Origin of the sequence: Streptomyces sp. NPDC028635, assembly GCF_040637635.1 — a bacterium.
In the GTDB taxonomy this organism is placed as follows: domain Bacteria; phylum Actinomycetota; class Actinomycetes; order Streptomycetales; family Streptomycetaceae; genus Streptomyces.
On the sequence record NZ_JBEZWX010000033.1, the window covers coordinates 1 to 54,347 of the forward strand.

At 69.3% G+C, this 54,347-nt stretch carries 56 protein-coding genes and 5 pseudogenes (1 of these 61 running past the window's edge); 24 read left to right on the top strand and 37 right to left on the bottom strand.

The genetic code is table 11. The annotated features are described in order from the left end of the window. Positions 1 to 356 precede the first annotated feature (356 nt). Together AB0E88_RS27460 and AB0E88_RS27465 are read left to right on the top strand one after the other, a co-directional pair. The gene (locus AB0E88_RS27460; protein WP_361635746.1) at positions 357 to 2,372 is read left to right on the top strand and encodes a hypothetical protein; all 2,016 of its coding nucleotides are present in this window, start codon (positions 357 to 359) and stop codon (positions 2,370 to 2,372) included. An 83-nt stretch (positions 2,373 to 2,455) separates the two neighbouring features. Next, on the top strand, positions 2,456 to 3,058 hold the full coding sequence (locus tag AB0E88_RS27465) for a hypothetical protein (RefSeq protein ID WP_361635749.1): 603 nt from the start codon (positions 2,456 to 2,458) through the stop codon (positions 3,056 to 3,058). Positions 3,059 to 3,067: 9 nt separating this feature from the next. Here the strand turns inward: AB0E88_RS27465 and AB0E88_RS27470 are convergent. From AB0E88_RS27470 to AB0E88_RS27490, 5 genes and pseudogenes are all read right to left on the bottom strand, one after another. Continuing rightward, positions 3,068 to 3,425 (bottom strand): annotated as a pseudogene (locus AB0E88_RS27470) (transposase); the annotation flags it as partial. A 442-nt stretch (positions 3,426 to 3,867) separates the two neighbouring features. Then, positions 3,868 to 6,684, bottom strand: coding sequence for an RNaseH domain-containing protein (locus tag AB0E88_RS27475; RefSeq protein ID WP_361635752.1), 2,817 nt, complete (start codon positions 6,682 to 6,684; stop codon positions 3,868 to 3,870). Between the two features lie 15 nt (positions 6,685 to 6,699). Beyond that, a complete protein-coding gene (locus AB0E88_RS27480) occupies positions 6,700 to 9,996 on the bottom strand; it encodes a hypothetical protein (RefSeq protein WP_361635755.1) in 3,297 nt (1,098 codons plus the stop codon). Positions 9,997 to 10,007: 11 nt separating this feature from the next. After that, a complete protein-coding gene (locus AB0E88_RS27485) occupies positions 10,008 to 11,255 on the bottom strand; it encodes a hypothetical protein (protein ID WP_361635758.1) in 1,248 nt (415 codons plus the stop codon). Between the two features lie 60 nt (positions 11,256 to 11,315). Next, positions 11,316 to 12,608: a helix-turn-helix transcriptional regulator gene (locus AB0E88_RS27490; RefSeq protein ID WP_361635761.1), complete on the bottom strand. Its 1,293-nt coding sequence runs from the start codon at positions 12,606 to 12,608 to the stop codon at positions 11,316 to 11,318. 258 nt (positions 12,609 to 12,866) lie between these two features. Between AB0E88_RS27490 and AB0E88_RS27495 the strand changes: the two genes are divergently transcribed. Both AB0E88_RS27495 and AB0E88_RS27500 read left to right on the top strand, forming a co-directional pair. Beyond that, the gene (locus AB0E88_RS27495) at positions 12,867 to 13,046 is read left to right on the top strand and encodes a hypothetical protein (protein ID WP_361635764.1); all 180 of its coding nucleotides are present in this window, start codon (positions 12,867 to 12,869) and stop codon (positions 13,044 to 13,046) included. 107 nt (positions 13,047 to 13,153) lie between these two features. After that, positions 13,154 to 13,696, top strand: a complete 543-nt coding sequence (locus AB0E88_RS27500) for a DUF2398 family protein (RefSeq protein ID WP_361635966.1) — start codon at positions 13,154 to 13,156, stop codon at positions 13,694 to 13,696. A gap of 48 nt (positions 13,697 to 13,744) precedes the next feature. Here the strand turns inward: AB0E88_RS27500 and AB0E88_RS27505 are convergent, their stop codons facing one another. After that, positions 13,745 to 14,605 carry a helix-turn-helix transcriptional regulator gene (locus AB0E88_RS27505; RefSeq protein ID WP_361635766.1) on the bottom strand — a complete coding sequence of 287 codons (861 nt, stop codon included), beginning with the start codon at positions 14,603 to 14,605 and terminating at the stop codon, positions 13,745 to 13,747. An 11-nt stretch (positions 14,606 to 14,616) separates the two neighbouring features. After that, positions 14,617 to 15,351 carry a DUF6879 family protein gene (locus AB0E88_RS27510; protein WP_361635769.1) on the bottom strand — a complete coding sequence of 245 codons (735 nt, stop codon included), beginning with the start codon at positions 15,349 to 15,351 and terminating at the stop codon, positions 14,617 to 14,619. Positions 15,352 to 15,528: 177 nt separating this feature from the next. Between AB0E88_RS27510 and AB0E88_RS27515 the strand changes: the two genes are divergently transcribed. The 3 genes from AB0E88_RS27515 to AB0E88_RS27525 are packed head-to-tail and all read left to right on the top strand — an operon-like array spanning position 15,529 to position 16,297. Continuing rightward, positions 15,529 to 15,729, top strand: coding sequence for a hypothetical protein (locus AB0E88_RS27515; protein WP_361635772.1), 201 nt, complete (start codon positions 15,529 to 15,531; stop codon positions 15,727 to 15,729). Continuing rightward, positions 15,726 to 16,067, top strand: a complete 342-nt coding sequence (locus AB0E88_RS27520; protein ID WP_361635775.1) for a hypothetical protein — start codon at positions 15,726 to 15,728, stop codon at positions 16,065 to 16,067. Before AB0E88_RS27515 ends, AB0E88_RS27520 begins: the two co-directional genes overlap by 4 nt. Continuing rightward, positions 16,064 to 16,297, top strand: a complete 234-nt coding sequence (locus AB0E88_RS27525) for a hypothetical protein (RefSeq protein WP_361635778.1) — start codon at positions 16,064 to 16,066, stop codon at positions 16,295 to 16,297. Before AB0E88_RS27520 ends, AB0E88_RS27525 begins: the two co-directional genes overlap by 4 nt. Positions 16,298 to 16,478: 181 nt before the next feature. On the opposite strand, the gene AB0E88_RS27530 is transcribed toward AB0E88_RS27525, so the two are convergent. Continuing rightward, a complete protein-coding gene (locus AB0E88_RS27530; protein ID WP_361635781.1) occupies positions 16,479 to 16,997 on the bottom strand; it encodes a hypothetical protein in 519 nt (172 codons plus the stop codon). 649 nt (positions 16,998 to 17,646) lie between these two features. After that, positions 17,647 to 17,739, bottom strand: a pseudogene (locus AB0E88_RS27535) (IS5/IS1182 family transposase); the annotation flags it as partial. Between the two features lie 256 nt (positions 17,740 to 17,995). Between AB0E88_RS27535 and AB0E88_RS27540 the strand changes: the two are divergent. Further along, positions 17,996 to 18,121: a hypothetical protein gene (locus AB0E88_RS27540; RefSeq protein ID WP_361635783.1), complete on the top strand. Its 126-nt coding sequence runs from the start codon at positions 17,996 to 17,998 to the stop codon at positions 18,119 to 18,121. A gap of 83 nt (positions 18,122 to 18,204) precedes the next feature. Here the strand turns inward: AB0E88_RS27540 and AB0E88_RS27545 are convergent. The 3 genes and pseudogenes from AB0E88_RS27545 to AB0E88_RS27555 all read right to left on the bottom strand — a co-directional run. After that, a pseudogene (locus tag AB0E88_RS27545) lies at positions 18,205 to 18,699 on the bottom strand (ABC transporter ATP-binding protein); the annotation flags it as partial. 296 nt (positions 18,700 to 18,995) lie between these two features. Continuing rightward, on the bottom strand, positions 18,996 to 19,733 hold the full coding sequence (locus AB0E88_RS27550) for a hypothetical protein (RefSeq protein WP_361635785.1): 738 nt from the start codon (positions 19,731 to 19,733) through the stop codon (positions 18,996 to 18,998). Then, positions 19,730 to 20,059: a hypothetical protein gene (locus AB0E88_RS27555; RefSeq protein WP_361635788.1), complete on the bottom strand. Its 330-nt coding sequence runs from the start codon at positions 20,057 to 20,059 to the stop codon at positions 19,730 to 19,732. Before AB0E88_RS27555 ends, AB0E88_RS27550 begins: the two co-directional genes overlap by 4 nt. A gap of 131 nt (positions 20,060 to 20,190) precedes the next feature. Here AB0E88_RS27555 and AB0E88_RS27560 point away from each other — a divergent pair, with 131 nt between their 5' ends. Both AB0E88_RS27560 and AB0E88_RS27565 read left to right on the top strand, forming a co-directional pair. Continuing rightward, positions 20,191 to 21,408 carry a histidine kinase gene (locus AB0E88_RS27560; protein ID WP_361635791.1) on the top strand — a complete coding sequence of 406 codons (1,218 nt, stop codon included), beginning with the start codon at positions 20,191 to 20,193 and terminating at the stop codon, positions 21,406 to 21,408. After that, the gene (locus AB0E88_RS27565) at positions 21,405 to 22,100 is read left to right on the top strand and encodes a response regulator transcription factor (protein ID WP_361635793.1); all 696 of its coding nucleotides are present in this window, start codon (positions 21,405 to 21,407) and stop codon (positions 22,098 to 22,100) included. Before AB0E88_RS27560 ends, AB0E88_RS27565 begins: the two co-directional genes overlap by 4 nt. 156 nt (positions 22,101 to 22,256) lie before the next feature. Here the strand turns inward: AB0E88_RS27565 and AB0E88_RS27570 are convergent, their stop codons facing one another. The 7 genes from AB0E88_RS27570 to AB0E88_RS27600 all read right to left on the bottom strand — a co-directional run bounded on the left by AB0E88_RS27570 (position 22,257) and on the right by AB0E88_RS27600 (position 28,914). Beyond that, entirely contained in the window at positions 22,257 to 22,925 is a 669-nt protein-coding gene (locus tag AB0E88_RS27570; protein WP_361635796.1) for an MscL family protein, read from the bottom strand. Then, positions 22,811 to 23,770 carry an isocyanide synthase family protein gene (locus tag AB0E88_RS27575; protein WP_361635799.1) on the bottom strand — a complete coding sequence of 320 codons (960 nt, stop codon included), beginning with the start codon at positions 23,768 to 23,770 and terminating at the stop codon, positions 22,811 to 22,813. The genes AB0E88_RS27570 and AB0E88_RS27575 overlap by 115 nt, the downstream gene beginning before the upstream one ends. A 150-nt stretch (positions 23,771 to 23,920) precedes the next feature. Then, positions 23,921 to 25,183, bottom strand: coding sequence for a cytochrome P450 (locus AB0E88_RS27580; protein WP_361635802.1), 1,263 nt, complete (start codon positions 25,181 to 25,183; stop codon positions 23,921 to 23,923). 11 nt (positions 25,184 to 25,194) lie between these two features. After that, positions 25,195 to 27,021, bottom strand: a complete 1,827-nt coding sequence (gene asnB / locus AB0E88_RS27585; protein WP_361635805.1) for an asparagine synthase (glutamine-hydrolyzing) — start codon at positions 27,019 to 27,021, stop codon at positions 25,195 to 25,197. A 16-nt stretch (positions 27,022 to 27,037) separates the two neighbouring features. Then, a complete protein-coding gene (locus AB0E88_RS27590) occupies positions 27,038 to 27,664 on the bottom strand; it encodes an MFS transporter (protein ID WP_361635807.1) in 627 nt (208 codons plus the stop codon). Between the two features lie 36 nt (positions 27,665 to 27,700). After that, on the bottom strand, positions 27,701 to 28,489 hold the full coding sequence (locus AB0E88_RS27595) for an MFS transporter (RefSeq protein WP_361635810.1): 789 nt from the start codon (positions 28,487 to 28,489) through the stop codon (positions 27,701 to 27,703). A gap of 131 nt (positions 28,490 to 28,620) precedes the next feature. Next, complete coding sequence (locus tag AB0E88_RS27600) at positions 28,621 to 28,914, bottom strand: hypothetical protein (RefSeq protein ID WP_361635813.1); 294 nt, start codon at positions 28,912 to 28,914, stop codon at positions 28,621 to 28,623. 214 nt (positions 28,915 to 29,128) lie between these two features. On the opposite strand from AB0E88_RS27600, the gene AB0E88_RS27605 reads away from it, so the two are divergent. After that, on the top strand, positions 29,129 to 29,344 hold the full coding sequence (locus tag AB0E88_RS27605) for a heavy-metal-associated domain-containing protein (RefSeq protein ID WP_361635816.1): 216 nt from the start codon (positions 29,129 to 29,131) through the stop codon (positions 29,342 to 29,344). 57 nt (positions 29,345 to 29,401) lie between these two features. Here the strand turns inward: AB0E88_RS27605 and AB0E88_RS27610 are convergent, their stop codons facing one another. The 9 genes from AB0E88_RS27610 to AB0E88_RS27650 form a co-directional block, all read right to left on the bottom strand. Further along, positions 29,402 to 30,229: an ABC transporter ATP-binding protein gene (locus AB0E88_RS27610; RefSeq protein ID WP_361635819.1), complete on the bottom strand. Its 828-nt coding sequence runs from the start codon at positions 30,227 to 30,229 to the stop codon at positions 29,402 to 29,404. After that, positions 30,226 to 31,299 (bottom strand): iron ABC transporter permease, encoded by a 1,074-nt coding sequence (locus tag AB0E88_RS27615; protein ID WP_361635822.1) that lies wholly within the window; start codon positions 31,297 to 31,299, stop codon positions 30,226 to 30,228. The genes AB0E88_RS27610 and AB0E88_RS27615 overlap by 4 nt, the downstream gene beginning before the upstream one ends. Before the next feature lie 2 nt (positions 31,300 to 31,301). Further along, positions 31,302 to 32,381, bottom strand: a complete 1,080-nt coding sequence (locus tag AB0E88_RS27620; protein WP_361635825.1) for an ABC transporter substrate-binding protein — start codon at positions 32,379 to 32,381, stop codon at positions 31,302 to 31,304. Between the two features lie 183 nt (positions 32,382 to 32,564). Then, entirely contained in the window at positions 32,565 to 33,212 is a 648-nt protein-coding gene (locus AB0E88_RS27625; protein ID WP_361635828.1) for a sigma-70 family RNA polymerase sigma factor, read from the bottom strand. Between the two features lie 179 nt (positions 33,213 to 33,391). Continuing rightward, positions 33,392 to 34,147: a hypothetical protein gene (locus tag AB0E88_RS27630; protein ID WP_361635831.1), complete on the bottom strand. Its 756-nt coding sequence runs from the start codon at positions 34,145 to 34,147 to the stop codon at positions 33,392 to 33,394. A 171-nt stretch (positions 34,148 to 34,318) separates the two neighbouring features. Beyond that, entirely contained in the window at positions 34,319 to 34,840 is a 522-nt protein-coding gene (locus AB0E88_RS27635; RefSeq protein WP_361635833.1) for a copper chaperone PCu(A)C, read from the bottom strand. Then, positions 34,837 to 37,110, bottom strand: coding sequence for a heavy metal translocating P-type ATPase (locus tag AB0E88_RS27640; protein WP_361635836.1), 2,274 nt, complete (start codon positions 37,108 to 37,110; stop codon positions 34,837 to 34,839). The genes AB0E88_RS27635 and AB0E88_RS27640 overlap by 4 nt, the downstream gene beginning before the upstream one ends. After that, entirely contained in the window at positions 37,110 to 37,355 is a 246-nt protein-coding gene (locus tag AB0E88_RS27645) for a hypothetical protein (RefSeq protein ID WP_361635839.1), read from the bottom strand. The genes AB0E88_RS27640 and AB0E88_RS27645 overlap by 1 nt, the downstream gene beginning before the upstream one ends. 191 nt (positions 37,356 to 37,546) lie before the next feature. Beyond that, positions 37,547 to 37,861, bottom strand: a complete 315-nt coding sequence (locus AB0E88_RS27650) for a DUF1775 domain-containing protein (RefSeq protein ID WP_361635842.1) — start codon at positions 37,859 to 37,861, stop codon at positions 37,547 to 37,549. A gap of 266 nt (positions 37,862 to 38,127) precedes the next feature. Here AB0E88_RS27650 and AB0E88_RS27655 point away from each other — a divergent pair, with 266 nt between their 5' ends. After that, a complete protein-coding gene (locus tag AB0E88_RS27655; protein ID WP_361635845.1) occupies positions 38,128 to 38,385 on the top strand; it encodes a hypothetical protein in 258 nt (85 codons plus the stop codon). Beyond that, a complete protein-coding gene (locus tag AB0E88_RS27660; protein WP_361635847.1) occupies positions 38,382 to 38,630 on the top strand; it encodes a hypothetical protein in 249 nt (82 codons plus the stop codon). The genes AB0E88_RS27655 and AB0E88_RS27660 overlap by 4 nt, the downstream gene beginning before the upstream one ends. A 230-nt stretch (positions 38,631 to 38,860) precedes the next feature. Here AB0E88_RS27660 and AB0E88_RS27665 read toward each other — a convergent pair whose 3' ends face one another. Further along, positions 38,861 to 39,469 (bottom strand): TetR/AcrR family transcriptional regulator, encoded by a 609-nt coding sequence (locus tag AB0E88_RS27665; RefSeq protein ID WP_361635850.1) that lies wholly within the window; start codon positions 39,467 to 39,469, stop codon positions 38,861 to 38,863. Between the two features lie 55 nt (positions 39,470 to 39,524). Here AB0E88_RS27665 and AB0E88_RS27670 point away from each other — a divergent pair, with 55 nt between their 5' ends. Then, a complete protein-coding gene (locus tag AB0E88_RS27670; RefSeq protein WP_361635853.1) occupies positions 39,525 to 39,944 on the top strand; it encodes a VOC family protein in 420 nt (139 codons plus the stop codon). Positions 39,945 to 39,950: 6 nt separating this feature from the next. Here AB0E88_RS27670 and AB0E88_RS27675 read toward each other — a convergent pair whose 3' ends face one another. Then, the gene (locus AB0E88_RS27675; RefSeq protein WP_361635856.1) at positions 39,951 to 40,880 is read right to left on the bottom strand and encodes a LysR family transcriptional regulator; all 930 of its coding nucleotides are present in this window, start codon (positions 40,878 to 40,880) and stop codon (positions 39,951 to 39,953) included. Positions 40,881 to 40,951: 71 nt separating this feature from the next. Here AB0E88_RS27675 and AB0E88_RS27680 point away from each other — a divergent pair, with 71 nt between their 5' ends. After that, entirely contained in the window at positions 40,952 to 41,839 is an 888-nt protein-coding gene (locus AB0E88_RS27680; protein ID WP_361635859.1) for an SDR family NAD(P)-dependent oxidoreductase, read from the top strand. Between the two features lie 50 nt (positions 41,840 to 41,889). Continuing rightward, positions 41,890 to 42,828 carry an SDR family NAD(P)-dependent oxidoreductase gene (locus AB0E88_RS27685; protein WP_361635861.1) on the top strand — a complete coding sequence of 313 codons (939 nt, stop codon included), beginning with the start codon at positions 41,890 to 41,892 and terminating at the stop codon, positions 42,826 to 42,828. 4 nt (positions 42,829 to 42,832) lie between these two features. Here AB0E88_RS27685 and AB0E88_RS27690 read toward each other — a convergent pair whose 3' ends face one another. Beyond that, the gene (locus AB0E88_RS27690; RefSeq protein ID WP_361635864.1) at positions 42,833 to 43,171 is read right to left on the bottom strand and encodes an EthD domain-containing protein; all 339 of its coding nucleotides are present in this window, start codon (positions 43,169 to 43,171) and stop codon (positions 42,833 to 42,835) included. Between the two features lie 78 nt (positions 43,172 to 43,249). Here AB0E88_RS27690 and AB0E88_RS27695 point away from each other — a divergent pair, with 78 nt between their 5' ends. Together AB0E88_RS27695 and AB0E88_RS27700 are read left to right on the top strand one after the other, a co-directional pair. Further along, on the top strand, positions 43,250 to 43,864 hold the full coding sequence (locus AB0E88_RS27695; protein WP_361635867.1) for a TetR/AcrR family transcriptional regulator: 615 nt from the start codon (positions 43,250 to 43,252) through the stop codon (positions 43,862 to 43,864). Position 43,865: 1 nt separating this feature from the next. After that, positions 43,866 to 44,225, top strand: a complete 360-nt coding sequence (locus AB0E88_RS27700) for a helix-turn-helix domain-containing protein (protein WP_361635869.1) — start codon at positions 43,866 to 43,868, stop codon at positions 44,223 to 44,225. Between the two features lie 129 nt (positions 44,226 to 44,354). Here the strand turns inward: AB0E88_RS27700 and AB0E88_RS27705 are convergent. Together AB0E88_RS27705 and AB0E88_RS27710 are read right to left on the bottom strand one after the other, a co-directional pair. Further along, positions 44,355 to 44,654: pseudogene (locus AB0E88_RS27705) on the bottom strand (nuclear transport factor 2 family protein); the annotation flags it as partial. 742 nt (positions 44,655 to 45,396) lie between these two features. Further along, positions 45,397 to 45,855: a carboxymuconolactone decarboxylase family protein gene (locus tag AB0E88_RS27710; RefSeq protein WP_361635872.1), complete on the bottom strand. Its 459-nt coding sequence runs from the start codon at positions 45,853 to 45,855 to the stop codon at positions 45,397 to 45,399. Between the two features lie 83 nt (positions 45,856 to 45,938). On the opposite strand from AB0E88_RS27710, the gene AB0E88_RS27715 reads away from it, so the two are divergent. Next, positions 45,939 to 46,814: a sigma-70 family RNA polymerase sigma factor gene (locus AB0E88_RS27715; RefSeq protein ID WP_361635875.1), complete on the top strand. Its 876-nt coding sequence runs from the start codon at positions 45,939 to 45,941 to the stop codon at positions 46,812 to 46,814. A 194-nt stretch (positions 46,815 to 47,008) separates the two neighbouring features. Beyond that, on the top strand, positions 47,009 to 47,593 hold the full coding sequence (locus AB0E88_RS27720) for a YrhB domain-containing protein (protein WP_361635878.1): 585 nt from the start codon (positions 47,009 to 47,011) through the stop codon (positions 47,591 to 47,593). Here AB0E88_RS27720 and AB0E88_RS27725 read toward each other — a convergent pair. Continuing rightward, positions 47,575 to 47,841 carry a hypothetical protein gene (locus tag AB0E88_RS27725; protein ID WP_361635880.1) on the bottom strand — a complete coding sequence of 89 codons (267 nt, stop codon included), beginning with the start codon at positions 47,839 to 47,841 and terminating at the stop codon, positions 47,575 to 47,577. The two genes, AB0E88_RS27720 and AB0E88_RS27725, sit on opposite strands and share 19 nt — an antisense overlap. Positions 47,842 to 48,393: 552 nt before the next feature. Between AB0E88_RS27725 and AB0E88_RS27730 the strand changes: the two genes are divergently transcribed. Next, positions 48,394 to 49,170 (top strand): hypothetical protein, encoded by a 777-nt coding sequence (locus AB0E88_RS27730; RefSeq protein WP_361635883.1) that lies wholly within the window; start codon positions 48,394 to 48,396, stop codon positions 49,168 to 49,170. A gap of 572 nt (positions 49,171 to 49,742) precedes the next feature. Here the strand turns inward: AB0E88_RS27730 and AB0E88_RS27735 are convergent. Beyond that, a complete protein-coding gene (locus AB0E88_RS27735) occupies positions 49,743 to 50,780 on the bottom strand; it encodes a DUF2599 domain-containing protein (protein WP_361635886.1) in 1,038 nt (345 codons plus the stop codon). A 492-nt stretch (positions 50,781 to 51,272) separates the two neighbouring features. Between AB0E88_RS27735 and AB0E88_RS27740 the strand changes: the two genes are divergently transcribed. Beyond that, the gene (locus tag AB0E88_RS27740; RefSeq protein WP_361635889.1) at positions 51,273 to 51,461 is read left to right on the top strand and encodes a hypothetical protein; all 189 of its coding nucleotides are present in this window, start codon (positions 51,273 to 51,275) and stop codon (positions 51,459 to 51,461) included. 403 nt (positions 51,462 to 51,864) lie between these two features. Here AB0E88_RS27740 and AB0E88_RS27745 read toward each other — a convergent pair whose 3' ends face one another. Beyond that, positions 51,865 to 52,326 carry a hypothetical protein gene (locus AB0E88_RS27745; protein ID WP_361635892.1) on the bottom strand — a complete coding sequence of 154 codons (462 nt, stop codon included), beginning with the start codon at positions 52,324 to 52,326 and terminating at the stop codon, positions 51,865 to 51,867. Further along, the gene (locus tag AB0E88_RS27750; RefSeq protein WP_361635895.1) at positions 52,227 to 52,571 is read right to left on the bottom strand and encodes a hypothetical protein; all 345 of its coding nucleotides are present in this window, start codon (positions 52,569 to 52,571) and stop codon (positions 52,227 to 52,229) included. The genes AB0E88_RS27745 and AB0E88_RS27750 overlap by 100 nt, the downstream gene beginning before the upstream one ends. Before the next feature lie 386 nt (positions 52,572 to 52,957). On the opposite strand from AB0E88_RS27750, the pseudogene AB0E88_RS27755 reads away from it, so the two are divergent. Next, a pseudogene (locus AB0E88_RS27755) lies at positions 52,958 to 53,179 on the top strand (toxin Doc); the annotation flags it as partial. Positions 53,180 to 53,361: 182 nt separating this feature from the next. Then, positions 53,362 to 54,347: the 5' portion of a YdcF family protein gene (locus AB0E88_RS27760; protein ID WP_361635898.1), read on the top strand. It continues 13 nt past the right edge of the window; the window shows 986 of its 999 coding nt (coding positions 1-986); its start codon is at positions 53,362 to 53,364; the stop codon falls past the right edge of the window.

The window sequence follows — 54,347 nt, forward strand, 5'->3', positions numbered from 1 at the left end:
AGCCGCCGGCTATGTGGCGAGCTCGCGCGATGTCTGCCCGGTCTGTACCCGGTGCCCTCGTAGTTCGGCACTTGCCAGGCGTGGTCCTCGCCCGTTGGAGCTGGTAGAGCTGGCCGCCCCTGCCCTAGGTCGTCGTCAGGTTTACCGAAGGTTCCGACTGCCCTGTTTCGTTGTGCTCTTGCTACTTCTGACCCCTGGGTAACTGGCCAAGCGTTAGTTGACAATCAGTCAACATGCCGCCATGGGGCGGCTGTGCTCTGCCTTCGTCGTAGGGTCTTCAACTCGGGCGCGACTCGCACACACGTTTGAAGAATCCAACGGGAAGGACACGAGTCATCGTGCAAAGCTCCAGACGGATGACCAGCCGCCGCTTAGCCCGCGCCGCGCTCGGCGCGGCACTCCTGGCCATCGCCCCGTTTGCCGCAACGACGAACGCCGCTGCCACCTCCCCCACGACCGATGCGAGTCCGGGGATCACCGCGCCGCCTTCGGCGACTCCGGCCGCCGGACCCGAGACCAACGCCCTGGTGGCTGGCGGCAGCCGGCCCGTGTCGGGCAAGAACCTTCAGGCCGGTCCCCCATCTACCAAGGACTCCGCCGGCATCTGGCAGGTCAATCGCACCACCGTCACGCTGCGCAACACGGTGACGGATGCGGACGGCGACAAGGCCGACCTCTCCTTCCAGATCTACACCACGGATGCCAGCGGCAATCCGAAGGACCAGGTCCAGCTCACCGATCCCGACACCGGAAAGCCCGCAGCCTACGGCGTGCTGGTGTCCGACTTCGTGACATCCGGCGGGTGGGCGAACGTCACCATCCGGTACGGCGACCTGAAGCCCAACACCACCTACGCCTTCCGCACCAGCGCCTATGACGGCAGCCTGTACGAGACCACCTGGTCGTCCTGGGCGAAGTTCCACACCCGCGGCCGTGCCGTGGACATCAAGCTCCCCGAGCCGAACAAGACCGCAGCAGCGGTGGACCTGAACAAGTACCAGGCCCCGCAGGTCGGGCGCCGTAACCGGCCCGAGGTCACTGGCATCGCGAAGGACTCCGGTAAGGGCAGCGAGACCTGCACTGAACACGGCCAGAAGATCACATGCGTCAAAGTCGGGAAACCGTCCGACCTGAGCGCCAAGCAGCAGCTGGACGTCGCGAAGAAGCTTCGTGCAGGCAGCGGCGATCTGGTGCCATGGTGCAACGACACGGGCGTCTCAGTGGGCCAGGACTACCTCAAGCGGGACAGCGCCTGCCTGAAGTGGGCCACGCCGATCGTGTTCACGTACAAATTCAAGGGGCCGGACGGGGCCATCTACAACCCGGCTGACGCACACTTCGCCTCGGCCATCGAGATCAAGCTAGACCCGGTGTCCCGGCAGTTCACCCAGCGGTTCGCGCTTGTGCCGATGGACCCGTTCATCGTGGAGCACGGCACTATCGGCATGCCGGGACCGGTCACCATGACCCCGACGTTCAAGTGCGCCCCGGAATGCACCACCGCCGCCCCCGTATGGGAGGGCTCCAATACGTGGCAGCCTAAGGGGGACCTTCACGCCGCGTACGCCACCTTCAACCACGAGTGGACCGGCGGCACCGCCACCAAGATCACCAGCCTGCAGCTGGACTGGACCATCGCTGGGACCGTGAACGACGGTGCCGGGGAGATCGACAACGACCCGCAGTGGCTGGGCAACTCCACCCCGGACTTCGACATCCGCTGCGACGTCGTCGCCTCCGCCACGAGCCCCGGCTGCGTGTTCTCGGCCTACAAGCCGACATGGGTGATGAACTTCGCCAAGACGCCGGCCGCCGTCGCCCACGCCTGGCTGATCCAGTCCAAGCTGCCCAACCACCCCGGCTCCAAGGCAGCCGGCAAGCCGATCAAGTACCTGCCTGCGTCCGTGCGGGACTCGAACCTGAACCGGAAGGTCATCTGCCCGGACGACTGGGCCAAGACCTACGGCAATCCCGACACCACCCCGATCGACGCGACCGACAAGGCCAGCTGCGATGAATTCGCCTACGCCGCCTCCTACAACTCGGGCGGCATGCCCGCCTCCCTCAACGGCATGAACGAGGTCGACACCGGCAACGACTGCGTGCAGACCTACGCCACCCGTATCGCCACAGGCGACTGGAGACTGTACGACGACATCCGTACCGCCGCTCCAACGTGGAAGGAAGTCTGCGGACGCTCGTCGATGTCTAACTACCAGAACACCCAGTCGATGCAGCCGTTCTCCGGAACGTTCTCCTCGGCATCGAAAAACCGCCTGCTGGACAAGGACGAGTACTGGGTGGCCTTCCCGGAGTTCGCGCACTGCGACGCGTCCAAAGTGACTGTATCCTGCACCGTTCCGAAGCCGTGACCGGCTGGTAGGACACAAGGCAAGCTGAGGCGGGAGGGCCGCACCCTCCCGCCTCAGCCACCCCCTACAACCAGGAGAAGACATTGAGCGACGGCATCACGTGGCTGGCCGACGCCTGGCGCGAAGACGCCCCCATCCTGTTCGTCACCTTCGCACGCGGCATCAGCCCACGCAACCTCGTCGTCCGACTGGGCGCCCAGCCCGGCAAAGTGCTCGACCCGATCACCTACGCCGAGGCCGAGCGACTGACATTCAACGACCGCGAATCAGCCCGCGTGGCCCGCTTCGGTGAATGCGCCGGCTGGTCATACGCGGTGGAGCAGGGCTGGCCCTCCAAGGCTTGGTGGGCACACCCCGACGTCTCCGCAGGCGGAATCGAGGTCCTGCACCTGACCCCCAAACCGGACGACCCGCCCAGAGAATGCTGGTACTACCGCGACGGCCAAACGGTCGGCCGCTTCGACATCGGCGACACCCCAGACGAGAACATGGCATTCCTGCTCCCCGCGTTCGAGGAAGCCGGACTCCTCGATGACGACCTGAGCGAGGACTTCGACTCGCTGCGCGCGACCCTGACCGCCTTGCAGCAGCACTTCGGGCTGTCACTGCCACGCCAGGAAATACTGAATGGCCGGCTGCCCGCAGCCGTGACAGCGGCCATGCCGCCAGAGAACCTCGGGGACTAAGACGTCATTTCACTTGGCCAGTCGGCGGTGACATATGAGAGTCGCGGCGATGGCTGTGAAGGCAAGGAAATGTTCCGGCTTGTGCTCGTAGCGGGCGGTGCAGGCGGCGGCAGCCGGACAGCCAGGACACGGTCCGCTCCACCACCCAGCGGTGCCGGCCCAGCCGCCGGGACGACTCGATGCCCTTGCGGGCAAGGCGGTGCCGGATGCCGCGGGAAGCGAGCCATCGCCGGAGGTGGCGGTAGTCGTATCCCTTGTCGCCATGCAGCTTGGCGGGCCGTCGGCGTCGCGGGCCGCGACGTGAGCGGATGGGTGGGATGCCGCGGACCAGCGGGATGAGTGCCTGGCTGTCGTGGAGGTTGGCGGCGAAGATGGCCGCCGTCCTGAACCGGGCAGGTGTTCCTGCCTGACCTCTGAGCAGAACCGGCGTGCTCGCACCCCAAAGCGAAAGCCGTGATCAACCGCCGCGCACACCAGATATGGACCTAGAGTCACTTCAGTCGCTGTTCGGCAGCTAAGTAACGGTCCGGCCAGCGTTCTTGTGCCCAGACTCTGGCCGCCGGGGCAGTGGCGCGAGCGGACTGACTGATCATTTCATAGTGAGCTCCGAGGGCGGCGAAGCGTATGAGGCTGCAGGCCAGTTCGGGCAACCCTTGGGGGCGATTTCGACAGCAACATCCCGGAATGGCTGGCCCGCCCTGTTCGAGGGATAGGCCGACACAACTGCGACACCGGATCCGGTCACTACTGCGACACCACGCGGGGACGGAGCGAACTGCTCCCTCCCCGCGCCTGTCCACGTCCCCCGTCTACGCGGTTGTTTCTCCCTCTTCGCCTTCGTCCCCACTTCCTGGCTCCGCATCGGCTACCTCGCGCCGATACTGCGGGTGGTCGAGGTCCATTTGCCGTGCTGTATGCAGCGGCACCGGGTAGCGGGCGCGGTCGGACCAGAAGAGGGTCTGGTGGCACAGACGGGCGGTCATAGCCGACAGCGCCTCACGTGCCTCGTCGGACGGTCCCCCGATGGGAAGGATCTCGGTGGCGGTCATGGCGTAGAAGTTCTGCGGCATCTCGCCCTTGCGGCGCTTCGACCGGTCCTCTGACTGCACGGATTTCTCCGCTTCCCATCGAGTGCGCTTGGAGCCCAGTCGACCGGCGCCGCTGCCGTCGTAGGCGCGAGGCACATTGCACAGCAGCCATACCGGCGTTCCGAAGTCCGTGTCGACTTCGAAGAGCAGCGTCGAGGTGTCCTTCTCAACGGGTCCGGCGCCGTCCTTCTTGCCCAGGTGGGTGACGCTGACGGGCTGTGGCACTTCTTCGTCGTCCGTGTTGAGGCGGATGACGGCTAGCGGGGCGTCCTGGCCGAGGCGTGCTCCGGGGAGCTGGTATCGGCTGCGGTTGCCGTCAGTTCCTGCCTGCGCGAAATGTTCACCGAGGCGAACGTTCTGCAAGCCGTCCCACATGCGTCGCGCGGACTGCGCGTCCACCCTGACTGTGTAGGGCACGCCGTCCAGCTCGTCGGCGAGGTCGCCGAGGGCGCGCTCCACCATATCGGCGGCACCGTCCCACTTCTGCCGATAGCTCGTGGTCTCCGCGGAAGGTTCGGGATACGGGTGGGTGTGGAAGGCGTTCTGAGCCGAGCGGTACGGCCGCCATAGCGGGGCCGTGGAACTCCAGCCGAGCAGGGACCATGCCCCTTGCGGGGACTGGGGCGGGACCAACGCGGTGGCCGTAATGACGATCTTGGGTTCGCCCTTCTCGCCGTAGCGTCGGTTCTGCTGTCGCACATGCACGCCGACATGGGCCAGCCGGTCGACCGGGAACCCGCTCGGGCCTTGAAGAGCATTGGAAATCCGCTCGTCAGTGACGCCGAGGGAGCGGTACAGGTCGAGCAGAGCCATCTGCGCCGGGTGGTCTTCGCCGCCCGGCTCGATGACACCTTCCTTTCCGCGGCCCATCAGGTACTGCGACGGAACGTCGAGGCGAGCCAGGACCGCCTTCGTCTGCGGCTTGGCATCCAGATCGTCCAGGTCACGAGCGTCGATGCCAGGGAAGTCATCGGCGTGCGGCAATTCGGTCTCGCACCACGCGCCGACCAGGACACCGTCACGGGACCTGAGCGAGGCGCTCACAGCCCCCAGCGCTTCTGCCCGGTCCCGGCCGCGCCCCGGCCGCAGGAAGTCCGGCACATAATGGAAGACGGCTGTGATGCGGCCCTGGTAGAGGTCGAGCTCGACGCCCTCCTGGGTGTCAAGGCCGACGGAGCTGAGTCCGAACGCGTGGCAGAACGTCTGCAGCATGCGCTGCCGGGTCTCGTCCCGATACCACAGGCAAGCGATGCGGAGCTTCTTGAAGCCGGCCTCGGCGACGGAGACGCAGAGCGACTCTGCTGACGGGAAGAGGCTGCCCCGCGGGCGCAGTGGCTCCTTGCTGCCGGTCCGCTCGCGCTCCTCCTTGCGGCGCTTGTACTCCTGGGCCGAGACCTTTTCAGGGTCGGTGGGGCGTCGCGGCAGGGTCATCGCGGACTGACGCAGGGACAGCCGCTGGGCATCATCACCAAAGACAGCGTCTGCGTGAGCACGCAGGAGCCTCAGGTGGTGCATGCCCACGCCCGTTCCGATGGGGTGTTGGTAGTTCTTCGCGGGGATGGGCCAGATCTGGCCCGGGTGCTCGCGGGGGAACTGGAGCTTCTCCTTGAAAGCCCTGGCCCGCTCGCGAAGCTTCTGCTCGCGCTCGGAACGCTTGGCGATGGACTGCAGAATCGAGTAGTCCATCTCCAGTCGGCCGAGCGCTTGCAGGGTCTGCCGCGGGATCGTCTTTGTGCCACCGCGCCCGTTGAGCTTGACTTCCAGGATCGGGCGGCCCTCTCCTGGCTGGACGGCAAGTGCCGTGGAACTGAAGATCAGCGAGGACGAGATGCGGGAGACGCGCGCGTCCAAGAGCAGCACGGGATGCTGCACGTTCGGCAGGGTCTTGAGACGCACCGCCGTTCGGCACACGGCGTAGCGACCGCCGCTCTCGTTCTCCCAGGGATCGTCCAACGCCACCAGGCCGCCGGTGATATCGGGACGCAGTGTGATCTCTCGGCCGTTGGAGAGCTGGAAGGGAACGGCTACGAGACGCTCTGCCAGCCCCCATCCCACGCTCTTGTAGAGCCAGTTAGGGGCATCCGGTTGTGCTCCCTTGGCCCCCACCAAGTGCTCCTCCAGAGCGAATTCCTGCTCCGGAGTCCTCGCGATGCGCACCGCGAGATCGGGCGGCTGCCTCAGGTCGATCACCTCTACCTGTTCACCGAGGGCGAGGCCGTACGTCAGGGTGAAGGCTTTGCACAGCAGATCGCTGTCGATCGGCTGCCGGGATACCAGGAAAGGCGCCGCGCCCTTGGGCTCGAAGTACACATACCCGCCAGTGATCACCTGGAGCACGGTCGTGGCGATGGTGTACGGAGCCTGGGCCTCCTCCTTGCCGAAGCGCTTCCTGCACTGGGCGGTGAAGGTGGCCCACAGCTTGGCCGTCTCCGTGTCCAGCTGGCGCACGTGAACCGTCGCGTCGCCCACCAGAGCGGGAGTGCAGCGATAGGCCAGTGTGTGCAGGTACTTGCCCGGCTCGAGGTTCTGGTCGTTCACTCGTCTCTTCTCTTCTCAGTGGGTGAGGGTCGGGTCGATGCCCGCGTAGGAGAGGAAGGCGTTGAGGGCTTCCCCGTACAGGTCGTTCATCTGCCGCTTCACCGCCGGCGGCCACTGCTCGTGGATGCGGCGCAGGACAGTTTCCAGGTCGGAGCTCCAGGTGTCCTCATGGAAGGCGTAGTCGACCAGGTGCAGGACGGCCTCGGTACCACCACGACGGGCCCGTCCGGCCAGCTGGATCAGGTCGACGACGACACCCGCGACAACCTCCTCCTGGAGCGACTTGGGCATGGAGGTGAACTGGGGTGTCGCGCGCAGGATCAGTTCGAGCCGTTGCCATGCGGCGGTGCGTGCCTTCTCCAACGCGTCGTCGGGGTTGGCGGTGCCGCCCTCTGGGAGTGCGTGCAGCCCGGCGGCGTTGACACTGGCGTACATCTCCGCGGGTTCGGCGAACAGCGCCAAGGGTCGGACGCAGAGGTAGACCGAGCGCACGGCGGAACGGATACCGACCACGATGTTCAGACCGCGGGCGATCAGGGCCAGGGGGACGACCAGGACGTTGCCGTACTGCGGGAAGTCCTCGAACTGCTCGGCCGTGAGGCGAGTGGCGATGTTCTCCCGAGGCAGGTCGGGGTCGGGGCTGTGCCGGTCGCCGTCCCGCACGGCCACGCAAAGCCCTTCGCGGTAGGTGCCGGCCTGGGCGATGCCTCGGGCCAGCCAGGCACACTGCTGGTAGGAGTTGGCCACGACCAGGACGTGCGCGCGGTCCTTGTCCTTGGCACGCTGTCGCTCCAGCTCTCGATAGATGTACTGGTCGTACAGCTCCGTGCCGAGCTCGATCAAGGCGCCCTTCTTGCGGCTCGGGTGCTGGCCCGAGATCTTGATCGGCTCGCCGTACATGGGGTGACCCTCGCCGTACTCGATACGGTGGCGTCGAGCGCGGATCGAACGGGCCTGGGCATCGGTCATCCACCAGCGCACGGGCGCGTGGACGTGCTCGCGTACCGCCTGGGGAAAGTACGCCGTGGCGGACAGGCCCATGACGGGACGCTCGACCCCAGCCAGGCACAGTGAGACAAGACCGCCCAGCTCGGCGGTGAAGGTGTGCGGATCGCCCGCGATGCTCTGCGCGACAAGTTCGGCGTCGCTCTCCCTCTTGTCCAGGCCGGTTACGCGATATCCCGTGATTGAGCGCCCCAACAGGCCAAGCGGGAGGACGGCCGAGACGGCACTCGGGCTGAGCGTCTCGGCGATCCGCTGCGCGGAGCGGAGACCGGAGGGGCGGTAGTGCTGCACGCAGGTGCGCAGTTCGGAGAGCGCCTCGTCCAGCTCGGTCAGGGTCGCCCGGGTGACGAGCAGGTTGACCGCTTGGGCCCGCTGGTGCGGGTCCTTTACCCGTGACGCCAGCAGCCGGTGCAGATCGAGCTTCACAGCGTCGAGCAGTTGTTGGCCACGCGGGGCCACCAGCGCCTCCAGAGCGCGGCGCACCTCGTCCCACCCCACCTCCGTCGGATCGCTCTCCGTGGCGCGTGGCTGCAGGTAGCGGGCGGGCATGAGGCCCTGGAGGCGTCGAGCGAGGTCGGCTGGAAGGTCAGTCTCCCCGCAGGTGGCCAGGTCCGGCCAGAGCAGACGGATCAGCTGCCGGTCACGGCCACGGGCCAGGTGCCAGCGCAGCCCGGTGCGGTCCGGCACACGATTCTCCGCGCGCTCGTCCTCCCTGACATCCAGACGCAGCGCGTTGCTGCATACGGCGAGCAGCAGGAACTCCGCCATCAGACGTACCTGGCCGACCGACGGCAGAAGGTCGGCCTCGGCCGAGATCGGCAGCCGCTTCGCGTCCGTGTCCATCTCCTGCGGGGCCGCCGTCCAGTGCCTGCGTGAGTGCAGGACGACCTCGCCGGCGCATCGATCCACCGCCCTCGACTGGAACTGGTCGACCTCGTCGACGAGGACGGCGTGGCAGGTGCGCAACGCGAATTCGGCAACGCTCACCCCCTGAACGGGGCGCCCGTCAAGGTTCACGCCGATGCGCAGGTTGCCCTGGAGAAAGGCGAAGTGATTCGTCACGACCACGTGCGCCGAACAGGCTTCGTAAACGGGGGCAAACTTGCCGCAGGTGGGAATCCAGGGACAGGCGGACGCACCCAAGTTCTGCCGGTACAGGGACAGGCAAGGCTCACGGCCGGGCGGATAGTCGGCGTTGGACTCCAGCAGTGGTCGCTGGGCGCACCCGTAGGAGAGCGGATCCACGTCCCGTTCGCCGCTCTCTCCCCACTCTCCCGGTGCCTGCGGGTCCTCGTCGATGAGACGGGCCAGCTTGTGCGCGCGCTCGTGCATGCCTGATGACGACATCAGGTGCGCACAGCCGGTCTCGTGCTTGATGACGCCGAGGCCCTGCAGGACGCGCAGGTCGGACCGGATCTTGCGGGTGATGGCCAGGCACGCCTTGATGTCGGGCAGCACGATGGCCACCCGGTGGCCCTGCTGGGCGAACCATGCGGCCAGGACGCGCACCAAGACGCTCTTGCCCGTCCCGGTCGGCGCGTGGAAGATCTCCAGGCCGCCGGCCGTCATCCGCAGCGCTTCCTGTGGGCTGATGGAGTCGGACGTCTGCAGGACGGAGAACAGGCCCTTCAGGACCGTGTGGAGGTACCGCTTCTCCTCCGGCTCACCGCTCTCGATCTGCGCCGCCAGCTCGAGCAGGTCCTCCGTGGGGATACGGAGGTTGTCCAGCGGGGGTGCGGTGGCGATGTGCGGCAGGCGCTCGTGGCCGAACGCCTCGGTGAAGCCGGGATAGGTGGGGATCGTCAGCTGGCCATGTACTTGGCCGACGCCCTGCACGCTGATCTCCCCCGTCTTCCAGACTCCGGGGCCGGCGAACTCAGGGGGCTTCGGCCGCGCGCTGGGCCGCCGATAGCGGGCGATCTGCCGGTCGACGTAGGCCAGCAGGTCACCGCCGACCCGGGGGATGGCTGCCTCGGCAGTGAACGGATCTCCACCTGCGGGTTCGAAAGTGAGCAGCTTCTGGGGCTCACCAGGGTCCTCGTCACTGAGGGCTGTGAGCAGTGCGCGGGCGGCGGGAGTGAAGTTCCGTACGTCGCCGAACTTGCCAGGAGCGGCGCGGTACACGTCGACGATGCGTCGGCGTTCTTCGCTCGTCAGCTCCGGCCACCGGTCCCAGGCCCGGAACTGGCCGGACAGCAGGAAGGCCGCCTTCCGGAAGGGGGCTGCGGGCGCATCGTTGTCCACAGCCGTGTCAGGGAAGTAGTAGGCAGCCAGTGCGAGTGAGGCGCACAGGGTTGTCTGTTCCACGGATGGCTCACTCACGACCAGGCCACCCCCGAACGCTCGCAGACCATCTCGCCGAACTCGGACGCCGTGGCTACCTTCAGCCCGTACTTCGCCCCCACTCCCGACAGCAGGTGCACCTGGCTGGCGCGGTGGTCTGGAACCACCAGCCACTCTGCTCCCCCGCTGTCGCCTTCCTGTGCGTGGATCAGTTGCGCGAGCGCGGTGCCCGAGGTGTAGTCCTTCACGTCCACGCGAAAATGCTCCTTCTTCCGTGCCCGCTTGCGCCCGACGTGTACACACAGGTCGTAGGCGTCCAGGGCGGGCCACAGCTCCACCTTGAGGCCCCGTTCGACCAACCGGTCCCGCAGCGCCAGCTCCGCCAGCCCGGGAACGCAGGTGTACCGCCACACACCCCGTACCAGAGCCTTATGCCCCTCCACAGGTTTCGCCTCTGGGACGCACTCCAGGTCGGGCCAGAGGACTGCCTCCCGCTCGCCCGGGGGAGGCGGAGGCGGCTCCGGCAGCAGCTCAGGCGGAACAATCCCCTCGACCGGGCGGAAGCGATACGTGGCGCCCATTTCCTGGTGCGGCGTGTGCCAGCAGGCAACCACCCCGACCTGCTGCCCCGCCTCACGACGCAGTGCGACGCGCATCGGCCACCGGCATACGGGGCACGCGAACCACCAGCCCCGGTACCTCGAGGCATAGGGGATGTCCTCGTACAGATCCGCGACGAGCGGAGGCAGCCTCAGTTCACTCAGCTCGCTCACCGGGCCCGCCGGGTAGCGGATCAGATCGGTACGTCCGCTCTCGTAGACCTTCTGGTTGCCCGCCTTGCACAACTGGGCGAAGGCCGTTTCCTGCGCAACCTCGTCGTCCAGGTCCTGGCCACTGAGCAGGCCGGCATCTCGGCCGCCCTTCTGCAGGATGCGGAGCACCAGGCGCTGCTCCTCGGCGATATCGAAGGCGTCCTCCGTTACGTGCCCGTCGGCATCGACCGCACGCAGTTCGTCGACGTCCCACCCAGGGACACCTTCGGGCAAGAGCCGGGAGGGATCACCACGAACCTGGCGCCGGAAGTCCGCAAAAGACAGCTCACTGCCCGGTCCGCGCGCCGCCAGCAGCGCGCCGTGGCACTCCATCAAGACCTTGAGGCGGGCGGAAGGGCTCACGCCGGGGGCCGTCATCGCGTCGGCCGCACGCAACACCGAGCGTGCCACCAGGGACTTCACCCATAGCTCATCGGTCGGCCGAACGCCGTTGTTCGTCGCGTTCCTCATGAGCCCAGAGGGTAAGAGCTGCCACTGACAATTCGTCGAGCCTCGTACGGAAGAGACGTATTACGAGTGTTCGCCAGCGAGCGCTGCGACGCCCGTGGTATCAACCTGCGGATACCGACGGCGGTACTCGTCCAGGTACTCAACTGCGTGCCGCAGCCCGACCGGGGTCAGCTTCCACCGGTACCCGACGACGTGACTCCCGTCGGCCGCTAGTACCGGCACCTCGTCGATGAATCCCCGGCTCGGCCGCCCTGCAGAGCGGTTCTTGTAGCCGACACCCAGATAGAATGGAGCCCGGCCAGACAGTGCGTCCCGCTCCAGACCATGCGGGCCTGCCTCGGCCACCCGGGCCATGACACCCCACAGCCACTCAGACAACAGAGGCGTGTCCGGCTGCTGCTCCGCGCGCTCGCCCAGTCCAGCGCGGGCGACTGCTCTGCCCCGCCTCGTCATCTCCACCCGAACCCTGGTCACCTCGCCAGCTTCAGCGTGATGCACCACATCAGTGCTGGTCACCAGAAGTCCTCGACGTGCCAAAGCGTGCACCGTCGCGCCCACTCCAGGGTCGTGAACTCCATTGAGCCGCAAGCGTTCCTGCAGCCGCGTGTAGCCCACGACATCCGCTGGTGCGTGGAGAGCGAGGGGGAGCTTGCGCCACTCCGCAGGGCGAGGCACGGGCAGATGATGCGTCCGGCGCATCCACATCTCCGTCTCCGTCATGCGCTCATCCCGCAGGATCTCACCGAGGTAAACCTGCTGCCGTTCGTTCAACGATCGCCAGGCAGCCTCGGCCGAGTCGCTCGAACCCCTCTGGGGCTGACGCCTCGGGCGCACCGGCGCCGACTCATCAGGGCGGGTGCGCATCCAAGCGTCCACGACCATGCGCACGGGCACGCCATAGATCTTGGCCAGCGCGGCAGGGAGCCGCCCCACCACGTCGCGATCACGCCAATTCCGGCCCAGCACGGGTCGCCCCTGCTCCAAGGCGGAGAGCCTCGGGGCCGACAGGCACAGGTCACGCCCGACACGCGTCCGGCGCAGCAGCTCCACCGCCTGATCGAGGGTCAGGCCGGCAGCAAACCGCAGGTCGACGAGCCCCTCCTCCCCACGGCGAACACCAGTGAGCTCCTCCAGATCACAGTGCAGCGCCGCTGCCATTTTCTGCAGCCGCTGCGGAGTGGGCGTGTGCCGCCCCTTCTCGTAGAAGAACACCATGCGCGTCGACACCCCGACTCGCCGGGCAAGTTCAGCCTTCGACAGCCCCGCACGCTCCCGCAGCGCCGCAAGGCGACTGGGAGCTATCACGCGAACGGGCAATGGCATGCCTCCATAGAACTGCAATGAAGACTTCATGGCAATGGGCTTACCGCGACCGGTATCGAAGCGCTGCTCTGAATCGACCCGTGGCACCGCCCCCGCGCCCCCGAGATAGACCGCCCTCGGCACCTATGACGCCCCCACCCTCGCGGAGCGCATGTGGAGCGGTTCGCCGAGGTGCGTCTCACCTCTGCAGCGCTCGCTCAGCTCCTGGAGCTGCGGGCCAGGCACTCGGGAACGCGCAGCTGCGGCGTCGCGCCGGCACGGGCGGGGTGGGCGCGACGGAATTCGACCTTGACCAGGCGCAGCGAGGACGCCGAGCTGGGGATCCGGCTCACTGTGCGACGCACGGCAGGCGCCCGGTGCGTCTTGCACTCGGTCGACGGCGACCTGCTGCTGGACGATCTTGAGCTGGACGTCGGCCGTTCCTCTTCCGCGGTGGCCGACGACGATGCGGAGGTGAGCGTGTCATGAGGCCGACGACGATGCGGAGGTGAGCGTGTCATGACCCTCAATTCGAAACATGACGTCGCCCGGCATCCGAGCGCCGCAGCGCCGCCCGGCTGCTGCTCGCCCATCCGCTGGTCACCTCGGGCGGCCCGCACTCCGACCTCTTCCCGCTGATTTGCAGGCATGCCGATTGGCTGGGCAAGCGGTTCCAGCAGGTGCTCGGTTACCGCCTGCTGGTCGACAGCTCCTACGCCCGGCTGTTCAAGTCGGGGCTGGGGGCAGGCGCCGGCCGCCGGCTGGAGCGCTCCACCGGCACCCCCTTCACCCCGCACACCTACGCCTGTCTTGCGCTGGCTCTGTCCGTGCTGGTGACCGCACCCGAACAACTACTGCTGTCACAGCTGGTGGCCGACATCAGGGCCGCCGCGGCCGACGCGGAGATCGAGCTGGAGGAGACAGGTAGGGCGGGCGGGAAACGGACCTTGGACTACACCCCCCGCGTCACGCCCAGCCGGGTGCGGCACCGCATCACGGCCCTCACCCGGGAAACCGGCCAGCTGGGCGCGGCTGACATCGAGACGCAGCTCGACCTCGGGTGGGTCGAGCCGCAGCCGGAACCCGAGCCGGCTGCGACGACGCCCGAGCCCGTGCCGGACGAGCCGACCACCCCGTGAACAACATGCGCCCCTGTCTGGCCATACAGCCGGGTAGGGGCGCTTTCTTCATGTCCGGATGTTCAGCGCGCGGCGGGCACGGTTGATCACGTTCTGTGCCTCGGTCCCGTACACCGCCGACTCGCTGAGCGTGTGCCACACCCGCCGGTACGTGGCTACCGAGTCGGCGTCGTCCAGCCACAGCTCGGCGTGCCAGTCCTCCACCACGACACGGCGTTCGTCGTAGATCCAGAACCCGTTCCCGGGGTAGATCTTCAGCGAGGCGGAGAACGGAATGATGCCGAGCTCCACCGTGTCCAGGCCGATGACCCCGGCCAGGCGGTCCAGCTGCGCCGCCAATACCGCGGGTGGGCACACCAGGGCGTGCAGCGCCCCCTCCCACATCGTGATCCGGTACTTGCGGCCCGGCTCGTACAACCCTGCCTGCCGCTGAATTCGGGCGCGTACAGCGTCCTCCGTGTCCCTGGGCGACTGCATCAGGGTGGCGTGCCTGGCGAGGACGTGCCGGGCGTAATCCGCCGTCTGGAGCATGCCGGGCACGAGGACGTTCTCCCAGATGGTCAGCACCCTGGTGCGGTCGTGCTCGGCCGTGATGGCTTCCTGTACGGGTCGGTGGCCAGACGCCAGCTGCCGGCGCCATGAGCGGATGTGTGACTCGAACCCGCGCAGCTGGGCGAGGAGACCGGGGTAGGCGTCGGGCTGGCCGGTGGCCTCGGCCCACGCCTGGAGTTCCTCGGCGCTCGCGGTCTGTCGGCCGTTCTCCAGCTTGCTGACCTTGGACTTGGTCCAGCCGCCGCCGAGGCGCTGCGCGAGTTGCTCTCCGGTGAGCCGACCGCCAGGGGCGCTGAGCCTCAGCTCCCGAAGAGCCAGGCCCAACGCCTCGCGTGCCTGCTGGTAGTCAGTGCTCACCGGACCTCACGTCACGTGCTGGCGTCGAACTTTGCGTACGGAACCGCATAGTGCCAGGCAGCGTCCCGGGCCTGGCAGTAGCGGTTCACCGCGGCCGGCTCGGTGATGAGTTCCGCACCGCTCAGGTTGTCGTCCTCGTCGAAGAGGAGCCGGGCCACAAGCCGGGAGTCGAACAGCCAGAAGTCCTCCGCGGGCAGGTGCAGCTGCCCGGCCTGATCACGGGACAGGTTGCGGATGTCCTCACCGACGGCGCAGTTGCGGGCGGCGTTGCTGCGCAGGTAGAGCTGGCCGGGGGTGGCCGGGCGGTCGACCAGCCGCACGCGCTCGAAGCGCTTCCCGGCGTCAGTCTGGGCGCGGACGTTGCGGCACCACTCATCGTCGTAGTCCCAGTCGATCCGCTGGCCCTTGGCGAATTGGGCCCACTCCTCGGTCTGCTCGTCACTGGCGTACCGCCGGCGGGTCTCCAGACGCCAGGCGGTGTGCTTGAAGGTGGTGAACAGCTGGTCGAACTCCTCGGCCGCGTTGATGAGCCGCGGCGACTCATCCCGAGGGCCGAAGTCGACCAGCGTGTTGCGCGGCACCACGATCGCCACCTCCCCGTGGTCCAAGTGCTGCAGCTGCGCGAGGTCTTCTTGGTCCGTGAGGGGCGGCCCGTGGACGATGACCTCCCCGCTGTCGAGGTCCTCGTGGACGCTGGGGCAGCCTCCGCCCCCCGAGCCCGTGCCGTTGAACCGAAGCCGTCGCATGGATGTCCCCTCCTGGTGGGTGCCGCTGATGCGCGTCCAGCCTCCCCGAGGCCGACGCCGCGGACACCACCCTTCCGCTGCCTGCATGGGAAACATTGCGCAACTCTGGCAGGTGGTCAAGAAACTTCGCGAAACCTGTGCAGCGGTGCGCAACTCCTCGCTCCTACCTTCCTGTTTATGGACGCAACCACAGGCGTCGACCCCTTCGCCGCGGTGGAGTCGCTGCGGGCGGCGCTGAACGGGGCCGGGATCGTGCTGCCGTCGTTGGCGGTGGACCCGGCCACACCGAGCCTCGCCTTGGTGGACCTCGCCCGCGTCCGCGCTGACGTGGCGCTGCGCCTCGCGCACGCCCTCCAGAGAGGAGAGGCCGCCGCATGAGCACCACCACTCAGGAGATCCCGAGCGAAGTGCTGCGCCTTCTGGAGGTGCCCGCGCTGGACGACCAGTACGAGGCGCAGCTGCGCGGCGCGGCCTGCGTGTGGGATGGCACGCCGCTCACGGCAGAGACCGCGGTCGAGCTCGGCGAGCGCCGGCACCGCCACCTTCACGGGTACTTCAGCACGTTCCCCCGCGGCTGCGTGTCGTGTGTCGCTGACCGTGCACACCGTGCCGTGCTCGATCACTGCCGGATGTGCGAGCAGTGCATGGAGGACGGGGCCATCTGCATGGTTGGCCGCGTTCTGTACCGGCTCGTGCGGGAAGGGCGGCGGGCGTGAGCAAGAGCGCGAAGGCCGACGTACAGGCGGAGCTGGCTGCCTGCCGCGCCGCCGGCTACTGCGGCGAGTTGGACCCCGGCGGGCGCATGTCGTGCACCCGCCGGCCGAACCACGACGGCGACCACGTGAACCACTACCGCGGCCGGAACCGCCCGACAGACACCGAGGGCTACCGCTGGAGTCCGAGCGGTGGCCCGCTGCGCCGGCCGCCTGAGGGCAGCGTCCCATGAAGCACCACCGACCCAGGCAAAGCCGAGCAGAGGCGGCCCAGGACGTCCAGGTCGTTCGTACAGTGGCGCGCTCCCCTTGGACGCCATGACCCACGCCCGCTCCACGAGGCGTGGGTCGACGGCGTACGGGATGGGAGCTGGGAGTGCCACGTGCCTGGCTGCGCCCGGCGCCCTGCCGGTCCTACTCGCCGCGCAGCCGGGCGTGAAGGGTTTGGCGGGAGATGCCCGTCATGCGAGCCATGGCCGCAAGGTTGACTTCAACGCCGTCGCTCTCGATCACCTGGATCATGCGCACGATCTCGTCAAGCGCCTCGGCTCGGACTGCGTTGGCGAACGCCCAGTTACACGCGTTTTCCTGGATCATGGTGAAGCGACCTTCGGCGTGCTCGCTCTGTGCAGCTCCGCTTAGCACGTCCCCGATCGGGTTGGTGTCGAACCTGTCCAGCAGCTTCATGGCGGCATCAACATCCATGGAGGTGAGTTTGATGCGGCTCATCTCACGGATGTCGCGCCCGATGAGGCGCTCCCACAACTCTGCCTTCCTGGTCTGCCAAGCGGCGCGTTCGCGCAGCGAAGCTGCTCGGTCGTGGTCGCCTTCCGCCTCGGCCTGGATGGCGTACTTGTACGACTCCCCAACCGCGATGCGCATGCGCTCCGCGTCTCGGCGGAGCCGCTCGTCGCTCTCATCGTTGTAATACACCAACCGAGTGTAAAGCAGTTTACTGCTTGACCGTCAACCTCTTTACGATGATGGCCGATCGAGGCCCGGCCAGCCCCGCTCCCATAGCACTTTCGACTCCAACTGGTCAGCGTGGTGCTGTGGTCTAGACATGCCCGCTACAGGGCACGCAGACTCCGCGAGTGAAGGGGCGCTTTGCGTTGTACTGCCGGCCGGGGGCGACGCGCGCGAGGGGCGCCCAGAAGAGTCAGTCCCTGGTGAGCGCGCCCCACGGGCGAGTGATCATTTGTCCGTACTCCCGACTGCCTGGGGCGAGACGGTGAACCTCCGCCAGACCGGCGCATGGTGGTCGACACCGAGGAAGTTCTGGAAGTCCCAGTAGACACCTCCTTCAAGGCGGCGTACCCATCGCCCGGACGGACGGGCCTGTTGAGCGGATCGTGCTCGTTCTCCCAGTCGATGTCCTCGTACCCGGGGTCGTCGATGCTGTAGTGGGTCAGATAGCCCCGGGCATGCTCGATGTTCAGGTTCAGAGCCGGGAACTGGGCCAGCAGAAGGTCGGGGCGCCCCTGGCACGGAAGATCGCATGGTCAGAGAGACAAGTCCGCCGTGGGGTCCGAATCCTCCGTTGGCGACCTGGCGCAGCCGATCCGTTTGGACGGATGTCGGCCCAGGACACGCCCTTGGGCAGGACATACACGATCCCCGCCGGCACAGTACGGTCGTCGACCGGCTTCCGTCCGGGAAACCGGTGTCGCCGCGGCGGCCGGGTCGGACAAACTCCAGGCCCGCTTCACCGCGGTGCACACGCTCCAGGTTAGCCTGGCCACCTGCGCCGTCGTGCCTTGTTGTGGCCGCCTTCGTCGGCCTGTGGCCCGCCAGCTTCCTGATCGGCCTCGGCGTCGGAGTCTCGATGGCCTTCGGTGATGCCTACCTGCTGGGCAGCGTCCCGCCGAAGGACCTCGTGCGCGCCGCGGCCCGCCAAGAGACGGGCCCTCGCGGTCGGTGCGGCGCTGGGCGTGGCGGGTTTCGGCGACATCTTCGCCGCCACCGGCTCGGTCCTCGGGACGGCCGTCATCACGGCGGTCATCGTCGCCGCGATCGTGGCGGTGCTGCGCTGCAACCGGGGCGTCTTCAGGGCATAGCCCGAGCGCCTCGCGGGTCACGCGGGTGCCACCGGTCCACCGGTAGCCACCCGCGTTCCGGCGTCAGGCGAGCGCAGGGACAAACGGTCCGAGAACCCGTCCTCCGTGTACGCGGCCGCTTCCACCACGCAGACCGCCTCCACCAGAGCGGTGTCCGTCCGTGTGATCAGCTGCGGGGTGATCCTCCGTTCGGCGTACGCGGCCACCGACCCCGCGGTACGGCTCGTGGCGGCGGCGAGCCCGACGAGCAGGAGGGCCGGCAGGGCGTCGCGCAGCCTCTGCCCGGGTGAGCCGCCGCCGAGGACCGGCTGCATCGCGCGAGCGGTGGCGGCCAGCACCACGGCGGCCGAGACGCCGGTGACGAGCTGGCAGCCGAACAGGAGTTGAACCGCCCGCCGGTCGGTACGCCACGACAACCAGACGATCCGAGCCAGCACGGCCGGGATCTGCGCCCCCATCCGCAGGAAGCCGACCTGGGCGAGAGGGTTCACTGAGTACTGGCCGCTGTAGGTGATCTCCGCCGGAGGCGGTGGTGGTGGGGCCGTGTTCTGCTGCGTGCTGGTGTCTGCCGAGGTCAAGGTGGTCTCCCTCGTCGTCGTCCGCCGTGGTCACGCAGCTCAACGACCCGGCCCGGATATCGAACACACGTATTTCGGTCGGCCCCCAACTCCCCAACCACGGGGCGTGTCGGAGGGCGGGGGATGCATCGACCCGCGACGGACAACGGACCTCCACCGCTCGGCGGTTGGCCGAAACGCCGGCCCTCGCCGGGCGGTGTCGCGATCCGGCTCGTGCGGTGGGCGATGCTGGACCGGCACCTGCACCGCCCTTTCTCCCCAGGGCCGTGGGACCAGGCGGAGATCAGGCCGACCCGTCAAGTCAGCGTTCCCGCCCGGTGCTTGCGAGCTCGGTGGATGCCGAGACCGATGAAGCCGACCCAGACCAGAGTGATCAGACCGACGAGGGCGTCAGCACCCCACCCGTTGATGGCGTAGAAGTGGGTGGCGTCCATGCCGAAGTAGAGCGACGGGACGGCCAGCAGGTTGATGACTCCGACGACGACGGCACCGCGCAGGGCCCACCGTGGCACCATCGGTGATTCGGCCGGCATGAACTGCTGCGCGGCACGGGCGAACCCGAGGAAGAACATCGCGATCCACAGGTGGGCGATCGGACCATGAGCCAGTGCCATGGCGGCCGCCAGAGGGCCGTCCGTGGTCGGGTCCATCCCCCGATCCGGGAACGCCAAGGGAGTACCGGCCTCGAGCGAGGTGGCGAAGAGGATCACCGTGACGTAGGTGAGCAGCGACACGATGGTGAGCTGACCGGCAATGGCGCGCCGGCCCGTGTCGTCCCTGGGAAGCAGGCGGGCCAGCGCGACCCCGAACGCCGTCAGCACAGCCATGATCACCAGCGTCAGCAGGCTACGCGTCAGGACGTTCCACTGCGGGGGCGGTCCCGAGTAGACGAAGTACAAGGCCACCATCGGCACCGAGAGGGCACCCACTGCCATACCCGTCCGGCCGGCGAACGTGGTGGTGGGCAGGTCCGATGCGCCGGCTGCGGGACGAGGCGAGGCGGACGGGTTCTGCGTGGTCGATGGCGTGGTCACAGTGACTCCCGGGTGACGTCGTCGGTACGGAGGTTTCCGGTCTGGTGACTGTGCGATGAACCGGCGCGTCGCCACTGGGCGCGGACGTGGTCCACGGAGAGCAGCGCAGCGTTGATGAGGAGGGCGCTGCCGGGCGTCCACAGCCACCACGGACCGTCGAGATGCGTGCGGAAGATGCCCATCAGCAGCCAGGCGATGATCTGCACGGCGGTCGCGAAGGCGGCCGTCGTGGTGACGGCGAAGCGGATCCGGGTCGTGGAGCGCTGATCGGCCGGGTCCAGCCCGAGCAGCGTGATCAGGTATCGGCGAGGACGTGTGGTGTTCATGCCCTCAACCATGTCGGCCGGCCGATGCGCCGGACGTCTGCCGATCGGGACCGATCGAGTCCACGAACGGCCGACAGGTTCTACGACTTTCGTTGACTGCGTCGTCGAGGCCGACGGTCTAGGGTGGTCCGGTGTCGTCTCCTCCCCTCGCCGTCCCCGGCGGCCGCAACGACGGGATACCGGTGCGTCGAGGGCCGTGGATCGAGCGCGGCCGCTCGGCGTTGCTGGTTCTCTCCTCGTTCGCCGGTGGGCTCGCCATGCTGTTCCTGGTCCTCGAGCAGCGCCCGGGAGGAGGGTGGCGCCTCCTCGACATCTGCGTGGGCGCCGTCGCGAGTCTCGTGCTGCTGGTCCGTTACCGTGCTCCGGTCGTGGTCGGTCTGGTACTGGCGGTCGTTGGGGCGTTCTGCGCCACCGCCGGTGTAGCCAACTACGTGGCTCTGTTCGCCGTGGCACGCAGCCGGCACATCGAAGAGGCGTTCGTCGTGGCGATCGCCGATATCGCCGGCGCCCTGGTCTTCTGGCTGCTGTATCCGGCCAACTCGGCGCTGAGTCTGACCGTGGTGGTCAACACCGCGATCGCACTCGCCGTCGTGGCCTGGGGCGCACTGCAGCAGAAGCAGCAGGACCTGGTCGCGGTCTACCGGGACAGAGCGGCCCGTATCGAGCGCGAGCGAGAGCAGCGTGCGGAACAGATCCAGATGGCCGAACGCGCCAGAATCGCCCGGGACATGCACGACTCGGTCGCGCACTACATCTCGCTGATCGCGCTGTACGCCGGCGGGCTCGCGGTCGCCGGGGACAACGCCAAGAACGTCGGCACAACAGCCGCGACGATTCGCACGACCGCGATCAGTGCACTGGACGAGCTGCGCACTGTGATCGGCATACTGCGCGACGGCACCGTCGTGACACCGCAAAGCTCCGAGCACGAACACACCGTTGCGGGACTGATCGACGAAGCCAGACAGGCCGGTCAGTTGATCGTCGCGCGCCTTGATCTGCCCGACAACGGCGGCACCAGCGGCAACACCGGCAGCACAGCCGCGCCGCAGGGACCCCCGAACGCCGAGCACATCTACCGCGTCGTGCAAGAGGGGCTGACCAACGCGCGCAAGCACGCCCCTGGCGCACTGGTCACGGTCAATGTTCGCCGCGAGGGCGGTGATGCCCTCATCACGATCACCAATCCGATCGAAGAAACCGAGTCGGCGTTGCCCGGAACCGGCGCCGGGCTGAGCGGTCTCGTCGAACGGATCGCCACCGTGGGAGGCGTCGTCGAACACGAGGTCGTCGACCGCGGTGAGAACACCCACGAGTTCCGACTGTCTGCGCGAGTGCCCCTGCGATGACCAGCTCTCCACCTTCCAGCAGCACCCCCGGCGGCGCACCCACGTCGGTGCTCATCGTCGACGACGACGCGATGGTCCGCGCCGGGCTGTCGATGGTCCTGTCGGTGGACCCCACCATCACCATTGTCGCCGAGGCATCCGGCGGAGCCGAGGCCGTCATCGCGGCGACGCGGCACCGTCCCGATGTCGTCCTGATGGACCTGCAGATGCCGGAAATGAACGGCGTCGAGGCCACCCGCCGTGTCCGTGCGGCGGTGCCGTCGGTCGCGGTGCTGATGCTGACCACCTTCCACCTGGACACGCACGTCCTCGACGCGCTGCAGGCCGGCGCTAGCGGATATCTGCTCAAAGACGTCGCGCCGCAAGAGCTCTGCCACGCGATTCACCTTGCCGCATCGGGGGAATCCGCGTTCTCAGCGACGATCACCCGCCAACTCGTGGCACGCCACACTCGCGCGGCCAGCAACTCCACCACCGCCAAAGCCCGGCGGACATTGGAAGCGCTCACCGATCGAGAACGCGCGGTCGCCGAGGCTGTCGCCGAAGGTGCTTCCAACGCGACCATCGCGAAGGCACTCTTCATGAGCGAAGGCACAGTCAAGACGCACATCTCCCGCGCGCTCACCAAGACCGGCTTGGACAACCGGGTCCAGCTGGCTCTCATGGTCTTCCAGGCACAGCAGAACTCCTAGACAGTGTCTTTCCGACCCAGCCGCTGCTCGCGCCGCTGCCGGAAGATCGTTTGAGACCGGCCGGCCGTCCAACCCGCGGGTCGACCGCTACAGGCAGATCTGCGGGCGCGGGGACGACCCAGCCACGGTGGCTGTCGCCGACCGATCAGGGGCCGTTCACCCGGCCCGCTGAGTCGTCTCCCCCGTCTGAGCGGGTACCGTGGGCAGGGCGACGGTGCAGGAGGCGCAGCGTCGGGCCTGGGCCGGGACGGGGCTGAGGCACTCGGGGCAGCCCCGCTTGGGGGCCTGGACGTCGTGGTGGGGAGCGACGCGCTCTTGCAGCTTGTTGATCGGGAGTACGACGAGGAAGTACAGGGCGCTGGCGAGCAAGAGGAAGCTGATCGCCGCGTTGATGAACGCGCCGTAGGGGAATTTGGTGGCGCCTACGGTGAAAGTCTTGCGGCTCATGTCGCCGGTGGCACCGGTGGCCAGTCCCACGAGCGGGGTCAAGAAAGCGCTGACGAAACCGTTGACGACAGCGGTGAACGCCGCTCCGATGACGATGCCGGGGTGAGGACCAGTCCGGCGTTGCGGGCGAGCACCTCCAGCAGCTGAACTCACGCCGGGTGAGGTCCAAGGGCGTGCCGTCCCGCTCGACGGTGCGCGCGGCCGGGTCGAGGACCAGAGCCCTGCACGCCAGGGCCGGCTTCCGCGTGCTCGTCGGTACAGCCTCACTGAGCCCCCGTCAGGCAATCTGCCCGGTCCTCCTCGAAGTGACTGTCTCTGCCGCCCTGCCGCACCAGTCGACCCATCCGAGCGGCTTCGGCTCTGGGCATGAGAGCCCACGTACCGGAGCTGCGGCGCACGGCAGCGGAGTGCCATGGCGTGGTCCACGCGTCCGGGGCGTTGAGGAGGCGGATGCCGAATTTCGGGGCGCCGATGGGCTGGGGATGGATGGAGAGGCGTACCGCGCGGGGGTGGTGTTCGGCGATCAGCGTGCCCCAGGCGCGGCTGCGCTGGATGACGCCGTAGGCGTTTTTTCGGCAGGCGCGTTGGAGGGCGGATCGACTGCCGGTCCAGGCGGCGGTGTCCTCGACGAGGAAGCGGGTGATGCCCCGGTAGAGGGCGAGAGCCTGGTCGTCGGCGCGGATCTCGGCGTGGAGGCCCTCCAGGGTGGGGGCGTAGCGCTCGTGGATGTGAGTGCGTTTCACGTCGTGCGGGAGATCGCCGAGGACGTCGCGGAGATCGAAGACGGACAGTCGGTGCAGGCCCATTCGGCCTATTTGTATGCGTAGGTCGTCGGCGTAGGCGTCGATGTGGTCGTCGGGGACACCGATGAGGTCGCCGAAGATGTGGCCGTCGGAGCAGATGATCACGCGGGCGCCGGGCGGGTAGATCCGCTCCATCTCGCTGCACAGGGTGTTCAGGAAGGTCAGGGAGAGGCGTTCGCCCTCGTCGGGGAGGTGGCCGAGGACTTTTGCGGGGTTGGGGGACTTGCAGGGGAAGCCGGGCAGGGTGAAGACGATGGGGGCGCCGTCGCGTACGAAGGCGGAGATGCGGCGCAGCTGATGCGGGAACGCCTGCGCGGGAGCCGGGGCGGGGTCGGTCGTGCGGTGGTGGGGCAGGATCAGGTTCAGGATCTCGGTGGCGATGCTCGTGGGGAGCGTGTCCGGCGCGGTCGCCAGGGGCATGTCGTTCCTCCTGGGGTACGAGGGCGTGCGAGGGCACGTCGACATGGCGCCGTGGCGGGAGGGAAAGCCAGGCGCCTGGGGTCGGTGGGCGTGGGTCAGCCGGGGCCGGGTCGGCCGGTGTGGCCGGACCCGGTCAGCGGTACGTCGGTGTCAGAGGCGGCGGTCGTAGCCGACGGGTAGGTGGTTGGTGCCGCGGCCGAGGACAGCCGGGATCCACTCAATGTCCTCGTCTCTGACGGCCAGATGGAGGCCGGGCAGGCTGGCGATCAGGGTGCCGAGGGCGATCTGTAGCTCGGCGCGGGCCAGGGCGGCTCCGGGGCAGAAGTGGATGCCGTGGCCGAAGGCGAGGTGGGGGTTGGGCGAGCGGTCGAAGTCCAGGGTGTGCGGGGCGGGGAAGCGGCTCGGGTCGCGGTTGGCCGCGCAGAGGGAGACGATCACGGAGTCGCCGGCCGGGACCTCGGTGCCGTGCAGATCGCTGTCCTTGTCGAAGAAGCGCCAGGTGGTGAGCTCGAAGGCGCTGTCATAGCGCAGGAGTTCCTCGACGGCGGGGGGCAGTAGATCCGGGTTGTCGCGCAGGCGGGCCAGTTCGGCCGGGTGGCGGAAGAGGGCGATCAGGGCGGTGGTGATCTGGTTGGTGACCGGTTCCTGGCCCGCGACCAGGAGCTGGAAGATCATCGAGTCCAGCTCCTCTTGAGACAGTTCGCGGCGGTCGCGGGCCACGACGAGGCGGCTGAGCAGGTCGTCGTCCCAGTGGTCGCGCTTGTGGGTGACGACGTCGGCGATGTAGCTCTGCAGACCGTGCAGGCGGGCCTCGTAGAGGGGTCGGCCGGGGTCGGTGGGGCCGACCGGCTGGACGACCTTGCCCCAGTCGCGGTCGAAGCGGGCCGCGAGTTCGGGCGGGAGGCCGATGACTTCGGCGAGGGCCTTGAAGGGGAAGTGAGCGGCGAAGCCGGTGACGAGGTCTGCGGGGCCGTACTCCGGTAGTGCGTCGACGAGTGCGTTGGCCAGTTGCTGAAAGCGGGGGCGGAGCTGTTCGATGCGGCGCGGGGTGAAGGCGTCCGTCACGAAGCGGCGCATCCGGGTGTGCTTGGGCGGGTCCTGGTGGAGGAGGTGGACCTGGAGCTGGGAGTGCTGGGGCTCGGGCATGATCGAGGCGCGGGCGCGCCAGCGGTCGTTGCCACGGTCGTGGTTCTTGCCGAGGCGGTCGTCGTTCAGCGCGGCGTGGGCGGCGTCGTAGCCGGTGACGAGCCAGGCTTGGACGCCGCTGGGGAAGAGGACCCGGTGGACTGGGCCAGCCTCGCGCATCTGCTCGTACAGGGGGTAGGGGTTGCTCTTGTAGGGGCAGCCCATCAGCGGCACCGGGTCGGGCAGGGTGTCCGGATCTGCGACTGGCTGCTGTTTCTGGAGGGTCATGGGGCGGCTCCTCAGAGGGCGAGTTCGGGCCGGTAGTGGTCCAGCCACAGGGCGAGGTCGACGACGCGTTCGAGGCGCAGGCGGTGGCCCCACTCGAGCCGGTCGGGCGGGGTGTCGAGGAAGGGCTTGATGCGGGTCTCGTCGGCCAGGGCGCGGACCTGTTCGGTGGCGAGCGCGTCGCGCGCCACGGCCTGTAGGCCGCGGGTGTAGTCGGGGTGGTGGGTGGCCGGGTAGTGGTTCTTGGGGCGGTGCAGCACGGAGTGGGGGGCGAGGTCGGTGCCCATAGCGCGCAGCAGGCTCTTCTCCCGGCCGTCGAAGCTTTTCAGTGCCCAGGGGGTGGTGAAGGCGTACTCGACGAGCCGGTGGTCGCAGTACGGGACGCGGACCTCCAGGCCCTGGGCCATGCTGAGGCGGTCCTTGCGGTGCAGGAGCTGGCGCAGCCAGCGGGTCAGGGACAGGTGCTGCATCTCGCGTTGGCGGTGTTCGGCGGGGCTCTCGCCGTCGGTGTGCGGTACGGCGGCCAGGGCGGTGCGGTAGGTGTCGTCGCGGAACTCACCGATGCGCAGGCCGAGTTCCGGATTGAGGGGCATGGCGGCCTCGTCGCCCGTCACCAGCAGCCACGGGAAGGTTTGCGCTGCCAGGGCCTTCGGGTTGTGGAACCAGGGGTAGCCGCCGAAGACCTCGTCGGCTGCCTCGCCGGAGAGGGCGACGGTGGAGTGCTGGCGGATCTCGCCGAACAGCAGGTACAGGGAGGTGTCCATGTCGCCGACACCGATGGGTGAGTCGCGGGCCACGACGACGGCCTTGCGGTGCTCGGGGTCGAGCAGGGCGCGCGGGTCGAGGATGACGGTGCTGTGGTCGGTGCCGATGAAGGCGCCGGCCTCGATGGCGTAGGGCGTGTCGTGGCCGGTGCGCAGGACGTCGCCGGTGAACTGTTTCGCCTGGTCGCTGTAGTCGACTGCGTAGGAGCGGATGCGGGCGTCCGGGCCTTCGCGCCGGCGGAGTTCGTCGGCGAGCAGGGCGGTCAGGACGGTGGAGTCGATGCCGCCGGAGAGCAGGCTGCACAGCGGGACGTCCGCCTCGAGCTGGCTGCGGGCCGCGGCGCCGACCAGGGCGTGGATCCGCTCGATGGCCGTGTCCTGGTCGTCTGTGTGGTCGGTGGCTTCCAGCTGCCAGTAGAGGCGTTCACGGATGCCGGCCCGGTCCAGGACGAGCACGCCGCCCGGCTCGACCTCGCTGACTCCGGACCACACGGTCGGGCCGGTGTTGAACAGCAGGCTGTACGCCTCCCGCAGCCCGTCCGCGTCCACCCGGGGCCGTATTTCCGGGTGGGCGAACAGGGTCTTGGGCTCGGAGGCGAAGGCGAGGCCGCCGTCGACGCGGGCCCAGAACAGGGGCTTCACCCCCAGCCGGTCGCGGACCAGCAGCAGCCGCTGGGCGCGCTCGTCCCAGACGGCGAAGGCGAACATGCCCTCCAGGTGCTCGGCCACTGCGTCGCCCCACTCGGCGTACGCGCGCAGCACCACCTCGGTGTCGCTGCGCGTGCGGAAGGCATGGCCCCGGGCGCGCAGTTCGGTGCGCAGTGCGTGGTGGTTGTAGACCTCGCCGCTGTAGCTGAGCACGATGGCCGGCTCGTCGGGCCGGTCGGTCATCGGCTGTACGCCGCCTTCGGGGTCGATGACGGCCAGGCGCCGGTGGCCGATCGCGGCCCGCTCACCGACCCAGACGCCGCCGGCGTCGGGGCCCCGCGGGGTGAGGGTGGCGGTCATGGCCTCGATGACCGGGGCCTGGGTGCGGGCGTCGCTGTGGAAGGACGCCCAGCCGGTGATTCCGCACATGGGAGCGACTCCTCGGTCAGGGGCGGTGGGCGGCGGGAGCCGCGTCGGTGGACATGTCTTGCACGAGCGCCGGCCGGCGTCCTTGCAGGGCGAGCAGGGGTACGGCGATGCAGGCGGCGGCTGCCGCCAGGGTCAGCCCGGCTGTCACGCCGTCATCGCGTCCGGCCAGGCCCCAGGCGGTGGTGGCGAGAGCCGGACCGAGGGTGAAGCCGAGACTGCGGGCGAGCTGTGCGGAGGAGCCCACGGTCGCCGCGCGGTCCGCCGGGGCAGCGCTCATGACCAGGGCCTGGGTCGGGCCGCCGTTCAACCCCATGCCGACCCCGGCCAGAGCCAGCCGCCAGGCCACGTCCACCGGTGACCAATCGCCTCCCAGCGGAACGAGGAGGAGCAGACCGGCTGCGGTGAGGGCGGCGCCGGTGACCGCCACGGGCCGGGCCCCGCACCGGTCGGCGAGGCGGCCACCGACCGGCCCGGCCAGCCCCATCCCGAGCGGGAAGGCGAGCACGGTGAGCCCGGTGGTGGTGGCGCTGACGCCGTCGTCGCGCTGGAGGTGCAGGGCGACGACGTAGTGCATCGCCGCGAACCCGGCCGCCAGCGCCAGCACCGCCGCATGCGTCCGGAACAGCCCCGTCGTCCGCAGCACGCCGACCACCGGGCGACCAGCCGGTCCTCGCAGCCACTACCACAACGGCGGTACGGCGGCACACGCGAGCGCCAGCCACGCTGGGCTTCCCGCCCCCAGGGTCGGCGCCAGGAGCAGGGCGCTCACCCCGGAACCCACCAGCAGCACATCCGCCGCCGACCGCCGGTCGGGCCGGCGCAGGCCCCCGTCCCTCGGCATCGCCCTCCCCCACTCTCGGCTTCGCTCGAGCGGGGGGACCCCCATCGCCACGACCAGGGCGAGCAGGCAGAAAGGGACCTTGACCAGGAAGACGGCGCGCCAGCCCAGGTGGTCCAGCAGCAGTCCGCCCACCGCGGGACCGGTCACCGCGCCCAGCGGGCCCAGTGTCGCGGGCACGCTCATGGCCCGCCCGCGCAGTTCCGGCCGCACCGACCGCAGGGCGAGAAGCGGCATCAGCACAAAGAGCACCGCACCGAACGCGCCCTGCGCGAGGCGGGCGGCGATCAGCCAGGGCGCCCAGGGCGCGGCGGCCGCCAGCGCGCTGCACAGACCGAAGCCCGCGTTCGCGACCAGCAGAGCGGAGCGCATCCCGACCCCGTCCAGCCATCGGCCGACAGGCAACAGCAATGCCACCACCGGCAGTTGATAACCCAGGACCGCCCACTGGGCGGTCGCGGCGGAGACGTGCAGACCGTCGGCGATGTCCGCCAAGGCCACGTTGACGATGTTCATGTCGAGCATCGCCACGAACGACAGCAGGCCGGCCACCGCAACGAGCAGCCAGCGGTCCTCGTCGCCGACGGGTATGCGGCCCGGCTGTTCCGAGCCAGGACTGTGGCCTGTCACCGTTGCCGCCCCTCACGGTCGTGGGTGGGCTGCCGGACGGCAGCCTCGTCCCACAAGTCGGGAGGGATCGCACACGAGTTCCCGGGCGCGTCCAAAAATCATGGCGGGCAGCCTGACACCGCCCGCGCCGCTCAGTCCCGGCGGCCGCCGGGGGCCGGCTTGCCCGACACGGCCGACTCCGCCAACAGGTACAGCAGCACGCAGAGGACCAGGCCCGCGGCGCAGCCGACAGCCGCTCCGAACACTCCATCGACGACGGATCCCAGCCAGCCGTACCCGGCTGCGAGAACGGCCACGGTGACCGCGAGCAGCGGCCAGGCTCCCCCGTTGATCCGCGCCCAGCCGCGCCGGATCGTCCTGGGCTCAGGGTCCCAAGGCCAAGCCGTGTGGGAACCGTCGTGCACGTTGTGCCGGAGCCGCGTCATCCGGCTGCTCTCCCCCGAATGCTCGACACGCGCGCTGCCCGGCGCGTGCCGCGGAGGGTTCCTTCCCTCGCGCCGGACATCGAATCGGCGTGCCTACGGCGGAACTCCGGGCTCCGCTCAGCCGACTACTGAGGCGACGGTGTCGGCCTGAGCCATCCGCGTTCGGGCGTCCGTACGCCACGCCAGAGTCTCATCCGCATCCGGGAGTTGCGCCATGGAGCAGAAGCAGTACGACGTCACGGGAATGAGCTGCGAGCACTGCGCGGCGAGCATCAGGGAGGAGGTCTGCGAGGTACCCGGGGTGAGCGAGGTCGTGGTCGACCTCGCCGCCAACGCCGTCACCGTGCGCGGCACGGACCTTGACGACGAGCGGCTGCGCGCGGCGATCGTCGAGGCCGGGTACGGCATCGCGGACACGGTCGCCGCCTGATCCCGGCAGCCGGCCGAGCGGGCAGGACGCGACTGCCGTCCTGCCCGAACCCATTCATCAGACGGTCCATCCCCGGGTGGGCGTCTGAAGCGGCACGGCTGCCGGTGCCTCGTCCGACGGCGTCCGGTGGTCGAAGGCGATGAGCGGGTCACCGGTCAGGGGATGGTCGACAACCGCCGCTCGCACCCCGAACACCTCCGCCATCAGCGAGGGCGTGAGGACTTCCCGCGGCGGGCCGGAGGCGACGACCGCTCCGTCGTGCAGGACGTGGAGGCGGTCACAGACGGAGGCCGCGGCGTTCAGGTCGTGCAGCGACACCAGGGTCGTGCGGCGCTGGGCCCGCAGGAGGGCGAGCAGGTTGACCTGGTAGCGGATGTCGAGGTGGTTGGTCGGTTCATCCAGCACCAGGATGTCCGGGTTCTGTGCGAACGCCCGTGCCAGCAGGACACGTTGGCGCTCACCGCCGGACAGGGCTGTGAAGCGGCGTCCGGCCTGTTCTGCCATGCCGACGTCGGTGAGCGCTTGCGCGACGATGTCCCGGTCGGCTGCGTCCTCCCCGGCGAAGGCCCGCTTGTAGGGCGTACGGCCCATCGCGACGACCTCGCGCACGGTCAGCTCGAAGTCGCTCCCGCGCTCCTGCGGCAGGGCCGCCACGTGCCGGGCCGACTGGAGCGGGGTCATCTCCCGCAGGTCGGTGCCGGCCAGCAGGACCCGCCCGGCGGCGGGCTTCAGGTGCCGGTAGACGGTGCGCAGGAGCGTGGACTTGCCGCAGCCGTTCGGGCCGACCAACCCGGTGATCTCTCCCTCGGCGGCGACGAGATGGGCGCCCGCGACCACCGTACGGCCGGCGTAGGCGACGTGCAGGTCCTCGATGTCGATCCTCAACTGCCGCTCCCCAGCCGCCGGTCCAGCAGGTACAGCAGGGCCGGAGCCCCGAGCAGCGAGGTGACCACGCCCACCGGCAGCTCCTGCGTGTCCATCGCCGTACGGCACACGATGTCGACCACCACCAGCAGCAGAGCGCCGAACAACGCGGAGAGCGGCAGCAGGCGCCGGTGGTCACCTCCCACGACCAGGCGGCAGACATGCGGCACCATCAACGCGACGAACGCGATCGCGCCGGAGACCGCCACCAGGACACCGGTCAGCACACTGGTCACGGTGAACAGTTCTCGGCGCAGCCGGGTGACGTCGATACCGAGCCCGGCGGCCGTCTCGTCGCCCATCAGCAAGGCGTTCAGGCCCCGGGCGCGTGCCTGCAGCCACAGCATCGCGCCGGGTACGGCGACGGCGGGGACCGCGAGCATGTGCCACGTCGCTCCGCTGAGGCTGCCCATGAGCCAGAACAGGACGCTGTGGGTCTGCTGCTCGTCGCCGGACTGGAGCACCAGGTAGCTGGTGAATCCGGAGAGGAACTGGCCGATCGCGACGCCGGCCAGCACGAGCCGCAGTGGCGCGAATCCGCCCCCGCGCCGGGCCACCGCCCACACCAGCGCGAACGTCGCCAGCGCGCCGGTGAAGGCCGCCCCGGACAGGCCCAGGCCCAGTGCCCCGCCGGCGCCGAGGCCGAGGACGATTGCGGCGACCGCGCCGAGGGAGGCGCCGTTGGAGATGCCCAGCAGGTAGGGGTCGGCCAGCGGGTTGCGCACCAGCGCCTGTACGGCCGTACCGACGACGCCGAGTCCCGCGCCGACGAGCGCGGCGAGCAGGGCGCGCGGCACCCGCAGCTGCCAGACGATGAGGTCGTCCGTGCCGGGGCGCGGGGCTTCGCCGGACAGCCGCCGCCACACCACGCCCCACACCTCGCCGGGCGGGATCGACGTCGAGCCCCAGGCGACGGCGGCCGTCAGCGCGGCCAGCAGCACCACGACGAGAACCGCCGCCAGCGGTCCGGCGGGCAGGCTGCCGCGCTCCTGCGCGGCCGTGGCTTTCCGGCGCACCAGTGTGAGGGCCACGATCAGGCGACCTTGCCCGGGTAGAGGGTCTTGGCAATGGCCTCGACCGTGTCGGCGTTCTCGACTCCCGCGATGGTGGTCTGCTCGGAGCCGATGCGCAGGAAGTGGCCCTCCTTGACCGCCGTCAGCCCCTTGGTCGCGGCATTCGACTTCAGCCACTGCTCTGCCTCGTCGAACGCCTTCTCGTTCGCCGCCTCGCTACCCCGGTTTCGGACGCCGAGCTGGATCCAGTCGGGGTTCTTGGCGATGACGTCCTCCCAGCCCACCTGCTTGTAGTCGCCGTCACAGTCGGCGAAGACGTTGCGGGCCCCGGCCAGGGTGATCACCGCGTTGGCGATCTGGCGGTTGCAGGTAACGGAGGGCTGCTTCGTACCGGCGTCGTAGTCGAAGAAGAAGTACGTGGGCCGGCTGTTCTCCGCCGTACCACCGACCGCCTTCTGGACCGCGTCCACCTTCGTCTTCATCCCGGCGACTAGTTTCTGCGCCTGCGCACTGGTGCCGGTGACCGCGCCGAGGGAGGTGATGTCGGCCTCGACAGCGGACAGATCGGTCACCGGGCTCTTGCTCTGGGCAGCACAAGCGGTGGACTTCAGGTAGATGTGCTTGATCCCGGCCGCCTTGAACTCCTCCGGCGTCGGCGCGTCCCCCATGCCTGAGCCGCCCATGCTTCCCATGGAGGCGAAGGTGTCGATGTACAGGTCCGCTCCGGAGCCGAGCAGCTTCTCCTTCGGGATCACGGTCTGGCTGAGCACCTCGACCTTCTGCGCCTGCGCGTCGAGGCTGCCGGGCAGCGTGCCCTTACCGGGCGGGAAACCGGTGCCGATCACCTGGTCGCCGGCACCGAGGCGCAGCAGCAGCTCCAGGCTGGAGGCGTTGCTGGTGACGATTCCCTTCGGGGCGCCGGAGAAGGTGGTCCTGGCGCCCGTGCAGTCGGTGACGGACACCGGATAGCCGCCGGCAGCCGCCTTCCCGGCCTGCCCCGCGTTGCCGTCCGCCGAGTCCTTCCCCCCGCCGCCGCAGCCCGCAACCAGCAGGCCGCCCAGTACGACGGCCGCGGTACCGCCCCACACACGAGAACGCATCGAACAACTCCCGGATCCACTCGGCACACGGGCGAGCCTGCGCCACCCGCTCCAGTAGTCGGAGCGAGAGTGCCCCCAGTTCCCGGCCCGTTGGCGATCCGGCGCGGGTCAACCCCTCCGGGTACTCCGGCGGTGAGGGCGCCGGTGCCGTTCTTCAGGCGGCACCGACACCCTCGCGGAGCGTCAGGCCGCCGACGCGGCGGGCTGGTCCTCCACCACTGCCTTGACGGCGTGGGAGGTGCCGCCATCGTCCAGCAGGTCCATCAGCGTCGCGCGGGCGCGAGCCACCCGGGAGCGGACCGTGCCGATCGGGCAGTCGCTCACCTGGGCGGCCTCCGCGTACGGCAGGCCGAGCAGCTGCGTGAGGATGAACGCCTCCCTGCGGTCCTCGGGCAGTGACGCGAGCAGGTCCAGCAGGGCGATGCCGTCGTCGAAACCGGGCAGGTCACGCGGCTGAGCCAGTTCGGCGGCCAGCTGCCAGTCCGGTACGTCGGCCAGCCGGGGCCGGGCGGCGGCGTACCGGTAGCTGTCGATCACGGCCCGGCGGGCGATGGACAGCAGCCAGGCCCGGGCCGAGGAACGTCCCTCGAAGCGGTGCAGGCTGCCGAGCGCGCGCAGGAACGTGTCCTGCGCCAGATCGTCCACCGCCTGGGGGTCGCCGCACAGATGGGTGACGTAGCGCTGGACGTCCCGGTGCAGGGCTGCCACGAACTGCTCGACGGCGTCCGCGTCACCGCTGCGGGCGGCCAGCGCCCATGCGGTGATCGATTCGTCGAGCGGTGCCGGGGTGTCGCCCCGGGGGCGTGAGGTGGGCAGGGCAGAGGAAATCACCTGGTGTCCTTCTCTGGTCAACCGTGATCCGGACCAGGGCGCGCCGAAGCGCGCGGTCCGGTGAAAGAGGGAGAAACGGCCCTACGGCGTCGCTGCGGCGCTACAGCGCCTGTGCGGTCGTACGGCCGTGGCCCGAGGCACACGCGTGCAGACGAGCGGCCTCGGGAAACCAGCTGTCTTCAGGCGACAGCCGTTCCCACGGGCGGACCTCGAGAAGTGATCGCGTGGACGAGAAGGAGGAGACGCGGCGCCCGGTCCGAGTGACCGCGCCGCAGGTGGATGCGCGGGCGGTCGGGGATACCGGGCAGGGCGAGCAGCAACCGCAGCGGTGCCGCCAGCCATCCGGCTGCCGCCCGCAGGATCCGGAAGGCGGCCTTCTCGCCATACGCCAGCCACAGACCGCACAGCACCGCGGCGAGCAGGTGGGCGGCGAGCATGCCGAACGACGACGACGAACCGCCGTCCATGGAGTGCCCCATGTGACCCATGGCGCTCATGCCCGTGTGGCCCATGTGCATGGCGCTCATGCCCGTGTGGCCCATATGCGTGGCGCTCATGTCCATGGGGTCCATGTGCATAGGGCCCATGTCCATGGAGTTCATGCCCATGGATCCCATGTGCATCGGACCCGTTCTCATGGAGCCCATGCCGCTCATGTCCATGGAGGCGGACCCGTCGGGCGCCGACTGGGCGTAGGAGAACGCCTCGTGGAGCACCGTCTGGGCGGCGACCACGGCCGTCAGGATCAACGGCAGCCCGCGCTCACGCCCCGCTAGACACCAGCCAACGGCACCCGTCACGGCACCGCCGGCGGCCAGCGCCCATGACGGCACGTCGCTGCCGGACATCAGGACGTGGCCCAGGGCAGCGAGCAGCACGCACATGGCCGCGAACACCGCGGCCCGTATCGCGCGAGCACACCACCCTGCTGTCATGGCGCCTCATCCTCGCATCCGGGCTTCGGTCGTCATGCGTGGGTACGGACATCCACGGGGGACCGTACTCACTTCGCAGGGTGTGATCCAGCCCACGGCAACCGGCTGGAACTCGGCGACGCTCTGCCCCGACGTCTGGGGAGAGGATTCCTCTGCCCTCAGGGCAGGCGATCACTGAGCGCTGCCGCCCGGGCGGATGACGACCGCGATCGTGTCGACCGGCGCGCTGCGCTCGAAGTGCAGCGTGAACGGCACCAGGTCACCCGCACGCCAGCCGGCCGCGGCCCGCAGCGTCACGTCCACACCGCGCGGCGACATGGACAGCATGCCGCCCGCAGGGACGCCGGCCGAGGTCAGATCCGTCTTGTAGGCGGCCCGGCTGCCCAGCATGCGGTGCCCGCTGAGGGTGATCCGGCCGTTCGTGGCGGTGGACGTCACGTTCAGCAGCCGGTCGTCCGCGCCACCGACGTTGGCGATGTCGAAGAGCGCCGCGGTCTCCGTGCGGTCCCCGTGCGGCAGGAGGACGCGCGCGTTCGAGACGGTGATCCGGGCCGGGCTGCCCGCTTTCCCGGCCCCGGTCCAGGTCGTCAGCCCGCCCAGGGCGAGGCTGCACGCGGCCACGGGTGCGAGCGCGGCGAGGAGGGTGTCGGTCAGCCGACGGCGAGTGGGTCGCCAGAGCTTCTGCTCGGTCATCGGGTACGCCTCCGGGCGGTGGCGGGCGAGGGCTGCCAGGCGCGCAGCCGCAGGCTGTTGCCGACGACCAGCAGCGAACTCACCGACATCGCCGCCGCTGCGAGCATCGGATTGAGCAGGCCGACCATGGCGAGCGGCACGGTCACGACGTTGTAGCCGAAGGCCCAGACGAGGTTGGCCCGGATCGTGCCCAGCGTGCGCCGGGCGAGCCGGACCGCGTCCGCCAGCGCCTCGATGTCCCCGCGTAACAGCGTCACGTCGGCGGCCCCGATGGCCACGTCCGTGCCGCTGCCCATGGCGATGCCTAGGTCGGCGCCGGCCAGGGCGGCGGCGTCGTTCACCCCGTCACCGATGACGGCGACGCGGTAGCCCTGCTTCTGCAGGTCCCGTACGAGGCCGGCCTTGGCTTCGGGGGTGCAGCGGGCGTGCACCGCGTCGATGCCCAGGGCTGCGGCCACGGCCTGCGCGGGTGCCTCACGGTCACCGGTGGCGAGCACCGGCCGCACACCGAGGCGCCGCAGCCGGTCCGCGGCGCGGTAGCTGCCGGGCCGCACCACGTCCCCGACCTCGATCAGGGCCTCGGCCACACCGTCGACCCGGACCAGGACGGGCGTGTGGGCGGCGGCCTCGGCCACCGACAGCGCGTCCGCCAGGGCGGCGGGCAACTGGCCGTCGGCGGCGAGGACTTCCACCAGCCGGCCCTCGACCAGGCCGCGCACGCCCCGCCCCGGGAGTGCGGCGAACTCCCTGACGTCCGGCACCGGCTGCTCGGGGAGTTCCCGTCGGGCGTAGGAGGCGATCGCCCGGCCCAGGGGATGCTCCGAGCCGTGCTCGGCGGCACCGGCCAGCCGCAGCACCGTCTCCCTGCCGAGCCCGGCTGGCAGGGAGGTGACCCGGACGACGGTCATGTGGCCGGAGGTGAGCGTGCCGGTCTTGTCCAGGACGACCGTGTCGATGTGCTGGAGCCCCTCCAGCGCCTGGGGTCCGCTGACCAGGACGCCCTGTTGGGCACCGCGGCCGGTCGCGGCCATCAGCGCGGTCGGCGTGGCCAGGCCGAGCGCGCTCGGGCAGGCCACGACGAGAACGGCCACGCACGCGGTGACGGCGGCCTGCGGGTCGGCCCCGGCGCCGAGCCAGAAGCCGAGGCAGGTGACGGCCAGCGTCAGTACGACGGGGACGAAGACGCCTGCCACCGTGTCGGCCAGCCGCTGCGCCCGTGCCTTGCCGGCCTGGGCCTCGGTCACCAGCCGGGTGATACGGGCGAGCTGGGTGTCGGCGCCGACGGCCGTGGCCTTCACCAGGAGCAGTCCGCCTGCGTTGACGGCGCCGCCGACCACCGTCGAACCCGGCCCGACCTCGACCGACTCGCTCTCCCCGGTGACCAGGGACAGATCCACAGCGGAACTGCCCTCCGTCACCTGCCCGTCGGTGGCTACCCGCTCCCCCGGCCGTACGACGAAGACCTGCCCTTGCTTCAACCGCTCAATAGGAAGGAGCCGTTCGTCGTCGCCTTCGCGGATCGTCACCTCTTTGGCGGCGAGCTGGGCCAGTGACCTGAGTGCCGCCCCAGTTCCGCGCCGGGCCCGCACCTCAAGGAACCGCCCCGCCAGGACGAACAGCGGTACGCCGACGGCTGCTTCGAGATAGAGGTGCGCCGCACCGTCCGAAGCCAAGGGCACCAGAGTGAACGGCATCCGCATGCCGGGCTCCCCAACACCGCCGAGGAAGAGCGCGTAGACGGACCAGGAGAAGGACGCCACCACACCCAGCGCCACCAGTGCGTCCATGGTCGCCGCCGCATGCCGCAGTCCCCGCGCCGCACGCCTATGGAAGGGCCACGCGCCCCAGACGGCGACCGGGGCTGCCAGCACGAAGCACAGCCACTGCCAGTTCCGGAACTGCAGCGCGGGCACCATCGACAGCACGAGCACGGGCACCGCGAGCAGCGCGGTGATCAGCAGCCGGTCCCGCTCCTGGCGAGCTTCCTCGGCCTCGCCCGCGTCCTTGCCCTCGCGTGTCTCGGGCTCTTTGGGCGGTTGGGGCAGGGTGGCCGTGTAGCCGGCCTCCTCCACGGCTGCGGCGAGTTCCTCAGGGCTGATCCGCGGCGGGTGACTCACACGCGCCCGCCCGGTGGCCAGATTGACGGTCGCCGTGACCCCGTCCAGCGTGCCGAGCTTCTTCTCGACGCGCCTCACACAGGCCGCGCAGGTCATGCCACCGACGGTCAGGTCGGTCGTCACCAGGCCGACGGCCACCGGTTCCCCGCCCATCAGTGGCCACCCCCGTGCATGTCCCCCATGTCGTCCGCGCCGCCGCCCCCGCCGGGATCGCCGTCCCCCCGGCTCGTGCCGGTGCCGTGCATGCCGGGCGCGACGGGCCCTGCCGCGACACCGACGGCGTACGACACCGTGAACACCAGCGCCAGCAGGAGAAGGAATCCGCACAGGGCGGGCGGAGGCAGCAGCTTCCGCAACACCGCACCCGTACCGGAGGAGGATTGCCGGGACTCGTCCATCAATCACGTCTCCAGATCACGGCGTACGGCGCCGGTCGTATCGCGCCGTACTGCATCAGGAGTCGGGGCCGCCGGGGGTCGAGTTCCGGAGCAGCGTTGTGGCCCGCGTCACGTAAGGGACAACTGTGCTCGAGGGCCGCGGCGACGGAGCGCTGCCCTGCCTACGGCTGCCGTCGGCAGGGCAGGTGCGCCTACTGCGCCCGGGATCCGGCGGAACGGCCGCGCACGATGGCAAAGCCCGCCGCAGCGAGCCCCAGCACGCCGACGACCAGCCCGGCGATGCCGAGGCCGCGAGCGGTCGAGTCGCTGGCCGAGGCGGTCGACTGGGCGCTGTCGGCGCCGTTCGAGGCCGCCGGCGAGGCGGGCGCGCTGCCACCGCCGTCTTCGGTGCCCTTGGCGGTGAGCTTGAGCACGGGCGCCGGGTTCTCCGGCTCCTGGCCGCCCTGTGCCTCCTCGATCCAGCGGACGGTCTTGCCGTCGGAGTACGGCTCGGTCGCGGAGGCCAACCGGTTCGGCCGGCAGTACAGCGTCCCCTACCGGGCCGATTCGGCGACAGGCCGCCCGGGCGCCATGCGTCTGCCGCACCCGAAGCCGCCGACCATTCCCGCGCAGCAGGCTCAGCGGGTCATCCGGAACTGAGGATCCCCAGCACTGCCGCGCATTCAGCGGCAACTTGGGCAGCGAGCGCCACCCGCCGCACCTGAGCTCCGTCTGGTCCCTGGCGGGCAGCGCCCTTCTTCCGGATGGCGTAGCAGATCGCTAGGATTCTGCTATGGCTAAGACTCAGTTGAACGCGCGCGTGCCCGAGGAGCTGGCCCGAGAGGTTCGCGACGCGGCGAGCAGGGCGGGCATGGACATCGGTGACTACATCGCGGCTGTCCTGGAGGCGGATCTCGCTGCCGCGTCGGGCGGTGAGGAGTTGCGGCGAGCGCGCGCGAACATGCACGCCGCCGCGGCCTACAAGAAATGGATGGCCGCCGGTCAGTCCGAAGAGGGCGCGATGAGCATGGGCGAGGTCTTCGGCGCGTGACGGCGATCCCCGCACGGTTCGCCGCTCACGTCGGTGAGACCATCAAGAACCTGCCCGTCCCCGACCGGGAAGACCTGCACGAAGCGATCGTCCGGGCATGCGAAGACCCCTGGTCGTGGCCGCAGGCCGACAAGTACGAAATGGACGACTCGGTGCGCGTCATCACGACGCGCACCGCCATCGTCCATTACGTGATCCTCCCGGGTCCTGACCCCCATCTGTGGGTCTTCGCGATCACCGTCTGACCACGTCCACCACCGTGATGCGGTCCCGCAACGGCGTACGTCCGGGGCTGGAGAGAGCGCGCCCGCGCTTCACGACCGCGGATCCGGCAGCGTTCCCGGCTTGACCTCGACCAGGTGACGGCGATGACCGGTGTCCTGACGCGGGTACAGCCATCGCGGCCGACAAGAGCCATCCGCGGCGCAGCCAGCGATCAGGCGATCGGCGTGGCGAGTGCTGGCGCATGAAGAGATCAGGTGTCGTTCTGCCGCGCGATGTCCCGGGCCGTGCGGGCAGCCTTCTCCTCCGTGTCGGCGAGAGCCGCGCCGCCCATTCCGAACAGGCCCTGACGTAGGAACACGGCGAGCCCGTGAGCAGCGCTGGCCACGCGGAGCAGCAAGTCGAACGCGTCGTCCTCGTTGGGAGCAAGGCGGCGGGATACGGGGAGAAGAAGCCCGGCCACCTCGTCGCCGGCTGCGGCCAGTTCGTCGAACCGGGACTTGTCCAGGCCCGCGTGGAACGTGATGTCGAACAGGGCGGGCTCCTCCGCGGCGAAGCGGACGTAGGTCGACGCGAAGGCGGCGAGCTGCTCCACCGGGTCCTGGCTTGCGCCCAGGGCCGCCGCGAAGCGGTCCCGTTGTGCGCGGTAGCCCTGTGTGGCGAGTTCCGCCAGCAGGGTTTCGCGGTCGACGAAGTGCTTGTACGGCGCCGCGACGCTCACCCCTGCGCGGCGGCTGGCCTCGGCCAGGGTGAAACCGTGCGGTCCTCGTTCGGCGACCAGTTCGAGGGCTGCTCGCAGCAGGGCGTTGCGCAGGTCACCGTGGTGACGGCCGGTGGGACGCCGCTTGACAGGGGGGCTCATGAGTCTAAGGTTAACAACACTAACCAGGTAAGTGGCATTAACCACGGGAGTAGCCATGACCGCTGTCCGTTTCCATCACGTCAGCCTCTCGGTCGCCGACCTCGCCGTTCAGGAAGCTTGGTACGGCGACGCCTTCGGGCTCACCAAGGTGGAGGAGCGCATCGAGATGCCGGAGGCGGGTGTCCGCACCGCCGTGCTGAGTGACGAGGCCGGGCTGCGTGTGGAGTTTGTCGAACGTTCCGGTTCGAGCCCCGTCACGCACGCCGATCCGTTCGCGGCCACCTCCGCGCAGACCTTCACGCACCTCGCGCTGCAAGTTCCGGATCTGGACGCGGCATTCGCGCGCCTGACGGCGGAGTGCGGCGCCGGGGCGGTGTCGCCGCCCGCGCCCGGCGCGACCGAGGGGATGCGGTACGCCTACGTCACCGACCCGGAAGGCAATCTCCTCGAACTGATCGAAACGGCACAGGGCTGACCGGCTTCAAGAGGCATCAGCCGCAACGGAGTCGAGGGCGGCCGTACGCAGGGCCGCCGCCACGCGAGCCACCGGCTCGGTCGGCGTCTGGGGAGGGTGGGCGAGAAGCAGACGCCTCTGTTCCTGAGGGCCGCCACGGACGGGCAGGACGCGGACTCCCTCAGGTGCGGCCGGTGCGAGGGACGCGGGCACCGTGGTCAATCCGCAGCCCGCGGCAACGAGTTGGAGTTTGGCGAGCCAGTCGCGCGCGGTGTGGGCGATCTCGGGCCGTTCGTCCAGTCCGGGCCATACGCCCATCAGCCGGTCCTCGCCCGAGGCGGAGCCCGCGATCCAGCGCTGCCCGCGCAGGTCGGCGACGTCGACGAAGTGGCCGCGGGCCAGCGGATGCGCCGCGGGCATGGCCAGACGCAGGGCGCGTTCGGTGAGGGTCTGCAGGACAAGCGGGGGCGACTCGGTGTCCGGCGGCCGGAACGGCGGGGCCGAGGCGAGCAGGGCCAGGTCGAGACTGCCGGCCCGAAGGGCGCGCACCAGCGCCGGCGTGCCGCCCTCCCGGCCGACGACCTCAATGCCGGGGTCCGTGCGGCGTAGGGCGGCCAGGGCACGGGGAACCAGGACGGCACCGGCGCTGGGCAGCCAGCCGAGGCGCACCGTCGCGGCCTGTTCGGGCAGGCCGGACAGTTCGCGGGCGGCGGCGTCGATCTCGTCGAGTACGACGGTCGCTCTGCGCATGACGAGACGCCCGGCCGCGGTGAGCCGTACACCCTCGCGCCGCCGTTCGAGCAGCTCCGCGCTCGCGGCCCGCTCGAGCGCGGCGATCTGCCGGGACACCGCAGACTGCGTGTAGCCGAGGGACGCGGCGGCCGCAGTGAAGGTTCCCTGCTCGGCGACGGCGCGGAAGACACGCAGCGCGGTGAGTGACACATCCGTGAAGTCCATGACGTTTACGCATACTAGCCGTTCCCAACTTTCGTTGGACGCATGGACGCGGCGTTCCTAGCGTGGAATGCATGAACAGCTCACGCATCGCCCTCGTCACGGGCGCCAACCAAGGATTGGGCCGCGCCTTCGTCGAAGGTCTCGCGGCCCGGATGCGACCGGACGATCTGGTCCTGCTCACCGGACGCGACGAGCAGCGCGTGACGGACGCCGCGGGCGAGGTCAGCCGGCTCCCCGGTACCCGCGCCCGCGTCGAGGGTCGGGTCCTGGACGTCACCGACGCCGAGGCCGTCGCCCGACTCGCCGATGACCTCCGCGCCCGGCACGGAGGGGTCGACATCGTCCTGTCCAACGCGGTCGCCCGGCTGCTGCCCGAGGAGTCTCAGGCCGAGCGGGCCGACGAGTTCATCGACGTCTCCAACACCGCCACGCACACGATCCTCCGCTCCTTCGGTCCCCTTCTGCGCCCCGGCGGGCGGCTGCTCGTCGTGGCCAGCAGCCTGGGCACCCTCGGCCATCTCGATGGGCGCCTGCACCACCTGTTCGACGGCGCGAGCCTCGACCAGGTCGAGTACGCCGTCGAGTCGTGGCGCAGCGCCATCCACCACCGCACCGCACAGGAGGCGGGCTGGCCGATCTGGCTGAACGTGCCCTCGAAGGTCGCCCAGGTCGCCGCCGTCCGCGCGGTCGCCGCCGAGCGCCGCGAGCGCGACCTGGCCTCCGGCACGCTGGTCGCCGCCGTGTGCCCCGGCATGGTCGACACCGCCACCTCGCGCCCGTGGTTCAGCGACTACAGCCAGGCCCAGTCGCCGGCCCAGGCCGCCGAGGCCATACTCGACCTGATCTTCGCCGCAGGCACCGATCCCGCCCTGTACGGCGAACTGGTCCGGTTCGGCAAGGCCCTCGACTGGCACGGCGGCACGCCTCCGGTGGAGCAGGACCGCATGGTCACGCCCTGAACGCGCAGCACCGACGCACTCGCCCCCGTACACGGCAAGGGAATTCACCCATGAGCAGCACCATCACCACCCCCTTCGGTTTCTCCAGCACAGCCGCCGAAGTGGCGGAAGGCATCGATCTCACCGGCCGCCGGGCGGTGGTCACCGGAGCCTCGTCGGGCCTCGGCGCCGAGACCGCCCGCGCACTGGTCGGAACGGGCGCGAGCGTCACCCTCGCCGTGCGCGACACGGCGGAGGGCGAACGCGTCGCCAAGGACATCACCGCGTCGACCGGCAACGAGGACGTACAGGTCGCCCAGCCCGACCTCGCCGACCCGGCCTCCGTTACGGCCTTCACCGCCGCGTGGCAGGGCCCGCTGCATGTTCTGGTGAACAACGCTGGCGTCATGGCCTGCCCCGAGCAGTACACCGAGCAGGGCTGGGAGTGGCAGTTCGCCACCAACCACCTGGGCCACTTCGCCCTCGCCACCGGCCTGCACGACGCGCTGGCCGCCGACGGCAACGCCCGTGTGGTCGTGGTGAGTTCCACCGGCCACCAGCAGTCGCCCGTCGTATGGGACGACGTCAACTTCGCCTTCCGCCCCTACGACCCGTGGCTGGCCTACGGTCAGTCCAAGACCGCGAACGTCCTCTTCGCGGTCGAGGCGACCCGCCGCTGGGCCGACGACAACATCACCGCCAACGCCTTGATGCCCGGCGCCATCTACACCAACCTGCAGCGCCACACCGGCGGCCGGGGCAGCGGACGGGTGCCCGCCGAGCTGATCAAGAGCGTCGAGCAGGGCGCCGCCACCTCCGTCCTCCTCGCCACGTCACCCCACCTCGAAGGCATCGGCGGCCGCTACTTCGTCGACTGCAACGAGACGGAGGTCGTCGACCGACGCTCCGGCACCCTGCACGGCGTCGCCCGCTACGCCGTCGACCCCGCGGGCGCCCGCCGCCTGTGGGACCTCTCGCAGGACCTGCTCACCGAGGCAGGTGCCTTGTAGATCGCTACACCAGCTGCACCTGCTGTTCCAGTACGGCCGAGTGAATGCCGACGGACGTGTCGCGCATGTACGCGGCCCGCAGCTCGTGCGCCTTCCGGTAGGCGTCGGTGCCGAGGGCCTCGCGCATCGTCGCCTCCGAATCGAAAGCGATCCGGACGATGGCGTCGATGGGCTCCTCCGCGTCGTCCTGGCCGGAGTCCGAGAGGTAGTACTGCACGTACTCCCGTACCTGGGGCAGGGATGCGTAGGTCGGGCCGTATTCGTGCTCCATGAAGTGGCGGAAGTCCTCCGTGGAGACCTCGGGCCGTTTGCGGATCACCGTCATGAGCGTGAGCATCGCCATCCCCGATCATTTACTGAACACCTGTTCATCGCAGCTTACAATGAACAGGTGTTCAGTGGCCGGATGGAGGGTGTACGAGTGGGACGTAGGGAAGAGGGCAAGAGCGGCCGGGACCTGCGCGCTGAACTCGTCGCCGCGGCGGTGGCCGCGCTCGCGCAGCCTCAGCCCGTCGCCGTGCCGTCCCTGCGGTCCATCGCGCGGGCGTGCTCGGTGGCCCCGTCGGCGGTCTACTGGCACTTCCCCTCGGAGGCGGACCTGCGCTCCGCGGTCCTCGACGCCGAGTACACCTCCCTGATCGAGGCCGTCGAAGCGGCGCTGGACACCGCGGCGGAAGGCGCCGACCGCCTAGTGGTCGCCGGCGACGCGTACATCACCTGGGCGCTGGAGCACCCTGGCGCCTACCAGCTCCTCTTTGAGAGCGGCGACGAACTCCCGGCAACCCGCGCCGCGCACGGCCCGCGCCTGCAGCGACGGATCGTGGACCTGGCCCGCCGGGTCGACCCGGACGCTCCCTTCGCTGCCGCCCTCCTGCTCTGGTCGGTCTGGCACGGCGTGGTCTCCCTGCGCCTGCACAAGAACGAGTGGGACTGGGGCATGACCGCGCCGGAGGCCAACCGCCGCCTGGTGGCGGCACTCACCGCACGCCCCACCGGATCGGCATCCGCCGCAGAGCCCGAGAACAGAAGTCAGTGACATGGAAGATCCGGAGAACTCCGCCGGGACGGCGGGACGGGACTGCTCCACCAGCAGGGTCGAGCACGCCCTCGGCGTCATCCGGCGCCGGTGGAAGCTGCCGATCGTCCACCACCTCCTCGTCCGCGAGCCGCGCCGGTTCTCCGAACTGGAGCAGGCGATCGGGCAGGTGTCCCAGAAGATGCTGATGCAGCAGTTGCACGCCCTCGAGGCCGACGGAGTCGTGCGCCGCATCGTCTATCCCGAGGTGCCGCCGCACGTCGAGTACGAACTGACCGCGGCCGGACGCGCGCTCGCCACCGCCCTCAACGCCCTGCACGACTGGACGGTCCGGGCGTGCGACGCCGGCACCGGCGGGTAGCGGGGCCGGGGTCAGGCGGTCGGGAAGGTGTCCATCCAGATGATTTCGAGCGTGCGGTGGACGATGCGCCCCCCCCGGGCGCCGTTCGAGCCGGTCGACGAAGAAGCCGGTCTGGATGAGGTTCCAGCCCTGTCCGCCGGTGCCGCCCTTGTGGCTGTGCAGGTGCTGGGTGCGGGCGAGAGCCGTGTCACCGTCGATGTCGACGGTCGAAAACCCTTGGAAGTGCTGCCACTTGAGCAGTCCGCTCATGGAACCGTCGGCGCCGCGCATCACGTCCACGAGCTTGCGGTAAGGGATGTCCTTCAGTGCGCTGGTGCCGGCCGCCGAGTAGTCGACGGTGGCCTCGGGGCCGAAGATGGTGTCCCACTGTTCCAGGACGTCGTGGTCGCCGTCTTCGTGCAGGTCCTGGCCGAGGGCGTACCGCACCATCAGGTCCTGGATCTCGATCCGGTCCGCGAGGTACTGAAGTCGCTGGTCAAAGGTGTGGCCGGTGGCCACGTGGGGGTGCTGTGCGTCATGCCTTCAACGCTAGATCGACACCTCCCCGAAAGTGAGTAACAGCAGACCGCCGGGAGCGCGCCACGACCATCCCCTCCCCCGAGCTGGGCAGCACACCGGCACACAGCGGTCGGCTCACCTGGTCTCCGGTGGTACGCCCTCACCTCCGCAACGGCCACGTTCCAGGCAAAGCCGGGCGTACCGAACGGGGTGCCGCCACCGCCACACACCGCGCTCCCGGGCCGTATCGACCACGATCTCCGCAGCCAAGACCGACTCGACCAAGGTCACGTCCAGCGGCCTTCTCGACCCCCACGAGGACGTGAAGCGCACGCCCTGCCATGGGTGCCCCGGCTCGGCCGGCACCAGCTGCTCCGCGAGCTCGCGCGCCGTGTGACCACGGCACCTGGCGCCAGAGCTGGTTCCTCCGGCGTATATCTGACCCACACGAAGAGAAACTCGCCCAGCTCGGCGGGCCGTTCTCCCGGCAGCAGAGTTGCGTCGACCGGGGAATACTCAGCTACCGGGAGATCGTTACCCGCACCACCTCAGTCGCTGCCCCGCCGGAGCGTTCATGAGGTCCCACCAGGGGCTTTCACCCCTGCCCGACCTCGTCGGCCTACCCGAAGCCCATTTCGCTGGGAACGTCATGGGGTGAGAGCCGCGCTGGGGCTCAGCCCCAGGTCCTGCCGGCCGGTTCCTTGATGGTGCGGTTGATCCGGTTGAAGAAGTTGGTCAGCGCGATCTCCAGGTTGATCGCTCCGATCTGCTCCTCGGTGAAGTGGGCGTTGACCTCTTCCCAGATCTCGTCAGTGACGCCCGGAGCACCGTCCTGCAGCCGGGTGGCGGCCTCTGCCAGCGCCAGTGCCGCGCGCTCCGCATCCGTGTAGAACGGCGCCTCGCGCCACGCTGCGACGTTATGCAGCCGCTCGTCGGTGTCTCCAGCCTTCCTCCCTCCGGCAGCACTGGCGTAGACGCACGCCGAGCAGCTGTTGATCTGGCTGGCGCGCAGGTGGACCAGCGCAAGCAGCTTCGGATCGACGCCTCCGGCGGCGATCGCCTTCTGGAGGTGCTGGATCGCGGTCCACACATCGGTGTTGTTCTTGTTCTTGTTCTTGAGCCGGTTTTCCATGGGGGTGCTCTCCTTCATCGGTTACGTTGCGGCGCCTGTGCGCGTCATCCCTATGACGGAGCACCTTCCACGGAGGTAACAACATGGCCGGCACCCATCCTGCGGACGCGATCGCCGATGCCTTCGAGTCCCACCGTGATCGGCTCCGCGCCGTCGCCTACCGGATACTCGGATCACATGCCGACGCGGAAGACGTGGTCCAAGAGGCGTGGCTGCGTCTGTCCCGCCAGGACACCAACACCATCGACAACCTCGGCGGCTGGCTGACCACCGTGGTCGGCCGCATCAGCCTCGATGTCCTGCGGTCGGGCCGCACGCGACCAGAAGTCTCCTTCGACGACCAGCTACCCGACTTCACCGTGACGCTGGACGACGCTCCAGCTCCGGAAGAGCTCGCGGCAATCGGGGACTCCGTCGGCCTCGCGCTTCTCACCGTCCTCAACTCGCTGCGCCCCGACGAACGACTGGCGTTCGTGCTGCACGACGTTTTCGCCGTGCCTTTCGCGGAAATCGGCACCATCCTCGGAAAATCCGCCGACGCGACCAAAATGCTCGCCAGCCGCTCCCGCAAGAAAGTACAGGCCGCCCAGCACCCGACAAGCACCGGACGACAACAACGCGAGGTGGCTCACGCCTTCCTGGCCGCAGCCCGCGACGGCCGGTTCGAGCAGCTGCTGCAGATTCTCCACCCCGAAGTAAAGTTCACCGTCCACACCCCGAACGGCACCCTCGTGACGCTCGGGGCCACCGAAGTCGCCACCCGCGCACGCGTGGCCGGCAACGCGGCACAGGGACATGCGGCAACCGTCAACGGCCGCCCCGGCGTCATCTCCTGGAGCGAGGACGGCACCCCGCTCTCCCTCCTCGTCTTCACCGTCGCCGACGGCCACATCACCGAGATCACCGCCATCGTCGACCCCGCCAAACTCGAACTTATGGACCTACCGGCGCCCGTGTGACTCCCCCATTGGCGAGCTACGGCTTCCTAGAGCGCCTCAGTGCTTCGGAGAACGCAGCTCCCGATGGTCTTGAGCGGTACTGGCAGAGCACTTGTTCCGTTGCTGTCGTATTCCTGGGCGGCGTCACGCAGCTGCTCTTGCAGACTGCGGGGAAATGACTGGCTGGACCCAGGGCCGTGCGGAATGCTGCAGGCGTGATCGAGCGAGAAACCGCAGTTCGGGCCGTCGAGGAACAACTGGAGCGCGACTATCAGCAGTGGCGGGCTATGAGCGCGGACGCAATGAGGATGGCCGTGGTCCGTGTCAAGGAGCACGAACTGGTGTGGATCGTCTCCTGGCAGTCCAAGGACTTCATACGCACCCGGAACTCGAAGTACGCGCTGGATGGCAATGGGCCGTACCTGGTCGACCGCGTCGACGGAGGATTGCACCGGATCGGCGTCGTCTCCGCGAAAACCGGGGAGTGGGAGGCGGACTACCGGGCTCGGATCCGCGGGCTGCCGGTGCGGACCGCAGTAGACGATCTACACGATGCGCTCCGCGAGATCGCGTCTACGCGCGGACGGTTGCATGCTGTGCGGACATTGCGCCTGAGGCTGCCTGTGCTGTCGCCCGCGGAGGTCATCGAGTACGTGAGCGCGTTGCTGGAGGGTGATGCACCCGACCGCCTCGTGGCCGTCGACGCTAAGGAGCTCGTGGAGCCCCTCAACCCGGTAATTGCGTTCAAGACCGTCCTGAGTGGAGCGGTGATCCGACCCGATCAAAGACCCGAGGGGTGACTGAAAAGCCAGTCGGCGTGCCGAATGCGGATCCGGTCCCGTTCTTCGGGTGTGGTGAGGAAGACGTCGGCGCCACCGTCGTTGGGGCGGGGGATGCGCTGCATGCGGGTGTCGGAGATGAGGAGTCCCGCCACCTTGTCGTCGGCGGTATCTCGGAGCAAGTCGTCGATGCAGCCGCGCTGCCAGGGCCGGCGGGCGGCGAAGAGGTGGCAGTAGGTGCGGAACTCAGGGTCGGGATCATCCTGCATTCAGCAGGCTCTGCCAATACCCCGTCCCGGGTTCCACTGACGGAACCTCGGCTTCGGTCGTCCGGTCCGGGGTCATGACACGTCCGCACCAGCGAACAACTCGTCGAGGACGGTTCTCAATGTCGCGCTCGACGCTGGAGTGCAGGCGGCGAACGGGGATGTAGCGTCACGCGGAGGCGTCGAAGCGGGTGCGGGCTCCCCAGATCGGCGTGCCCTTGGCGGATGGCGTTGAGGTTGGAGTAGGCCTTCTGGACTCTGGCAGGTATGCGATCGGCCTCGAAGCGGAGCGCGGGCCGGAAGGCGCCAAGACTCTTGGAGTGATGTCACTGCATGCGATGCAGCGGCTGTTGAGGGGTCAGCCGAGGCCGATCAAGCGGTGGAGGGGCTGGTCCGTCTGGCGGATGTGAGGTCCCTCGTGAGAAGGCGGGGGAACGTTTTTGTTCTTCCGCGCATCACGGCCGCGCCGGAATGATCATGACGCCCCGGCCTGTCCACGGGGATCCCCAGCCTTGCCCGGAGGTGGCCCCTGTGGTCCTGGTTATCGTCGTTGCCGTGGTCGCTCTGTTCGCCGGCCTTGCCGCGAACCGCTGGCTTCGGCCGCGTCTGCTGAATGTCGACGACGACGAGGGGATGGCGGTCAAGGACCTCGTCGGGCCGCTGCTGACGATGACCGTCCTGCTGCTGTCCTTCGTCCTGGTCACCGCCAACGGCTCCTACGGCAAGGCTGAGGTCGCCTCCCGGGGCGAGGCCCGTGCCCTGGACCAGCTCGTCGAGACCGCCGAGTACGCCCCGGCGGCCCAACGGGCCCTCGTCCAGGCCCACGCCGTCTGCTACGCCCGGGCCGTCCGCACCAAGGAGTGGCCCGCGATGGGCGACGGCCACGGTTCACCGGCCCCCAGCGTGTGGTCGACCAACTTGCGGGAGTCCTTCAAGAGCCTGGCCGGCGAGCCGGTCTTCGGCATGCTCGTGGCCGCCGACAACAGGCGCTCCGACGAACGCGAGGAACGCCTCACCCAGGCGACCTCCAGCATCCCGAGCACCATCTTCTGGTTCCTGCTCGCCACCCTCGTCATCACGGTGGCGGCCCTGGGGGTCTGCCTGCCGCGGAGGAACAACCGCGGCCAGATCCTCACCCTCGTCGTGATCACTGCCCTGCTGACCACGGCCCTGGTCATCATCCGCGACGTCGACCGGCCCTTCGGCGGCATCATCAACGTCGCACCCACCGCGATCACCGAGGCCGGGCGCCAGGCCGAGCGTGACTTCACGAACAACCATCCCTCTGCCCAACTGCCCTGCGACAGCGACGGTATCCCCCGGACCGTCTGAGCCGCATGCCGAGAGCTCGCCCCACCGGTGTCCCGGAAGTGCCGGCCGGCCCCAGCACGGAGTCGCAGCCGGCCAGCGCTCCACCCAACCGGACGTCCTTCTACCGCGGGTGGCCGGTTCCGACCAGTCCGCCGCCCGCAGGAGCTGCCGCTGCGGGCGGCGAACCGTGTCGTTTCGCGGGCCTGCTGCCCGGTCGCACAGCATCAAGTCCGGCCGCGTGGCTGGCGCGGCATCGAGGTCGTCTGTCAGTCCGGGCGCCGTTCCTCGCTGAGGGTGTCCCACACGATTCACGTGGTGAGCCGGGTACGTGGCCGTGGTGGAGTGGGCTGCGCGACGGGAGCACCGCCTCCGGCCTGACGGCCTGAGGTGGTCAATCTCTTCCACGGCCCCGAACTGTCATCCCAACCCACGTGATGACGGTTCATTTCGGGCGACTTCACTTACTACCCGGAGAAGATCATCCGCCACTCAGCGTGGCCGCGTCTCCAAAGTTGAGCCAGAACCATTTCACCTGAACGAAGCCACATAGAGGTGACGCCTCGTTCAGGCGGCTTCTGCGGAGCGAGAACGACCTACTGGGGGAAGTCAGGGCCCCAGTTGCACTTGGACTGGAGCATCTTCAAGTTGTCCATGCCGATGTCCGGGCGCCACACCTCAAGGTCCCAGGTCGGGCCGCCAAAGTGTTCCGCTGAGTTCTTGGCGTAGGAGTACTTGGCGTGGCAGTACAGCTGCTCGTACACCGAATTGGTCTCGGTCTGCGTCGCGTTGGGAAAGTAGATCGGGTCCAGGTTGGACCAGGTCTGCTTCCACAGCCCGCTCATGTCATCCACCGCACTGTCGACGAGGGGGTTGACCGTCTTGTACGCGGCGTTGGTGGGAGTGACATCGACGGTGCGGGCGCGCTGGTCTCCCAGGTTGACGTACACCTCCGTCTTCACGACCCACCTTGAGTTGACGGCAGCTCCGTAACCGATGCACGCGTTGCCGCAAGAGTCGAAGGCGGCCGGTGCGGAACCCTGGCCGGGGCTGTAGAGCAGGTAGCGGCTGTGCTCGAAGTCCTGGCGCACACCGGTGTTGGCGTCGTCCGGGCCACCGATCTTGGTGCCAGGGTACTCGTCGCTGGTGGGGTAGCCGAAAAAGCCGCCTTCGTAACCCTGCTTGCCCCAGTACCAGCCGATCAGTCCCCAGACCGGGTGTGCCCCGGTGGAGGGACTCCAGTAGATGGAACCGCGCTGGAACTGCTGACGCACACCCCGGCCGTCGGGGTTTTTGATCTCATCGGTCAGGGGGTAGCCGAGGTTACCGCCCTCCCAACCGCATTGGCCCCACCTGTCGCCGATGACGCCCCACACGGTGTGGGCCCCGCTGTCTGGGCTCCAGTAGATAGAACCGTGCTCGAAGACCTGACGGCGTCCCACACCGTCGGGAACGACGAGTTCGTCACTGGTGGGGCAGCCCAGGGCGTCCTGCATGCCGGGAGTCTGCGTGTACTGGGTCCAGATCGCGCCGTCGACCGAGTGAGTGCCGCAGAAAACCTGCGCGGAGGCCGGGACGGCCTGGACGCCCAGCAGCACGAGACAGCTCGTAGCGAGCAGGATGATGAGGCGCACGCCTCTTGCTCTGATCATGCCTGGAAGTCTCTCCTGTGAGGTTCCTGTGGCATAGGGAGGAAAGAGCCACGGTTCCGGCCTCACTTGGAGAAAGACACACGACGCACCCACTCCTGGGACGGAAGTCTTCCCATCGCTCGTCCCATCCCCCGGCAACTCACCGTGGACGAACTGAAGGCCCACACCCCGGACCTTGATCACGTCTTCTTGCTGTTTGCTGCTCAGAGCACGACGTCTCATCCCGCCCCCGCACCAACGCACCCCTGTCGGCTCACCCGTGGAAGTGACGGGGCTCTGGCGGGCATCGTCAGCCCGTGCGCCGCGGGGCACGCGCGTCCGCCCCCTGTCCGGTCCGGTGCGGCTATCCGAGCCGCGTGCGGCGCGCAGGCCTGGAGGCGGCCACTCATACATGTTGGAGCTGGCCCGGCTGTCCCGAGCGGGTCAGCGCGTACCTGGTTGAAGACACACCCATCCGCCCAATCCTGGCGCACAATGATCGGTGCATACCGCCACTGTCCGTGCGACCAGACCTCCAAGGCGGGCTCTTTCCCGGCCGGCCAGGTGGTCACCTCGCGCTCGGACCGTCTTCCGGCCGTCACGGTGCGGGCCGGTTGCTCCTTCTTCAGCAACCGGTACCTGCCGACCCTGCCCGGCGAGAAGCTCGCCGGGAACCTCGCCTGACAGGCACACCAATTCCGCAAACCCGACGAAACCTTCCCTAAGTGCGCCAACCACGGCAAGTACCCGCAACTGACCCAAGCGCACAGTCATCCACGCCGCGCCGCCGGTCGACAAGATGGCCTGCGAATACTCCTGGCCAAGGAAAACACTGACGGGTCGATCCAGCTGCTGCTCACCCAGCCCCGACGCCTCCGCTGCGCAGGCCCGGGACCAGCACGGTCCCGGGCCTTTCGGCTGCTTCGAGCTCCGGTGCCTCCCGCGAGGGATCTGGCACACGCCGACCCCTGACCACGGCACGCGCACCACTGCCGTCAGCGGGCAGGTCGCTGCCACAGAAGACGCAGACCGAGGGGCGGTGGGTGGAGATGGAGAAAACCGTGGCACCACTGTTCAACGTCGACTATTACGGCGCCACCCGACCGTGACAGCGTAGGCGCGTCGCCCAGGGCCATGTCCGTAGGCGTCCCCATCGAACTCCCCGGCCGGATCTGGGGTGGTCCTGGAACACGGCACCGGCCCCTGGCGGAGCGCCAAGGGCCGGTTCGCTGCGTGGTTTGCCCCGGATGACCAGCCCTTCCACACCCGGAACCTGCGTCCAGGACGTCAGCCACTCCTGCGCCGTCCCGGGGTCGTCCGTCTCCGGGCACAGCGTCCATGGGGCGTGCAGATCGTGTTCGGTGAAGAGCTGTTCCAGGCGGGCGCGGCGCTCGGCGTAGGGGACGGGGAGCAGCTCCTGGCCGCAGAGCTGGAGGACGTCGAAGACGATCAGGTGGCGGGCAGTTCTTCCGCAAGGCGGGGGGCGCTGCGGTGGCCGGCGGCCGCGCGTCGCTGCAACGCCTCGAACGACATCCCCTCCCCCGTCCACACGACCAGCTCGCCATCGAGGACCAGACCCTCGGGCAGACCTGCGGCCGCGTGCACCAGCTCGGGGAAGGGGGCCTGGGTCAGGCTGCTGCGGCGGGACTGGAGCCGGACAGGCGCCGTGAAGAGCAGGGCGCGGTAGCCGTCGGACTTCGGCTGGAAGACGAGACGGCCGGGCAGAGCGCCGGGCGCAGGCACCGTGTCACGGGCCTGCGCCAGCATCGGTTCCACCGGAGGCCGGAGCACCATACGTCCGGTGTACGGCCCGACTACGGCTCTCGCGAGCGGGCGTGCCCCTTGCCTTCGGCACCGGTCGTAGCTCCGACAACCCGGCCGTTACCTTTCCGTGATTATTCACGCCGTGAATTACTGGCGCGGATGTTGGCAGAGCGGTCTGGGTCGGTCATGGCCTGCCAGGGGACGCCGTTGCCGGGGGTGACGATATTGCGTAGGCACCGACAATCAGGAGAGCTGCTACGAATACGTACATCCACCACGGCTTGTCCGTCAGGATGGCGAACACCGTGAGGCCAAGCAGGAGTACGAGACCAGCCGTTGCCAGCCTTATCCGTCTTGCGCCTTAGATTGGAGCGTACAAGATGCCTCATTTCTCAAAGGAGAGAGAACAGCGCCCCGCCTGGCGCGCGGCCGCGCTCCTGCACACGATCGCCCGTCTCGGGCCGCTCCCCCACCGCAACAGCCTCTTCGCCGCCTTCGTCGCCGCCCAGTACATGGACCAGTCCGGCGAAGGCATCGACCCGCCGTACGGCGCCCTGTCCGGCCTCATCAGGAAGGTCCGCGACACCCGGCTGAGCATCTACGCCGTCGCTGAAGCCCTGCGTTCCTGGCGCATCTGATCCAGGAGACGGCGGCAGCGGCCGCCCGCCTGCGGCGCCTTGCGGCTGGTCTGCGAGGATGTCGGGCGGCCGTCCGCACCGAGACCGCCGCGCTGCGCGGGTCCGGGAACGCGCAGGCGGCGTCAGGCGGTCGGGGACGGGGCCAGCGGCCCGGCGGATGCGAGAGCGGAGTGGTGCGGGACGTGCCGGAGTACCCGGAGTACTGTGCGGCGGCGGTGTTCGCCGCGGGCGGCCTCGTGCATGCCGTGCTGGCACCGTACCGGTTCTGCACCGCTGTCCTGTTCTGTCTCGCGGTGACGTCTGCTGGACTCGGCGTCTGCGCCCGCAGCGCGCAGAGCCACCACACTCTCGCGACCGTGCTCGCCGTCGCCGCCCTGCTCGGGGCGCTCGCGCTGGGCCTGCTCCTGCTGGTCGACGCCGTCCTCCTGGTCCGGCGCTACGGACCGCAGACGCCGCTGCTCGCCACCGGTGCCGCCGGCTGCGCGGTGCTGGCGGTGCCCGGCCTCGACATGGTGCTGCACCTGGTGGGCGGCGCGGCGGCGGGCGGTCTCATGGTCGCGGTGAACGCGGCCGCGGGATACCTCAGCCTGCTGTTCCTGGTGTTCACCGGATACGTGGTCGTCCGGGGCCGCAGTACACCGCCGCCAGGGACCACCCACGTCGTCGTCCTGGGCGCCGGGCTCGACGGCGACCAGCCCGGCCCGTTGCTCAGGCACAGGCTCGAACGCGCCCTCGCGGTCGATGCCCCCGACGCACCGGACACGGATCCCGTGACGTTCGTCGTGTCGGGCGGCCAGGGTGACGACGAGGTCGTCTCCGAGGCGGACGCCATGGCCGACTACCTGCGCGCTCGCGGAGTGTCCTCCGACCGGATCGTGCGGGAGGACCGCTCCGTCAACACCCGGCAGAACCTCCGCTTCAGCAGGGCCCTCATGGACCGCGCCGGTCCCGGCCACCGTGCCACGGTGGTCACCAGCGGCTTCCACGTCTACCGCACGACCCTGCTGGCCCGCCGCGCCGGAGTCCCCGTCGACGTCATCGGCGCACCGACCTCCCCCACGTACTGGCTCTCCGCGACCCTGCGCGAGTTCGCCGCCGTCCTGTGGCTGGACCGGCTCCCGCTGATCGGGCTCAGTCTGCTGCTGGCGGTGCCCGTGGCGACGGCGGT

Excerpts from the sequence above, each read along its gene's own strand:
- AB0E88_RS27690 (WP_361635864.1), bottom strand. The coding sequence starts at position 43,171 with ATGGCGATGCTCACGCTCATGACGGTGATCCGCAAACGGCCCGAGGTC.
- AB0E88_RS27675 (WP_361635856.1), bottom strand. The coding sequence starts at position 40,880 with ATGGACTTCACGGATGTGTCACTCACCGCGCTGCGTGTCTTCCGCGCC.
- AB0E88_RS27670 (WP_361635853.1), top strand. The coding sequence starts at position 39,525 with ATGACCGCTGTCCGTTTCCATCACGTCAGCCTCTCGGTCGCCGACCTC.
- AB0E88_RS27510 (WP_361635769.1), bottom strand. The coding sequence starts at position 15,351 with ATGCGACGGCTTCGGTTCAACGGCACGGGCTCGGGGGGCGGAGGCTGC.
- AB0E88_RS27630 (WP_361635831.1), bottom strand. The coding sequence starts at position 34,147 with ATGACAGCAGGGTGGTGTGCTCGCGCGATACGGGCCGCGGTGTTCGCG.
- AB0E88_RS27575 (WP_361635799.1), bottom strand. The coding sequence starts at position 23,770 with ATGCCCCTGGCGACCGCGCCGGACACGCTCCCCACGAGCATCGCCACC.
- AB0E88_RS27565 (WP_361635793.1), top strand. The coding sequence starts at position 21,405 with ATGACCAGCTCTCCACCTTCCAGCAGCACCCCCGGCGGCGCACCCACG.
- AB0E88_RS27700 (WP_361635869.1), top strand. The coding sequence starts at position 43,866 with ATGGAAGATCCGGAGAACTCCGCCGGGACGGCGGGACGGGACTGCTCC.
- AB0E88_RS27620 (WP_361635825.1), bottom strand. The coding sequence starts at position 32,381 with ATGCGTTCTCGTGTGTGGGGCGGTACCGCGGCCGTCGTACTGGGCGGC.
- AB0E88_RS27515 (WP_361635772.1), top strand. The coding sequence starts at position 15,529 with ATGGACGCAACCACAGGCGTCGACCCCTTCGCCGCGGTGGAGTCGCTG.
- AB0E88_RS27740 (WP_361635889.1), top strand. The coding sequence starts at position 51,273 with ATGATCGGTGCATACCGCCACTGTCCGTGCGACCAGACCTCCAAGGCG.
- AB0E88_RS27665 (WP_361635850.1), bottom strand. The coding sequence starts at position 39,469 with ATGAGCCCCCCTGTCAAGCGGCGTCCCACCGGCCGTCACCACGGTGAC.
- AB0E88_RS27680 (WP_361635859.1), top strand. The coding sequence starts at position 40,952 with ATGAACAGCTCACGCATCGCCCTCGTCACGGGCGCCAACCAAGGATTG.
- AB0E88_RS27750 (WP_361635895.1), bottom strand. The coding sequence starts at position 52,571 with ATGGTGCTCCGGCCTCCGGTGGAACCGATGCTGGCGCAGGCCCGTGAC.
- AB0E88_RS27485 (WP_361635758.1), bottom strand. The coding sequence starts at position 11,255 with ATGAGGAACGCGACGAACAACGGCGTTCGGCCGACCGATGAGCTATGG.
- AB0E88_RS27555 (WP_361635788.1), bottom strand. The coding sequence starts at position 20,059 with ATGAACACCACACGTCCTCGCCGATACCTGATCACGCTGCTCGGGCTG.
- AB0E88_RS27685 (WP_361635861.1), top strand. The coding sequence starts at position 41,890 with ATGAGCAGCACCATCACCACCCCCTTCGGTTTCTCCAGCACAGCCGCC.
- AB0E88_RS27460 (WP_361635746.1), top strand. The coding sequence starts at position 357 with ATGACCAGCCGCCGCTTAGCCCGCGCCGCGCTCGGCGCGGCACTCCTG.
- asnB (WP_361635805.1), bottom strand. The coding sequence starts at position 27,021 with ATGTGCGGAATCACCGGCTGGGCGTCCTTCCACAGCGACGCCCGCACC.
- AB0E88_RS27600 (WP_361635813.1), bottom strand. The coding sequence starts at position 28,914 with ATGACGCGGCTCCGGCACAACGTGCACGACGGTTCCCACACGGCTTGG.
- AB0E88_RS27640 (WP_361635836.1), bottom strand. The coding sequence starts at position 37,110 with ATGGGCGGGGAACCGGTGGCCGTCGGCCTGGTGACGACCGACCTGACC.
- AB0E88_RS27710 (WP_361635872.1), bottom strand. The coding sequence starts at position 45,855 with ATGGAAAACCGGCTCAAGAACAAGAACAAGAACAACACCGATGTGTGG.
- AB0E88_RS27490 (WP_361635761.1), bottom strand. The coding sequence starts at position 12,608 with ATGAAGTCTTCATTGCAGTTCTATGGAGGCATGCCATTGCCCGTTCGC.
- AB0E88_RS27580 (WP_361635802.1), bottom strand. The coding sequence starts at position 25,183 with ATGACCCTCCAGAAACAGCAGCCAGTCGCAGATCCGGACACCCTGCCC.
- AB0E88_RS27520 (WP_361635775.1), top strand. The coding sequence starts at position 15,726 with ATGAGCACCACCACTCAGGAGATCCCGAGCGAAGTGCTGCGCCTTCTG.
- AB0E88_RS27635 (WP_361635833.1), bottom strand. The coding sequence starts at position 34,840 with ATGACCGAGCAGAAGCTCTGGCGACCCACTCGCCGTCGGCTGACCGAC.
- AB0E88_RS27725 (WP_361635880.1), bottom strand. The coding sequence starts at position 47,841 with ATGCAGGATGATCCCGACCCTGAGTTCCGCACCTACTGCCACCTCTTC.
- AB0E88_RS27715 (WP_361635875.1), top strand. The coding sequence starts at position 45,939 with ATGGCCGGCACCCATCCTGCGGACGCGATCGCCGATGCCTTCGAGTCC.
- AB0E88_RS27655 (WP_361635845.1), top strand. The coding sequence starts at position 38,128 with ATGGCTAAGACTCAGTTGAACGCGCGCGTGCCCGAGGAGCTGGCCCGA.
- AB0E88_RS27605 (WP_361635816.1), top strand. The coding sequence starts at position 29,129 with ATGGAGCAGAAGCAGTACGACGTCACGGGAATGAGCTGCGAGCACTGC.
- AB0E88_RS27645 (WP_361635839.1), bottom strand. The coding sequence starts at position 37,355 with ATGGACGAGTCCCGGCAATCCTCCTCCGGTACGGGTGCGGTGTTGCGG.